43 protein-coding genes and 1 pseudogene (1 of these 44 cut by a window edge) are annotated in these 46,433 nt (G+C 71.1%); 25 read left to right on the forward strand and 19 right to left on the reverse strand.

Annotated elements, in window-relative coordinates; genetic code table 11:
• From AB0M59_RS10835 to AB0M59_RS10870, 8 genes are all read left to right on the forward strand, one after another.
• Positions 1–600, forward strand: partial view of a cyclase family protein gene (locus tag AB0M59_RS10835; protein WP_364612084.1) — the 3' portion only. It extends 282 nt beyond the left edge of the window; 600 of the gene's 882 nt are visible here — the last part of the coding sequence; its start codon lies off the left edge, out of view; the stop codon is at positions 598–600.
• Positions 601–666: 66 nt separating this feature from the next.
• A complete protein-coding gene (locus AB0M59_RS10840; protein WP_364612087.1) occupies positions 667–930 on the forward strand; it encodes a hypothetical protein in 264 nt (87 codons plus the stop codon).
• Between the two features lie 291 nt (positions 931–1,221).
• Positions 1,222–1,593: an STAS domain-containing protein gene (locus AB0M59_RS10845; RefSeq protein ID WP_364612089.1), complete on the forward strand. Its 372-nt coding sequence runs from the start codon at positions 1,222–1,224 to the stop codon at positions 1,591–1,593.
• 152 nt (positions 1,594–1,745) lie between these two features.
• Entirely contained in the window at positions 1,746–2,087 is a 342-nt protein-coding gene (locus AB0M59_RS10850) for a DUF1883 domain-containing protein (protein ID WP_364612092.1), read from the forward strand.
• 182 nt (positions 2,088–2,269) lie between these two features.
• Positions 2,270–2,533, forward strand: a complete 264-nt coding sequence (locus tag AB0M59_RS10855; RefSeq protein WP_364612095.1) for an isoamylase — start codon at positions 2,270–2,272, stop codon at positions 2,531–2,533.
• 282 nt (positions 2,534–2,815) lie between these two features.
• A complete protein-coding gene (locus AB0M59_RS10860) occupies positions 2,816–3,664 on the forward strand; it encodes a hypothetical protein (protein WP_364612098.1) in 849 nt (282 codons plus the stop codon).
• A gap of 186 nt (positions 3,665–3,850) precedes the next feature.
• Positions 3,851–4,477 carry a hypothetical protein gene (locus tag AB0M59_RS10865; RefSeq protein WP_364612101.1) on the forward strand — a complete coding sequence of 209 codons (627 nt, stop codon included), beginning with the start codon at positions 3,851–3,853 and terminating at the stop codon, positions 4,475–4,477.
• A 14-nt stretch (positions 4,478–4,491) separates the two neighbouring features.
• Positions 4,492–4,647 (forward strand): hypothetical protein, encoded by a 156-nt coding sequence (locus tag AB0M59_RS10870; RefSeq protein ID WP_364612104.1) that lies wholly within the window; start codon positions 4,492–4,494, stop codon positions 4,645–4,647.
• 114 nt (positions 4,648–4,761) lie between these two features.
• Here the strand turns inward: AB0M59_RS10870 and AB0M59_RS10875 are convergent, their stop codons facing one another.
• Positions 4,762–5,004, reverse strand: coding sequence for an acyl carrier protein (locus tag AB0M59_RS10875; protein WP_364612107.1), 243 nt, complete (start codon positions 5,002–5,004; stop codon positions 4,762–4,764).
• Positions 5,005–5,020: 16 nt separating this feature from the next.
• On the reverse strand, positions 5,021–5,872 hold the full coding sequence (locus AB0M59_RS10880; RefSeq protein ID WP_364612110.1) for a manganese catalase family protein: 852 nt from the start codon (positions 5,870–5,872) through the stop codon (positions 5,021–5,023).
• A 212-nt stretch (positions 5,873–6,084) separates the two neighbouring features.
• Here AB0M59_RS10880 and AB0M59_RS10885 point away from each other — a divergent pair, with 212 nt between their 5' ends.
• Entirely contained in the window at positions 6,085–6,876 is a 792-nt protein-coding gene (locus AB0M59_RS10885; protein ID WP_364612228.1) for an SDR family oxidoreductase, read from the forward strand.
• An 11-nt stretch (positions 6,877–6,887) separates the two neighbouring features.
• Here AB0M59_RS10885 and AB0M59_RS10890 read toward each other — a convergent pair whose 3' ends face one another.
• Together AB0M59_RS10890 and AB0M59_RS10895 are read right to left on the reverse strand one after the other, a co-directional pair.
• Positions 6,888–7,364: a hypothetical protein gene (locus AB0M59_RS10890; protein ID WP_364612113.1), complete on the reverse strand. Its 477-nt coding sequence runs from the start codon at positions 7,362–7,364 to the stop codon at positions 6,888–6,890.
• Complete coding sequence (locus AB0M59_RS10895) at positions 7,361–8,995, reverse strand: cytochrome bc complex cytochrome b subunit (protein WP_364612116.1); 1,635 nt, start codon at positions 8,993–8,995, stop codon at positions 7,361–7,363. Before AB0M59_RS10895 ends, AB0M59_RS10890 begins: the two co-directional genes overlap by 4 nt.
• Between AB0M59_RS10895 and AB0M59_RS10900 the strand changes: the two genes are divergently transcribed.
• The 7 genes and pseudogenes from AB0M59_RS10900 (at position 8,994) to AB0M59_RS10930 (ending at position 14,302) form a co-directional block, all read left to right on the forward strand.
• Positions 8,994–9,134, forward strand: coding sequence for a hypothetical protein (locus AB0M59_RS10900; protein ID WP_364612119.1), 141 nt, complete (start codon positions 8,994–8,996; stop codon positions 9,132–9,134). The two genes, AB0M59_RS10895 and AB0M59_RS10900, sit on opposite strands and share 2 nt — an antisense overlap.
• Positions 9,135–9,423: 289 nt before the next feature.
• Positions 9,424–10,857, forward strand: coding sequence for an ANTAR domain-containing protein (locus tag AB0M59_RS10905; protein ID WP_364612122.1), 1,434 nt, complete (start codon positions 9,424–9,426; stop codon positions 10,855–10,857).
• A gap of 37 nt (positions 10,858–10,894) precedes the next feature.
• Positions 10,895–11,074, forward strand: a complete 180-nt coding sequence (locus AB0M59_RS10910) for a hypothetical protein (RefSeq protein ID WP_364612125.1) — start codon at positions 10,895–10,897, stop codon at positions 11,072–11,074.
• A 179-nt stretch (positions 11,075–11,253) separates the two neighbouring features.
• Complete coding sequence (locus tag AB0M59_RS10915; RefSeq protein ID WP_364612128.1) at positions 11,254–11,976, forward strand: GAF and ANTAR domain-containing protein; 723 nt, start codon at positions 11,254–11,256, stop codon at positions 11,974–11,976.
• A 1-nt stretch (position 11,977) separates the two neighbouring features.
• Entirely contained in the window at positions 11,978–13,438 is a 1,461-nt protein-coding gene (locus tag AB0M59_RS10920; protein ID WP_364612131.1) for a PP2C family protein-serine/threonine phosphatase, read from the forward strand.
• A 215-nt stretch (positions 13,439–13,653) separates the two neighbouring features.
• Positions 13,654–13,932: pseudogene (locus AB0M59_RS10925) on the forward strand (alpha/beta fold hydrolase); the annotation flags it as partial.
• Positions 13,913–14,302, forward strand: coding sequence for an alpha/beta hydrolase (locus AB0M59_RS10930; RefSeq protein ID WP_364612231.1), 390 nt, complete (start codon positions 13,913–13,915; stop codon positions 14,300–14,302). The pseudogene AB0M59_RS10925 and the gene AB0M59_RS10930, both read left to right, overlap by 20 nt.
• A 3-nt stretch (positions 14,303–14,305) precedes the next feature.
• Here AB0M59_RS10930 and AB0M59_RS10935 read toward each other — a convergent pair whose 3' ends face one another.
• The 5 genes from AB0M59_RS10935 to AB0M59_RS10955 all read right to left on the reverse strand — a co-directional run bounded on the left by AB0M59_RS10935 (position 14,306) and on the right by AB0M59_RS10955 (position 18,130).
• Entirely contained in the window at positions 14,306–14,548 is a 243-nt protein-coding gene (locus AB0M59_RS10935; RefSeq protein WP_364612134.1) for a hypothetical protein, read from the reverse strand.
• Positions 14,542–14,793, reverse strand: a complete 252-nt coding sequence (locus tag AB0M59_RS10940) for a hypothetical protein (RefSeq protein ID WP_364612136.1) — start codon at positions 14,791–14,793, stop codon at positions 14,542–14,544. The genes AB0M59_RS10935 and AB0M59_RS10940 overlap by 7 nt, the downstream gene beginning before the upstream one ends.
• A gap of 4 nt (positions 14,794–14,797) precedes the next feature.
• Complete coding sequence (gene ctaD, locus AB0M59_RS10945; protein ID WP_364612139.1) at positions 14,798–16,570, reverse strand: cytochrome c oxidase subunit I; 1,773 nt, start codon at positions 16,568–16,570, stop codon at positions 14,798–14,800.
• A 102-nt stretch (positions 16,571–16,672) separates the two neighbouring features.
• Positions 16,673–17,002 carry a hypothetical protein gene (locus AB0M59_RS10950; protein ID WP_364612142.1) on the reverse strand — a complete coding sequence of 110 codons (330 nt, stop codon included), beginning with the start codon at positions 17,000–17,002 and terminating at the stop codon, positions 16,673–16,675.
• 78 nt (positions 17,003–17,080) lie between these two features.
• On the reverse strand, positions 17,081–18,130 hold the full coding sequence (locus AB0M59_RS10955; RefSeq protein WP_364612145.1) for an alpha/beta fold hydrolase: 1,050 nt from the start codon (positions 18,128–18,130) through the stop codon (positions 17,081–17,083).
• Between the two features lie 158 nt (positions 18,131–18,288).
• Here AB0M59_RS10955 and AB0M59_RS10960 point away from each other — a divergent pair, with 158 nt between their 5' ends.
• Positions 18,289–18,963 (forward strand): uracil-DNA glycosylase, encoded by a 675-nt coding sequence (locus tag AB0M59_RS10960; protein WP_364612148.1) that lies wholly within the window; start codon positions 18,289–18,291, stop codon positions 18,961–18,963.
• Positions 18,964–19,007: 44 nt separating this feature from the next.
• On the opposite strand, the gene AB0M59_RS10965 is transcribed toward AB0M59_RS10960, so the two are convergent.
• The 4 genes from AB0M59_RS10965 to AB0M59_RS10980 all read right to left on the reverse strand — a co-directional run bounded on the left by AB0M59_RS10965 (position 19,008) and on the right by AB0M59_RS10980 (position 23,214).
• A complete protein-coding gene (locus AB0M59_RS10965) occupies positions 19,008–19,418 on the reverse strand; it encodes an STAS domain-containing protein (protein ID WP_364612151.1) in 411 nt (136 codons plus the stop codon).
• Positions 19,419–19,698: 280 nt separating this feature from the next.
• Entirely contained in the window at positions 19,699–20,892 is a 1,194-nt protein-coding gene (locus tag AB0M59_RS10970; protein ID WP_364612154.1) for an acyl-CoA dehydrogenase family protein, read from the reverse strand.
• A gap of 156 nt (positions 20,893–21,048) precedes the next feature.
• Positions 21,049–21,903 (reverse strand): formate/nitrite transporter family protein, encoded by an 855-nt coding sequence (locus AB0M59_RS10975; RefSeq protein WP_364612157.1) that lies wholly within the window; start codon positions 21,901–21,903, stop codon positions 21,049–21,051.
• 231 nt (positions 21,904–22,134) lie between these two features.
• The gene (locus AB0M59_RS10980) at positions 22,135–23,214 is read right to left on the reverse strand and encodes a putative sulfate exporter family transporter (RefSeq protein ID WP_364612160.1); all 1,080 of its coding nucleotides are present in this window, start codon (positions 23,212–23,214) and stop codon (positions 22,135–22,137) included.
• Positions 23,215–23,313: 99 nt separating this feature from the next.
• On the opposite strand from AB0M59_RS10980, the gene AB0M59_RS10985 reads away from it, so the two are divergent.
• From AB0M59_RS10985 to AB0M59_RS11005, 5 genes are all read left to right on the forward strand, one after another.
• Positions 23,314–24,096, forward strand: coding sequence for a GntR family transcriptional regulator (locus AB0M59_RS10985; RefSeq protein WP_364612163.1), 783 nt, complete (start codon positions 23,314–23,316; stop codon positions 24,094–24,096).
• A 200-nt stretch (positions 24,097–24,296) separates the two neighbouring features.
• Entirely contained in the window at positions 24,297–24,917 is a 621-nt protein-coding gene (locus tag AB0M59_RS10990) for a chemotaxis protein CheB (RefSeq protein ID WP_364612166.1), read from the forward strand.
• A 206-nt stretch (positions 24,918–25,123) separates the two neighbouring features.
• Positions 25,124–25,891: an ATP-binding protein gene (locus AB0M59_RS10995; protein ID WP_364612169.1), complete on the forward strand. Its 768-nt coding sequence runs from the start codon at positions 25,124–25,126 to the stop codon at positions 25,889–25,891.
• Positions 25,892–26,186: 295 nt separating this feature from the next.
• Complete coding sequence (locus AB0M59_RS11000; RefSeq protein ID WP_364612172.1) at positions 26,187–26,513, forward strand: hypothetical protein; 327 nt, start codon at positions 26,187–26,189, stop codon at positions 26,511–26,513.
• Between the two features lie 213 nt (positions 26,514–26,726).
• Positions 26,727–27,620 (forward strand): ANTAR domain-containing protein, encoded by an 894-nt coding sequence (locus AB0M59_RS11005; protein WP_364612175.1) that lies wholly within the window; start codon positions 26,727–26,729, stop codon positions 27,618–27,620.
• Between the two features lie 24 nt (positions 27,621–27,644).
• On the opposite strand, the gene AB0M59_RS11010 is transcribed toward AB0M59_RS11005, so the two are convergent.
• Positions 27,645–28,004 carry an STAS domain-containing protein gene (locus AB0M59_RS11010; protein ID WP_364612178.1) on the reverse strand — a complete coding sequence of 120 codons (360 nt, stop codon included), beginning with the start codon at positions 28,002–28,004 and terminating at the stop codon, positions 27,645–27,647.
• Positions 28,005–28,425: 421 nt separating this feature from the next.
• Here AB0M59_RS11010 and AB0M59_RS11015 point away from each other — a divergent pair, with 421 nt between their 5' ends.
• On the forward strand, positions 28,426–28,773 hold the full coding sequence (locus tag AB0M59_RS11015) for a hypothetical protein (protein ID WP_364612181.1): 348 nt from the start codon (positions 28,426–28,428) through the stop codon (positions 28,771–28,773).
• Between the two features lie 122 nt (positions 28,774–28,895).
• Here the strand turns inward: AB0M59_RS11015 and AB0M59_RS11020 are convergent, their stop codons facing one another.
• The 5 genes from AB0M59_RS11020 to AB0M59_RS11040 all read right to left on the reverse strand — a co-directional run bounded on the left by AB0M59_RS11020 (position 28,896) and on the right by AB0M59_RS11040 (position 34,575).
• Positions 28,896–29,030, reverse strand: coding sequence for a hypothetical protein (locus AB0M59_RS11020; RefSeq protein WP_364612184.1), 135 nt, complete (start codon positions 29,028–29,030; stop codon positions 28,896–28,898).
• 88 nt (positions 29,031–29,118) lie between these two features.
• Positions 29,119–30,753: a beta-1,3-glucanase family protein gene (locus AB0M59_RS11025; protein ID WP_364612187.1), complete on the reverse strand. Its 1,635-nt coding sequence runs from the start codon at positions 30,751–30,753 to the stop codon at positions 29,119–29,121.
• Between the two features lie 596 nt (positions 30,754–31,349).
• Positions 31,350–32,135, reverse strand: a complete 786-nt coding sequence (locus AB0M59_RS11030; RefSeq protein ID WP_364612190.1) for an NAD-dependent epimerase/dehydratase family protein — start codon at positions 32,133–32,135, stop codon at positions 31,350–31,352.
• The gene (locus tag AB0M59_RS11035) at positions 32,135–33,151 is read right to left on the reverse strand and encodes a Gfo/Idh/MocA family oxidoreductase (RefSeq protein WP_364612193.1); all 1,017 of its coding nucleotides are present in this window, start codon (positions 33,149–33,151) and stop codon (positions 32,135–32,137) included. Before AB0M59_RS11035 ends, AB0M59_RS11030 begins: the two co-directional genes overlap by 1 nt.
• On the reverse strand, positions 33,130–34,575 hold the full coding sequence (locus tag AB0M59_RS11040) for an NDP-hexose 2,3-dehydratase family protein (RefSeq protein WP_364612196.1): 1,446 nt from the start codon (positions 34,573–34,575) through the stop codon (positions 33,130–33,132). The genes AB0M59_RS11035 and AB0M59_RS11040 overlap by 22 nt, the downstream gene beginning before the upstream one ends.
• 164 nt (positions 34,576–34,739) lie before the next feature.
• Here AB0M59_RS11040 and AB0M59_RS11045 point away from each other — a divergent pair, with 164 nt between their 5' ends.
• The gene (locus AB0M59_RS11045; RefSeq protein ID WP_364612199.1) at positions 34,740–35,960 is read left to right on the forward strand and encodes a macrolide family glycosyltransferase; all 1,221 of its coding nucleotides are present in this window, start codon (positions 34,740–34,742) and stop codon (positions 35,958–35,960) included.
• Positions 35,957–46,222: an SDR family NAD(P)-dependent oxidoreductase gene (locus tag AB0M59_RS11050; RefSeq protein ID WP_364612202.1), complete on the forward strand. Its 10,266-nt coding sequence runs from the start codon at positions 35,957–35,959 to the stop codon at positions 46,220–46,222. Before AB0M59_RS11045 ends, AB0M59_RS11050 begins: the two co-directional genes overlap by 4 nt.
• Positions 46,223–46,433: the final 211 nt, after the last annotated feature.

Consider the following 46,433-nt stretch of genomic DNA (forward strand, 5'->3'; position numbering starts at 1 on the left):
CACCCCGAGGTCACGCACTTGGATGCGCTGTCGCACATGGTCATGGACGGGCAGGTCTATCCCGGGATCGCGCAGACGGAGAGCTCAGGGCCCGCAGGAGTGACCCACGGCGCCGCGGACGTGTTCGCCGACGGGATCGTGACCCGGGGTGTGCTGCTCGATCTGGCCCCGGACGGCAAACTGCCCGACGGGCACGCGGTCACGGTCGATGACCTGGAGGCCGCGGCGGCGCGGGAGGGCATCGCGGTGCAGTCGGGTGACGCCTTGGTGGTGCGGGCGGGCTGGGACCGGGTGCCCGATCACGGCCGGGCGCTGCCGGGGATGACCTCGGGAGCGGTGCGGTGGATGCACGACCGCGGGATCGCGGTCTACGCCGGGGACATCGGTGATGCGTCTCCGCCGCTGAAGGACGATTTCCCCGGTGCGCTGCACCGGTTGGGACTCGGCCGGCTCGGCCTCGTGCTGATCGACGGCGCCCGCGGTGAGGAACTCGTCGCGGTCTGCAAGGAGCAAGGCCGGTACACGTTCCTGTTCGTGGCCGCGGTTCCCCGCATCCTCGGCACCACCGGCCTGCCGGTGAATCCGCTGGCGATCTTCTGACCCGCGAGTCCACCGTCCCGAAAGGACTGACTTCGACGAAGACCTTCCGTCGACAAGACCGCGCCGGTGGTCAGCCGGGCCGGCGTGCTCATCAAGGCGTCGCTCACGGAGATCTGGCGCCTGCACACGGACATCGACCGGTGGCAGAGCTGGATCCCGGAGATCGTCCCCGCGCACAAGAAGATGCCGGGGCCGCTGCGGCCGGGTTCGGTGTTCTCCTGGTCGCCGCAGAACATGCACGTCGAGTCGACGATCAAGACCGTCGAGCCGTTGCGCTGCACCGCGTGGGGAGGTGGTATCCACCTGTCGTTGAACCACACGATCGGTTGATCCTGTGCTGCTGCGTTCAGCGCATCAGTCGCTGCCCTCCGCCGGGTTTGCCGGGTTCCGTGGCGCGTGATGGGCTCGCGACGATGGTGCATCGTCCACTCGCCGGTTGTACCGTGGTGGTGCATCGGTTCAGGCTGGCTGCCGTGCGCCGCACCTCGCTCGCGTCGGAACAGAGCGACTGGTGCAGCGGCGGTGAGGTTTCGCGGGTGGTTCGAGGAGGCCATGCTCATGTCGTCGATGTCCGTGCCGCGTCCGCGGGATCCGTTGCGTCCGCCGAGGGCGTCGTTCACGGTGACCCGGACAGCCGATGCGAGCGTGGTCGCGGCGGCGGGCGAGCTCGACTTGGCCGTCACCGACCGGCTCGCCTCGCTGCTCGCTGATGAACTGCGCGGGCGACCACGCGCGTTGGTTTGCGATACGTCGGCGGTCAAGTTCTGCGCCGCGCGCGTGCTGACGATCCTGATCGACACGGTTGCCGACGCCGCCGTGGCCCGGGTGCCCTTCGCGGTCGTCGGCCGGCAGCGAGCACTGCTGCGGCCGATCGTCGCACTCGGCCTGGAAGAGACCCTGCCGGTCCACGGCAGCGTCAGGGAGATCCTGGACCGGCTGACGCCATCGCCCGATCCGAGCGGCCTGGACGCCCACGGCAATTCTCGGCCCTGACGCTGCCACCGGCGAGTGTGGGTGACTGTCGTCATCCGCCAATACGGTCACGGATATTGTCCGGCGAAACAGCGTCGACCGCGAATGTGAATTTCCGACTCAAATAACTCATGTAACACCTTGATTGGCAAGCACGACCGTATTGAGGTGTGATGCCTTTCGCCCAGCCTCCGGTTGAAGAAGCCGAGCGGAGGAAAACTTCCCTCTCTCCGGGGGTTGCAATGGCTGCCGATGCAAGCGTGTTCGACCTCGGCTGGCTCGGACGGGCCACCACCGTGCGAGTCGACGTCGATGTCATGGCGAACGTCCGGCTGATGACGAAAACCAACGCCGACGCCTACAAAAAAAGAACGGCTTACCGCATGATCGGCGGTGTGGCGGCACAACGACCATTCGATATCACTGTTCCCGCTGATGGACATTGGTATGTCGTGGTGGACACCGAAGGTCTGAGCGCGAGCCGGTTCCGGGCCGAGGTCACGATCGTCGCGTGATCTGCTGGTCGGAGAGGCCGCCGGTCGCGCCGTGAGCTGATGCGCGCCTCGCGCCGGCGGATCACCGATCGGGTGATCGACGCGTCGGCGAGGGCGGGATTCCCGGCGCCGGATGGCATCATGGATGCGCTCAGCGTCGAGCGCCCGTGCTCCCGTAAACGTACCGAGAGGGCTGTCGCCGAGTGATCAAGATCTGTCAGGGCCGCGATGGGAACGGCGCGAAACGCATCGTCTTCAGTTTGCCCGCCGACGAGCCGCCCGGTCGCGTCAGCGTGGTGGGCTCGTTCAACGACTGGACTCCCGGACAGCACCACCTTCAACCCCGCACCACCGGACGCCGCTCCGCCACCGTTGAGGTCGCCGCGGAAGCCGCCGTCCAATTCCGCTACCTCGGCGAGAACGGCTACTGGTTCGACGACCCCGACGATCCGGACGCGCTCGCGTAGAGACCTGCCGCGAGGTCAGTCCTCGATCGTGTTGCGGGAAATCTTCGAAATCCCATGTCGTTGTAACTATATCGGGTGAATCGTCTATGTTGCACCCGCTGCGCGCTTGGTCGACTTCGCCGACGGGTTTCCGCTGGTCGGCGACATCACTATTGGTGCGGAAATGGGGATCTGCTCGGCCCCGGGTGGGGCGAAGGAGAAGTGGTGAATGGTGTGTGGTTATGGTGGAACGGCCGGATCGGCGTGATTGATCGCCGATGGCAGAAGCGTCGGTGAACAGGCGTGATCGAGATCGTGACTAGTGCGACGAGGCGGGGAGGCGACACGGTGAATGCCGGTCGGATCCTCGCACGTGCGCTGGTCGTGATCGGGGGTGCTGCCGCGGTCTCCGCGATCGCGTGGCTGACCGCAACGGCATCGGCCAGTACCGTCGCCCAAGTCACGGACGGGCCGGGTACCCAGGCTGCCGTGACAACCGCCGTCGACGCGCAGGCGCCCGTGCTGACGCAGGTGACCGGCTCCGTTCCTCTGGTGCGGCGCGCTCACGACGCCGCGACACCCACCCTTGCCCCTGTGCGCGACCTGTCTGGAGCAGCCGCGCACGCGGGCCGGCTGGACGATGTGCTCGAAACAAGCGTGGCCCACGCGGCGGCTTCGGTTCCCGCTACCGTCCTCGCGGTCGGGCGCATCGCCGTGACGGCGACCGACCTGACGGGACTGGTCGCGCCGACCGACGCCCCCAGCCGCCACGTCGAAAAGTCGCTCGCCGATCCCGATGCTGCGGGGCCGAGCGACCCCATGCGCGCAACGGCGGACAGTGGACCGCGGAAACAATCGGCCGACCTGTCTTCGGTGGCGATTCCGGTTCGCGTAGCCGCGACAGCGATCGCCCGTCAGTTGCACACCGACCCTCGGTCGGATCACGGCGCAGGCGTCCTCGGTGGACGATCCTGGATGCCGTCCTGTGTGGTCCCGGCCAGTGCCGGTGTCACCGCCGGCCACGACCGCGGTTGCGGTGACGCGGTGCGGCCACCTGCCGCGGAACAACGGCAGCCGTCGCACCGCCGAAGTGGCGTGCTGGGCCGAGCCGTAACGGCGGCGGAAATCCAGCCCGGCGTCACGCCGGACTGACACACGTTCGGCCTTCTGGCCCGCAAACCCCCGCGTCAGGTGTCGTAACGGCGTCAATCCATACCGGATTTTTGCCGATGAAGCCGGCGCGCTCTCATTTTCGGCGCTTCATCTGTCGACGTTCCTGTCGTTATCCAGTGAACCATTTGTGAATTTTCCATTGTGTTGATCGAAGGAGTATTTGTCATGCGCATTCAGACGAAGCGGACCCTGCAGGTCGCGTTGGTCAGCGGCGGCCTGCTGGTGGTGGGCACCGGCAGCGCATCCGCGGCCGAGACCGTCAACCCCGATGTGCCCGCCTCGCCGGTGGACCAGCTCGTCACCAACCCCGGCCCGGTGCAGACCCTCACCACGGTGCTGGCCGCCACTCGGCAGGGTCCCGCGCCGGCCGCCGACGCTCCGGCCCCCGCGGCGGTGCTGCACGCGGTGCCGGTGCTCCAGCACGATCCGGCGCCGAGCGCCGAGGTCAGCGGCGACCTGCCGGAACAGCACCTCAACGCGCCGCTGGGGAGTGAGCTGGCCGCAACCGACTTACCCGTTCTGCCGCTGACGGCGACGGCGGACACGGTGCCGGGACGGGCCACGGTCACGCCGGTCGACGGCCGGTTGCCGCTGCACGGAAACGTCTCGACCCAGCCCCTGATCCCCGGTGCGGGCACCCGGGTCACCGGCCTGCGCACCTCGACCGCCCCGGTCGGGGCGGTTCAGCCGGCCTACGACCGGCGTGCGGACGCGCCCGCGGCAGGGCTTCCGCTGCTGGGCGGACTGCTGCCGAGCACCGACGGAGTTCTCCCGTCGGGGTGCCGGTGCTGAACGGGGTGTCCGACGTGACCCGGTTGGCCTCGCTCACCGGGCTGACCCAGCTGGCCGGGAGCACCCCGCTGACCCACGGCGGGCGTTACAACACCGGTGCGGTCACCGCCCCGCTGACCCAGCACGGTCCGGGGACCCTCGAGTCGGCGACCGCACTCCTGGGCAAGTAGCAGCACAGCTCACCCACGTTCAGGGCCGGAAGCACACCCTTCCGGCCCTCTCGAATTCCTCGCGCGGTAGAGCCCGGGCTCCCGTTCCGCGCCGGAACGGGAGCCCGGCCTACCTCAGGAGACTGCGGGGCCTGATTCGGAACTGCCCGACAGTTCCTTGATGAATTCGTGGCACTGCCGAGCGCGGGCCGAGTCCTCCTCCATCACTTTCCGGAAGAAGTCGGCGATGTCGGTGCGTCCGGCGTTGTCGGCGTCGCGGACGTACTGGCCGTAGTCGTGTCCGGCCTTCAACGCGTGGTACTGCACCGATACCAGGTCGAACGTGACGTCGTCGAAACCGGTTTCTCCAGTGGCCATGGGTGTTCCTTTCGGGTCAGTTCTTCTTGGCTTTGGCCTTGGCGGTGCCCTTGGCGTCCTGCAGCGGGGCGTAGGTGCCGTAGAGCGCGGGGTCGGGCTTCGGCGCGGTGCCGGGGCCGCCGAGCGGTTTCGGGTCCATGAGGTACTCGATGCCCGCGTCGGTGGTCCAGCTGCTGCCCTTGGCGCCGTCGGGACCGTCGGACAGGTGCCAGATGGTCTTGTTGTGCGTCTGGTCTTCCTCGTCGAACAGGGCGTTGGGCGCGATGTCTTCCTCGAGGCCGTCGGCCTTCAGCTCTTCGATGGCGGCGAGCCACTGCTTCTGGTGGACGGTGTCGCGGGCGAGGTTGAACTTCAGCATCGCCTTGACGCCGGGATCGTCGGTCATGTTGTACAACCGCGCCGTCTGCAACCGGCCCTGAGCTTCGGCCGCGACGTTCGCGCGGAAGTCGGCCAGCAGGTTGCCGGAGGCGACGATGAACTTGCCGTTCCAGGGGTAGCCGTTGCTGTCGGCGGGCAGGGCGCCGCCGCCGGCGACGATGGCCTGCTGCGGGTCCATCCCGCCGAGGACCGCGGCCATCACCGGGTCCTTCACCGCTTCGGCGGTGGCGGTGGCCGGGGCGCCTTCCAGCAGGCGCGCGACCATGGTGGCGAGCATTTCGACGTGCCCGATCTCCTCGGTCGCGGTGTCCATGATGAGGTCCTTGTACTTGCCTTCGACCCGGCAGTTCCAGCCTTGGAACAGGTACTGCATCGTCACGGTCATCTCGCCGAACGCGCCGCCGATGAGCTCTTGGAGCTTGTGGGCGTAGACGGGATCGGGTTTCTCGGGCTTGGCTTCGAACTGCAGCAACTTCGTGTGACGGAACACGATTTTTCCTCCGTGGTCGCGGGTGGTGTCCGGCGGTCGTGGGGGGCGTGCCCGGTTAGCGGACGGTTAACCGCGCGGAGTGAAATGCGGCCGCACGTCGTGTGAAGCGGGAGGGCGGGGGTACCAGGGACCCGTTCGCGTAACCGTCGGCCGAGGAGTTCGCCGTGTCCCAGCCCGCCCAGCAGCAGAGCCCGCCCGGATCGACCGCGGAGATGACCCCGCGGCCCGACCACGGGGAACATTCCTATCGCGGTTCCGGCAAATTGACCGGGAAGGCGGCGTTGATCACCGGCGCCGACAGCGGGATCGGCCGCGCGGTGGCGATCGCGTACGCGCGGGAGGGCGCCGACGTGCTGATCTCCTACCTGGACGAGCACGACGACGCGGAGGAGGCGCGGCGCTGGGTGGAGGAGGCCGGGCGCAAGGCCGTCGTCGTGCCCGGTGACGTCGCCGATCCGGCGCATTGCCGGGCCTTGGTCGCGCGGGCGGTGGAGGAGTTCGGCCGGCTCGACGTCCTGGTGAACAACGCGGCTTTTCAGATGAGCCACGAAACGCTGGAGGAAATCGAGGACGAGGAGTGGGATCGCACGCTGGCGATCAACCTCAGTGCGTTCTTCCATCTGGTGAAGGCGGCTTTACCGCACCTGAAGCCGGGGGCGTCGATCATCGGCAGCTCGTCGGTGAACTCCGATAATCCGAAGCCGCAGTTGCTGCCTTACGACGTGACGAAGGCGGGCATCGCGAACATGACCGCGGCGCTGGCGCAGCTGCTGGGGCCCCGGGGAATCCGCGCGAACAGCGTGGCGCCGGGTCCGATCTGGACGCCGCTGATCCCGTCGACGATGCCCGAGGAAGAGGTGAAGTCGTTCGGCGAGCAGGTGCCGCTGGGCCGGGCCGGGCAGCCGGCGGAGCTGGCCCCGGTGTACGTGCTGCTCGCGTCCGACGACGGCAGTTACGTGTCCGGGGCGCGCGTCGCGGTGACCGGCGGCACGCCGATCCTCTGAGCGCGTGACGGTCATGGAGCCGCGAGCGGGATGGTGCCGGCCAAGCAGCCGCGTCGCTGCGCCGACCAGCCCAGCTCACTGACGTCCTCGACGATCAGGGCGTCGGCGTTCGCGTGCGGCTGGGGCGGCAGCAGGACGAACAGCACCTGCTGCTGCCTGCACGCGGCACACAACCACGGCAACGGTGGTTCCACGAACTCGAGGCCGACGGTGAGGCTGTGCTGGGCCACGTGCACCGTGACCGTGGACGGGGCTTCCGACAGCTCCACGTGACAGCCCGCCGCGAGCGGCCAGAGCCCGCGCTCCCACTCCCAGACGGTGGGGACGGCCAGCCCCGCGTGGAGCAGCATCCGGAAGAGCTGATGGTGGTCGTCGTGGTGACCGGGTTGCAGGAGCAGCACCGGGTAGGAGCTGGTCTCCTCGTAGACGAGGACGTCGATCTGCCAGCGGGAGGGCATCGCCGTGCCGCCGGGGTCCGGTGGGGTCATGGCCAGCCCTCCCCGTCTTCCGTGCTGGGCTCCCCGCCGAGGCCTTGGCGCATTTCTCCGCGGCGGGCGGCTGCCTCCAGGGCCGCGTTCTCTTCGGGCGGGTCGGGGCGCAGCAGGCTGCCCGGGACCGCGTGCCCGGCGGCGCCGAGCTTGTTGGGTTTCTTCGGCACGGGTGCTCCCTGGTAGGTCAGGGCCTTGCCGTCGAGCGGCTGGTGGATTTCCAGGTACCTGCCGCTGGAGGCGCGCGTGATGATGCCGGTTTCGATGCCGTGGTGGAGCACTTCGTGGTCGGCGTGCTGCAGTGCCAGGCAGACGCGGTAGGTGATCAGGTAGGCGACGGGCGGGGCGAGCAGCAGCCCGATGCGCCCGGCCCACGTCGTGGCGTTGAGCGAGATGTCGAACTGCAGCGCGATGATGTCGTTGAACGACGACAGCGTCAGGACGCCGTACAGGGCGAGCGCCATCATGCCGATGCTGGTGCGGACCGGGACGTCGCGGGGCCGCTGGACCAGGTTGTGGTGGGCGGTGTCGCCGGAGAGCCGCCGTTCGATCCACGGGTAGGCGATCAGCGCACCGAAGAGCACGGTCATGCCGACGACGCCGGCGAAGAACGGCTGCGGCACGGTGTGGTTGCCGAGGAACAGCTCCCACGGCGGGTAGACGCGCAGGAGGCCGTCGGCGAAACCCATGTACCAGTCGGGCTGGGAGCCGGCGGAGACCTTCGCCGGGTCGTAGGGGCCGAAATTCCACACCGGGTTGATCTGGAACAGCCCGGACATCAGCGCGAGGAGGCCGGTGACGAGCGCGAAGAACGCACCGCCCTTGAGCGCGAACACCGGCAGGATCCGGACCCCGACGACGTTGGTCTCCTTGCGGCGGACGCCGGGGAACTGGGTGTGCTTCTGGTACCAGACCAGGGCCAGGTGGACGCCGACGAGCGCGAGCATGATCCCGGGCAGCAGCAGGATGTGGATCGTGTAGAGCCGGGGGATGATGACGTCGCCGGGGAACTCGCCGCCGAACAGCGCCCAGTGCAACCACGTCCCGACCACGGGCAACGACAGCACGATGCCGGACAGGGTCGCGCGGATGCCGGTGCCGGAGAGCAGGTCGTCGGGCAGTGAATAGCCGAAGAACCCTTCGAACATGCCCAGGATCAGCAACAGCGCACCGATCACCCAGTTGGCTTCGCGAGGGCGGCGGAATGCTCCGGTGAAGAAGATCCGGAGCATGTGGACCATCATCGCGGCGATGAAGATCAGCGCCGCCCAATGGTGCAGCTGCCGCACGAAGAGCCCGCCCCGGACTTCGAACGACAGGTCCAGGCTGGTCGCGAACGCCCGGGACATCGGCACGCCGCGCAAATCCGCGTAAGCGCCCTGGTAGGTGACCTCCTGCATCGACGGGTCGAAGAACAGGGTCAGGTACACGCCGCTGAGAAGCAGGATGATGAAGCTGTAGAGCGCCACTTCGCCGAGCAGGAACGACCAGTGGGTGGGGAAGACCTTGTTGAACTGGCGGCGCAGCCCGCCGGCCGCGTGCAGCCGCTGGTCGGCGGCGTCGCCGGTCGACGCCGCCGCGCGGGTGACCCGGCCGGGACCCCGCGTCGGGGAAAGGTGACTCGGGCTCATGGGTTCCTCCGCGCGGATCGGTGACCGTCCGCCGCGCGTACCCGTGCCCGCCCCCGAGAACCTCGGTTTCGAAGATTTTTCCGCGGTCGGCCGTGCCGCACATCGGCGGCTGATCTCCATGCTCGATCAGGGAAGCTGAAAATCCGGCATTTCGATTTTCTTTCAACGAGCCGCGCCGCTGCGCGGGCGGAAGTCCCGCTCGCTTTCGACCTCGCCGTCGGCCGCGTGGATCACGTGCCGGCCCGCGATCACGGCATCGACCCGGTGTGGGGAAGTGTTCGAGGCCCCTACTGCCACGATGCCCCCTCGATCTGACGAATCGGCCCGTGCGAGGCCTTGAATTGCGGAATGGGCTGTCCACGTCCAGGACCGTGGCCAAGCCCGATGTGGATCCGGGTGCTGCGGTGATCACGGGTGAGGAGGCACGCGTGGACGAATGCCGGATGCCCGTGCGGCACCCGCTGTGGTCTGCGGAGGTCGTGCGGACGGGGTCGCGGCCGGTCGTCGTCGTGACCGGAGAGCTGGACATGGAGGCTCATCCCGGATTCGCGGAACGGCTGCGGCAGCTGACCTCCGAAGCCAGGGAACCGGTGGTGGATCTGAGCCGGGTCCGGGTGCTCACCGAGGCCGGCGTCCGGCAGTTGCACGCCGTCGCCGACGCTTTCGCGGGTACCGGGAGGCGCTTGCGCGTGGTGACGGGCACCGGGGCGGTGCTGCGAGTCCTGCGTGCCGCACAAGCGACCGATGTCATCGAGACCTTCGTGACGCTCGCCGCGGTCGACGGGGCCCGGCGACCGTCCCGGAGCGTTCCCGCGGCACCGGACGCGAGCGGTGCGGACGAAGTCGGACAGCTGCGGCTCGAAGTCGCCGCGCTGAGGTCGAAGCTCGCCAGCCGGCCGGTGATCGCCCGGGCCCTCGGCGTGCTGGAAGAACGCTATCGGCTGGCCGACATGGACGAGGCCTACCGCTTGTTGCGCTACGCCTCCCAAACTCACCACGTGAAATTGCTGGGCCTCGCGAAAGCGCTGCTGGAACTGCCTCGTCCGCACAACCGGTCCTGGCTGACAGGAGCGCTTCACCTCCCGCCGCCGCCGTTGAGCTTCGCCACCGGCCGGGCCGCGACGACACCCGCCTCCGTCCTGGACCAGGTGCTGCGAGTCGCGGTGGAGTCCACTGGGGCGGCAGCCGGCTACACCCAGCTGCCGGAGGAAACCGGCTTGCGCCTGGCCGCCCACCGCGGGCTCGGCGCGGAATTCACCACGGCTTTCGCCCACCTCGAGGACGAACAGTCCACCTGCACGGCCGCCTTTCTCGGAGACGTGGCGGTGATGAGCACCGACATCGCACGGGACCCCCGGTTCTGCCGCCCCGGCACCCACCGCGTCCTGCTCGATGCCGGATTCCGCGCGGCCTGGAGCATCCCGCTCCGGACACCCACCGCCGACTGCGCCGGCGTGCTGACGACCCTGTTCGACCACGTCCAGTACACCTTCATCGCCCAGTCGGGGGGACGGCTGGACACGCTCTGCCGGGAAGCGGGGCGATGGCTGCACTGGCACCGCCGTCACCAGGTGCTGACGGCCTGTCCAGGTGGACGGATGACGAGCCTGCTCCGGACGACGGCGTGGCGCGAGGCGCCGACAAGCGAGGGACTCACCGCGGTCACAACGCACGATGGGCTCAGCACGTCCGGAGAACTGAAGACGAACCGCCGCTCGTGTTCCCGCCGTCACGGGTGCCCAAACCGAAAGTTCGGAATGAGGCTGCGCCGTCTCCCGGCGATTGTCTGGACGGCCATCCCTGCTTTAGGCCGTTCGGGTGGCATGAGCGCACGGGGGCGTGTCGCGGGATCCGTCGGGTAGCCGTGGCGCGATCGATGCCCACCAGGAGAGCCGCCTCATGCCGAATCGGATCGTGATCAGCCCCAACGCCCAACCCATTCCCTGCGAGCAGTGCGGCTGGGAGGCCCTGTACGTCGCGAAATTGATCTCCGACGACGGGAACGTGGTCGGGCGGATGATCGTCTGCACCGCTTGCCGGCCGCAACCTCACGTCCACCGCGTCCGGCGCGCCGCCTGAGGGTGGGACAGCTTTTACCGCAGGAGGCCCGGCCTTCAAAACCGACCGGCGTCACCGGATCGTCGAGGTCGGGTGGCCTTGAGGAGGATGGGATTGGGGGTTGCCCACTGGTTAGCGAGCCGTCGGCCGGGTATGCACACCGAAGGGATCTGCCGGGACCGGTTCGGAAGTGATGTCGCATGGGCCCTGAACAACCGCTTTCGGACGAACTCGCGGGCGTGTTCGCGCGGATGTCCGGTCTGTTGCTGTCGGCGGAGACGGTCGGGTCCGTGCTGCGGCTGGTGACGGCTCTCGCGCAGGAGACGATCCCGGGCAGCGCGGGGTCCGGGCTGAGCGTCCTGGACCCGGAGGGGAAGCGGACGACGGCCGCGGCCACCGGTGACCTGGTCGAGCGGGCGGACCGGATCCAGTACGAGAACGGCGCGGGTCCGTGCCTGACGGCGTGGGCGGATCGGACGATCGTGCGGGTGGACGACCTGAACCAGGACCGGCGTTGGCCGCAGTGGTCGCGCCAGGCGTACGCACTCGGCCTGCGGGCGTCGCTGAGCGCGCCATTGGTCGCGGGTGACATCGCTCTGGGAGCGATGAAGGTCTACGCGAGCCGGACCGGCGCCTACGGTTCGCGAGAGGAGTCGTTGCTGCGGATGTTCGCGACGCAAGCCGCCGTGCTCGTCGCGAACGTCAAGTCGTTCGAGGACGCGCACCGGGTCAGTTCCCGGCTGCAGGCGTCCCTGCGCGGACGCGACGTCGTGAATGTCGCGAAGGGGATCGTGATGGCCCGCGACCACGTCGACGAGCACACCGCCTTCCTGCACTTGGCGAACACTGCGCGGCAACGCCGCAAAGAGTTGCTCGAGACCGCCGAGGACATGGTCAAGACGACCCGTCGGCCTCGGCGGTGACGTGGACGACAACGGTGCCCGGCAGCAGCAAGCGGCTTTCGCGTCCGCCTTCGCGCGCGCCGAATTGACGCCCGAAGAGCTGTGGCTGCGGTACTTCGCGCTGGGCGGCAGCTACGGGTTGCTGGAGGTCGAGGGCTACCTGCACGGATTGCTCGATCTTCCGGGGTTCGACCGGGACGTCGTGGCGCACGCGGTGAACGAACGGCTGGACGAGCTGGCGTGGCACCGGCGCGCCTCCTACACCCGGACCTTGCGGGAATCGGTACCGCGAGGTGCGCCACTCGCGGCGCTGACCTCCCTGCTGGAGGGTGCGGAACTCGCGCCTCCCGAGCGGCTGCCCGCCTTGGTGGCGGCTGCCGGGAAGGAGCTGGGCATCGGGCTGACCGTCTACGTCGTCGACTACGAGCAGCGCCATCTCCGGCTGGTACCGCCTGCGGCCGCTGCACTCGAGGCGACCAGCCTGGACCTGGAGACGACCTTGGCCGGCCGGGCGTTCCGCCGGCTGGAGACCCTGCCCGCCGAGAGCGATCCGCCGCGGTTGTGGGTGCCGCTGCTGGACGGCGCCGAGCGGGTGGGCGTGCTGGCTGCCGACGTCGCCACCCACGACGACCTGTACGACCCCGGGCTGCGGACCCAGTGCCGCTGGCTGGCCATGCTGATCGGTCACCTGGTGGTGCTGATGTCGAGGTACGGAGACAGCGTCGATGTCCTCCGCCACCAGCGCGCCCGGACGGTCTCCGGCGAGCTGATCTGGTCGATCCTGCCGCCGCTGACCGCGGGCGTCGACGGGTTCGTCGTCAGCGGCGCTGTCGAGCCACGCCACGCGGTGGCCGGCGACGCCTTCGACTACGCGTTGTCGGAGGACACCGCCCGGCTGCTGATCCTCGACGCGGTCGGCCACGACCTGCGCAGCGGCCTCATCGCGGCCACCGTCGTCGCCGCGTACCGGGCAGCCAGGCACACGGGCGCCGGGCTTTACGAGCAGGCCCGGGTCATCGACGAGGCGGTCGAAGGGACCTTCGGCGGCGCCGCCTACGCCACCGCGGTGCTGGCCGAAGTCGACCTCCGGAGCGGCCGGCTGAGGTACGTGAACGCGGGTCATCCGCCACCCTGGATCATGCGGGCCGGCCGCGTGGTCAAGCCACTGCCGGGTGGACGGCGGTTGCCGCTCGGTCTGGGGCAGAGCCGTGAGTTCCGCCTGGGCGAAGAGCGGTTGCAGCCGGAAGACTGGCTGGTGCTCCACACCGACGGCGTCACCGAAGCCCGGGACGCCGCGGGCGAGTTCTTCGGTGACGAAAGGCTCGCCGACTTCTTGGAACGGGAGGCCGCGGCCGGCTATCCGCCTCCGGAGACAGTCCGCAGGCTCATCCGAGCGGTATCGGCGCACCAGGACGGCCGGTTCCAGGACGACGCCACCGTCCTGCTCGCTCGGTGGACGGATTCTTCGCACATCTTGCCGTGACGCGGCGATCAGTGGTCCGCGCACCCGCTTCGGCGCACCCGCCGAAACCCCGACCCTCCAAGGAGACCCACGATGCAGCGGCACAGCGTGAACCCGGAGCGCCGTTACCCCGACTCCGGGCGGAACCGACCGCCGTGCTGGTGACCCATCGGGTCCGGCACGGGCTGGTGCGGGCGCTCGCCGCCGGCGCCGACCGGACGGACCGGAACCCGGTCGTGCTCCTGCCCGGCCTCGGCGCGCCGGGATACCTGGTGGACACGCTGCACGGGTGCGCGGCGTCGGCGCCGACGTTCCTGCTCGACGTGCCCGGGTTCGGCGCGGGGCCGATGGCGTGCGAGCCGGAATTGGGTGCGCTGGTCGACGTCGTCACCGAGTGGCTGAGCGATGTGCTGGACCAGCCGGCCACCCTCTTCGGGCATTCGACCGCCGCGCAGGTGGCGATGACGGTCGCGGCCCGGCGGCCGGAGCTCGTCGGTGCGCTGGTGCTCGCCGGCCCCACGTTCCCGCCTCCGCTGCGCCACCTCGGCCGGCTGTCGGTCGCTCTGCTGCGGGACCTGGTCCACGAATCACCCGCGGCGCTGCCCGGCACCGTGCCGTACTACCTCCGAGCGGGGCCTCGACGACTGCTGCGGTTCGTCAAGTCCGCCCAGCAGGACGAACCCAACGGGTCATGCCGCTCGTGCGGTGCCCGTCCAGGTGCTGCGAGGCCGGCACGACACGCTGAGCCCACCCGGATGGGCGCGGTCGCTCGCCGACGCGGCGGCGCACGGAAGCCTGGTCACGGTGCCCGGCGCGCACACGTTCCCCGCGACCTCCGGCGGTTTGACGTCCCGGCTGATCACGGCATCCGGCGAACCCGGGTGACGCTCAGCCACCACGCTGGACGACGGCCGTGGTGAGCGTCGCCGCGATCAGTTCCAGCTCGTGGTCGGTGGCTTGCTCCCCGTCCAGCCGCGCCCGCAGGTCGGCGCGGGTGATGACGTCGCTCGCGCCGGCGGTCTCGGCGTCGGCCGGCTCGACCTCCATGCGACCGGCGGTCAGCACGAGCACCGGGTCCGGCAGCGAAGACCCGAGCAGGCGGCGCAGGTCGTCGATGGTCACCTTCAGCATTGCGTCCTCCGGGTTCGTCGGTCGAGGTGCAGGCAGGCGGCGAGGTTGCCGGCGACACAGCCGGCGAACAGCCACGGCAGGTCCACGAAGATCCCGGCGGCCACCAGCGCCAGCGTCGTGGCGTCCAGGCCGGCGCGCAGCAGGCGCCCGGCGGTGCCGGACCTGCCGTCGAGACCGCGTTCGATCCCGCGCAGCTGACGGCGTTCCCGGGCCGTGAGCCGGACGGACTCGGGGAAGGTGGTCATGTCGTCACCGCCCCCGCGGATCCTGGCTCTCGCCCTGCTCGTCGGGTTGGAGGGCACCCGCGACCACCTCCGCGGGCGATGCCTTGCCCGCCGGGTGTCCCTTGGTGATGTGCGCTTCGGCGCGCATCCGTTCGATCATGTGGGGGTAGTGCAGTTCGAACGCGGGCCGTTCGGAGCGGATCCGCGGCAGTTCCAGGAAGTTGTGCCGCGGCGGCGGGCTGGTGGTGGCCCATTCGAGGGAGTTGCCGAAGCCCCAGGGGTCGTCGGCGTCGATCGGTTCGCCGTAGCGGTAGCTCTTGACGACGTTCCAGATGAACGGCAGCACCGAGAGCCCGAGCAGGAACGCGCCGATCGTCGACACCGAGTGCATCCAGGTGAAGTTGTCGCTGGAGAGGTAGTCGGCGTAGCGGCGCGGCATGCCGGCGTCGCCGAGCCAGTGCTGGACGAGGAACGTCGTGTGGAAACCGAGGAACGTGGTCCAGAAGTGCCACTTCGCGAGGCCCTCGTCGAGCATCCGGCCGGTGATCTTCGGGAACCAGAAGTAGATCCCGGCGAAGGTCGCGAACACGATCGTGCCGAACAGCACGTAGTGGAAGTGCGCGACGACGAAGTAGCTGTCGTGCACGTGGAAGTCCAGCGGCGGCGACGCGAGGATGATCCCGGTCAGCCCGCCGAGCAGGAACGTCACCAGGAACCCGATCGACCACAGCATCGGCGACTCGAACGTGATCGAGCCCTTCCACATGGTGCCGATCCAGTTGAAGAACTTGATCCCGGTCGGCACCGCGATGAGGAAGGTCATGAAGGAGAAGAACGGCAGCAGCACGGCCCCGGTGGCGAACATGTGGTGTGCCCACACCGCCACGGACAACGCGGTGATCGCGATCGTCGCGAACACCATCGTTTTGTAACCGAAGAGGGGTTTCCGGCTGAACACCGGGATGATTTCGGTGACGATCCCGAAGTAGGGCAGCGCGACGACGTAGACCTCGGGGTGGCCGAAGAACCAGAACAGGTGCTGCCACAGGATGGCGCCACCGTTCTCGGGATCGAAGACGTGCGCTCCGAGGTGCCGGTCGGCCAGGAGCCCGAACAGCGCGGCGGTCAGGATCGGGAACGCGAGCAGGATGAGCACCGAGGTGAACAGGATGTTCCAGGTGAAGATCGGCATCCGCCACATGAGCATTCCGGGACAGCGCAGGCACACCACCGTCGTGACCATGTTGACCGCGCCGAGGATGGTGCCGAGGCCGGTGACGATCAACCCGGCGATCCACAGATCTCCGCCGACGCCGGGGGAGTGGATGGCGTTGGACAGCGGGGTGTAGGCGGTCCAGCCGAAGTCGGGCGGCCCGCCCGGGGTCAGGTAGCCGGAGAGGACGATCAGGCCGCCGAAGAGGTAGAGCCAGTAGGAGAAGGCGTTGAGCCGGGGGAACGCGACGTCCGGTGAGCCGATCTGCAGGGGCAGGACGAAGTTGGCGAAGCCGAACAGGTTCGGGGTGGCGTAGAGCAGCAGCATGATCGTGCCGTGCATGGTGAACAGCTGGTTGTACTGCTCGGGCGAGAGGAACTGCAGGCCCGGCCGGGCTAGCTCGCCGCGCATGAGCAGGGCGGTCAGGCCGCCGATGAGGAAGAACCCGAACGACGTCGACAGGTACAGCACGCCGATCGTCTTGTGGTCGGTCGTGCGGAGCGTCTTCAGGATCACCGAGCCGCGCGGGGCCCGCCACGCCGGGCGGTGCGGGATCGGCTGGGGGCGGGCCACCGTGTCGGTCATCGAACATGCACCTCGTCACCACCGCCGGAACAGGTCGGCGCCCGCATACCCGGGTCGGCGCCCGATACACCGGAAAACACCGGTTCCGGCTTCGCGGCGGGTTTACCGAGGTCGCGGCACGGGATCGGGCACGTTCAGGCGATGTCGCAGTTCCGGGACGAAGCCCGGATCCAGTCGTGCCCGGGTGGTCAGGTCGATTTCGAGCGGTACGCCGGCCCCGGCCGGCAGCACGCCGTCGAGGACGATTCCGGCCGCGGCGAGGACCAGGTCGGTGTCGGCCACCGGCGGCAGGTCCACCACGTCGCGCAGCCCGGGCGCCAGCATGACGTCGAACGTGCCGGCCGGGCCGCCGCGGCAGCAGTACTCCACCCGGTGCCGGACGTCGTCGACTCGCTGGACCCGCCACACCGTGCACGCCGCGCTGAGGGACATGCTTCCCGGTACCCCGCCCGGTCGCGGGCAAACGGCAGGGCGCCGCGCCCGCTATGCCGCGACCCGTGACCGGAACCGCTACGCGATCGCCCTCGCCGGAACATCGTCGGCGCGCAACCAGTCGAGGAGCGCCTTGTAGACGACGTCGTCGCGAAGCAAAGCGAAGTGGTTCAGCCCGCCGAGCCAGACGATGTCGGCGTCCTCGGCCAGATCACCGGCCTGGACTGGTGTCACGAGCAGGTCACCCATCAGGCGGCCCCAGGCGCTTCCCTCCGTGCGGGACAGCGTCGCGGACACGAACAGGCGCTGGATCCCCGTGGGCGACGCCGGTTCGGCCGGCCGGCCGACGCCGGGGTCGTCGGCCCATTGCCGCTGGTGCACGTAGCCGTGTGCGAGGTCTTGGATGCCGTCGCTGCGCAACGCGAGCAACCGGGCCAAGGGAGCCAGCGGCGACTTGCGGAGCAGCCCCGCGACCTGGGCGACGCGCCGTTCCAGCGGCGCACCGCTGTGCGGGGTGCCCAGGCACACCAGCCGCGTCACGCGGGGGAGCCACGCGACGGCTTGTTCCTGAGCGCGGTAGAGCGCGCTCCTCGCCACGAGGCCGCCCATGGAGTGTCCGACGAGAACGATGTCGGTGACGGGTACCGGCCAGGCGGCCACCAGCCGGGACAGCAGCGTGACGAGGTCATCGCCGTTCTCGGACACGTGACGTCCTGAGTTGTACCGCAAGTACACGGGGCTGGTACCCAGGTCGGCGGCCAGGCGCGCGCCGAAGTCACCGGCCGGTGCGGCCCCGCGGAACCAGCTGCGCTCGGTCTCGACGAGTCCGTGCAGGAAGACCGCCACACTGCCCGTCGCGCCCGGGAAGGCCGCGGCGAGTGATCGGCGGTCGAGCCCGATCGATCGCCGCTCGACCCGGACGGTCATCTCGTCAGCGGTCCGCCGACCGGCGGCGGGCAGCCGTACGCCGAACATTCCGGCCGCGACGCCGGCGACGTGGTGCCCGGCGGCCGACTCGAGGACCGAACCGGCCCAGTGGTCTCGTGCCGGCAGCAGAAAGGTCGCCACAGCCGTGGCAGCCAAGCCGCTCGCCACTTCGCTCAGCCTCGAAATAGCCGTTTCCGTCATGCTGTTTTCTGCTTCTTCCCTGTCTCGTCGCCGCCGGAGCGGCTCACGTGGACTACCCGCCGGGGATGCCGTTACGCGAGCCGGCGGCGTGACCTCCGACGCACGGCGAGGGCGGCAGGCAGCGAGCACGACTTTCGGGGCCGTGCTGGAATGAGGCCGTGTCCCTGACCGAACTCGATCGGGTCGGCGCCCGGATCGTGGCCTGCGTTCGCTGTTCCCGGCTGGTCGCCTGGCGGACCGAGGTCGCGGCCCGGCCGCCGGACCGCCATGCCGGCCAGGCGTACTGGGCCAGGCCCGTCCCGGGTTTCGGGGATCCCCGCGCCCGGATCTTCGTGCTCGGACTGGCGACGGCCGCGCACGGCGGCAATCGCACGGGACGGGCGTTCACCGGGAACCCCACGGCGAGCCTGCTGATGCGGTCGCTGCACCGGGCGGGGCTCGCCGACCGGCCGGTTTCCGACCACGCCGGGGACGGGCTGCGGCTGCACCGGACGTGGCTGGCCTCGGCCGTGCGCTGCGCCCCGCCGGCCAACCGCCCGACCCCGGCCGAGCGTGACAACTGCCTGCCGTACCTCTCGGCCGAGGTGGCCGCCCTCGGCGACCTGCGGGTGATGGTGTGCCTCGGCGGGTTCGCCTGGCAGGCCGCGCTGCACTGGGCAGGAGTGCGGCCGAAACCGAAGTTCGCCCACGGTGGCGAACACCGGCTCGCCGGCGGGCTGGTGCTGCTCGGCAGCTACCACCCGAGTCCGCGCAACGTGCACACCGGCCTGCTCACCGAGCCGATGCTCGACGAGGTGTTCGCGCAAGCCTGCCGGCTCGGCGGCCTGGCCTGAGCGTCACGCTCTCGTCGACCGAGTGGGGCCCACGTCGCGGGACATCATCCGCTCGCGTCCCACGCGGCTCTCGCACGGCTCACGAACTCGGCGCGGCTGCCGGCGGCCACTGCCCCGTTCCGGGTGGGGTAGCAGTCCAGCACCGCGTCGAAGCGCGTGACGTGCAGTAATTCGCGCACGATGGCGTGCTCGCCGGTCACCACCCGCAGGCGCGCGGCACCGGCGGCGTCGTGCGCGGCGCGGATCGCCCTGACCCCGGCGACGGACAGGAAGGACAGCTCGGACAAGTCGAGGATCAGCGCCTCGGGTTCGGTGGCGAGGATCTGCGCGACGGCGTGCACGAGCTTCGACGACGTGCCCGCGTCCAGCTCGCCGGACAGGATGAGGACCACGACACCGGGCTCGCCGCGCGTGCGCACCAGTCCGAGGCGCTTCGGTCCGAACGGGGTGCTCATGACCACCGCCTTCGCTTCCGGTCGCGCGGACAGATGACGCCGGCCGCGCTTCCGGCCGAGTCCACGGGGAGGGAACCGGTCGTGCCCGCGCTGCGTCCCGGACGGTCGACGACGAAGTCCGCGGTCGGGTCGAAGAGTTGTTCGCGGGGCGGCTACCCGGGCCCGTGGCGCGGCAAACGCCGACCGGTTCGGGGACGGCAGGCTGTGCAGACCATCGCGGGCGGCTACCCGGCGAATCGATGAACACGGCCCGCACCACCGGATGGCGCAGTACGCGGACTCACACGAACGCGCCCATGCCGGTCACCGCGCGGCCGACGATCAGCTGGTTGATTTCGCGGGTGCCTTCGTAGCTGTAGAGGGCTTCGGCGTCGGCGAAGTAGCGGGCGACGTCGTTCTCGAGCAGGATTCCGTTGCCGCCGAACACCTCGCGTGCCAGGGCGACCGTCTCGCGCATGCGGGTGGTGACCACCGACTTCGCCATCGCCGAGTGCTCGTCCTGGTTGACGCCGCGGTCTTGCAGGTGCGCGAGGCTGACCACCATCGCCAGCGAGGAGGTGATGTTGCCCAGCATGGTCGCGAGGTGGTCCTGGATGAGCTGGAACTTCGCGATCGGGCGGCCGAACTGCTCGCGCTCCTTGGCGTAGGCCAGGGCCAGCTCGTAGGCCGCCATCATGCAACCGACCGACCCCCAGGCGACCCCGCCGCGGGTCAGGCGGAGCACGTCGCTGGTGTCGCGGAAGGTGTTCGCTCGCTGCAGGCGGTTGTCCTCGGCCACCCGGCAGTCGGCGAACGTGATGTTCGCGTTCTGCACGGCTCGCAGGGCGACCTTGCCCTCGATCTTGGTGGGGTGGAAGCCCGGGGTGTCCTTCTCGACGACGAAACCCTTGACGTGTCCGTCTTCGACGTCGCGGGCCCAGACGATCACCAGGTCGGCGAAGGTGGCGTTGCCGATCCACTTCTTCTCGCCGTTGAGGACCCAGCCGGCGCCGTCGCGGCGGGCCGTGGTCTCCAGCCCGCCCGCGACGTCGGAGCCGCCGTGGGGTTCGGTGAGGGCGAACGCGCCGATCTGTTCCATGCGGGCCATGGGAGGGAGCCATCGTCGCCGCTGTTCGTCGGAGCCGCACCGGTTGACGCTGCCCATCGCGAGTCCCGTGTGGACGCCGTAGAACGTGTTGACCGACGGGTCGCTCCGGCAGATCTCCATGGCGAGGAATCCGGTCAGCAACCGGGTTCCTCGGTGGGCGGAGAGCCCGTCGTACATCAGGCCGGCGATGTCGAGCTCGCGGAAGCCGTCGATGATCTGGAAGGGGAACTCCGCACGGGCCCAGTAGTCGTTGATGATCGGGTCGACCTGCGTCCGCAGGAAGTCGCGCACCCGCATCACGATGCCGCGCTCGGGTTCGGAAAGCAGGTCTTCGAGGTCGAAGAAGTCGCCGGTGTGCGTGGCGAACGTGGGCTGGGTGGTGGTCATGCCGGATCCTTTCGATCAGGGTTCCCGTCGATCCGGCCGCCTTCCAGGGCACCCGCCTTCCCGGACCGCGTCGTCGTCATCCGCGGCGGTTACCCGTCGCGGCGAGCCCGACACGTCTCCGCAGGGTGAGCCGGGTATCCGACGCGGAATGGCCGGTCAGGTGGCCTGATCACCGGCTTTTTCGCGGGCCTCGTGGTGGGCCTCTTCGACTCGGTGTGACACGCGGAGCAGCCGGATCGAGGTGACCAGGCCGATGCCGCCGAGGATGTTGCCCAGCGACGACCAGGCCAGGGCGAGGGCCCAGTCGCCCCAGGAGTAGCGCGCCTCGCCGCCCAGCAGGCCGGCGAACATGACGATCGAGTCGAGTATCGAGTGGAACAGTTGTGCTCCGACGAGGAGGAACGACATGGCGACCGCGGCGACGATCTGGACTCCCATGTTGTCGGTCGCGTGCTGCATCCGGGTCATGAGCGTGATCACCGCGCCGGCCAGCACGGCCAGCAGCAGCGAGCGCCAGGAGATGCCCAGCTCGGCGTAGTGCAGACCGTTCGCAGCCGCGGTGCCACGAAGGTCGGGCAGCGCGACGACGATCATGCCGGCCATGACGAAACCCCCGGCCAGGTTCGCGGCCAGCGTCACCAGCCACAGCCGGAGCAATCGTGGCCAGGTACCCACCCCGGCCGCCAGTGCGGTGACCGGGACGAGGAAGTTCTCGGTGAACAGCTCGCTGCGCGCGAGCAGCAGCGCGATGAACCCGATCGTGAACGCGGCCGAAGCCAGCAGCGGCTGCCCGGTCTGGTGCTCGACGACCAGGTAGGCCAGCACTCCCACGGCGACGTCGACGCCGCCGAGCAGGCCGGTGGCCACCAGCGGCAGCAACGGGCGTCCGAGCCGGTCGCGGCCTTCGTCGACGATCCGGTCGAACGCTTCCTCGAGCTCCGGCTCGTCCCGGCTCCCGGCCGAAGACCGCAGAGGTAAGCCTCCGTGCTCGCCACTCGAATCGCTTTGCATCACATCTCCGATCCGCTGCGGAATCTCCTTGTGCGCACGACGGCGTGCACGCCGGCTGGGCGCATACCCGAGTGGGTGAGGACTACTCGCGGGATGGACACCCACTCGGTTGATCGTGTGATCCCGGTTCCGGTGGTCCGGACTCGTCAGCGGGCCGGCGCGAAAGCTATCGGCGGTGCGCCGGTGCCCGAAAACCTCGGCCCCGGTCCACTCATGCTTTCTTCGTAGCCGTCAGAGGCTGCCGGTGAGAGCCTGCAAGCCCAAGCTGCCGGCTGCGACAGCGACCCACAGCAGCGCGCCGAGCAGTAGCGGCCGGGGGCCGGCCGCCCGCATCCGGGCCGGCCGCAGGGTCAGGCCGATCCCGGCCAGCGCGGTGGTGATCAGGAACGTGCCGGACGCCGACAACGCCGGGTGCCACCCGTGCGGGATGACACCGAGCGTGCCGAGCGCGGCCGCGGCGACGAACCCGACGAGGAACAACGGGACGATCTTGCGCCACGGCATCGTCCGCAGACTGAAGCCCGCCGAGGAGCCGTCCGGCGGGGCGGCTTCGGCGCGGGCCTGCTTCCGCGCGGTGAGGACGGCCAGGACGATCACGATCGGGATCAACGTCAAGGTGCGCGTCAACTTCACGACGAGGCCGTAGGAGCCGGCGTCCGGGCCGTAGGCGTAGGCGGCGGCGACCACCGAAGAGGTGTCGTTGACCGCGGTGCCCGCCCACAGCCCGAAGGCGCGCGGGCTCAGGCCGAGCAAGTGGCCGAGCGGCGGGAACAGCAGCACCGCGGCGATGTTGAACGTGAAGATCGTGCCGATCGCGTAGGCGACCTGCTCCTGCTTGGCCTTGATGACCGCGGTGGTCGCGGCGATCGCCGAAGCGCCGCAGATACCGGTGCCGACGCCGATCAGGATCTGCGTGTCACCCCGCACGCCCAGCGCGCGGCCGAGCACCCAGGCGCCGCCGAGCGCGATGGCGAGGGTGCCGAGCATGACCGGCAACGACTCCGCGCCGACGCGCACCACCTGCTGCAGCGACAGCCCCGTGCCCAGCACGACGATGGACGACTGGAGCACGTGCTTCGACGCGATGCCGTACCCCGGCGTCCAGCGCTCGGAGCGCAGACCGGGAACCACCGCCCCGGTGAGGACGCCCAGCAGGATGCCGAACACCGGGCCGCCGACCACGGGCACCAGCGTGCCCAGCGCCGTCGCGGCGGCCGCGACGAGTGCTGCGATCGCCAGCCCGGGTGCGAAGCGGGCCACACCGTCCGACGTACGGGCGGGTGCTGCCGGCAACCGGGTTCCGGCCGTCACCAGTCCTCCTGAGTGGGTCAATGTACGTACATTTACGTTAGACTTTGTCCGTACATTGAGCAACCGGTACCGTGGCCCGGCGACGCCGAGGAGGGGCACATGACGGCATCGGCTCTCGACCGCGGCGGCTCGACGCCGCTGTGGCGGCAGTTGCAGCTCGAGCTGCTCAGGCGCCTGGACGACGGCGAGTTCGCCGACCAGTTTCCCGGTGAGCTGACCCTGGCCGAGGAGTACGGCGTGAGCCGTCACACGGTTCGTCAGGCGGTGGGCCGGCTGCGGGCGGACGGAGTGGTGGTGGCCGGCCGCGGGCGCCAGCCTCGCGTCGCACCGCCGCCGGAGATCCAGCAGCCGATCGGGGCGCTCTACAGCCTCTTCGCCTCGGTCGAGGCCGCCGGTCTCCCGCAGCGCAGCGTCGTGCGGACCTTGGATCTGCGCGCCGACGGTGTCGTCGCCCAACGACTGGACCTCGAGGGTTCGACGCCGCTGGTTTACCTCGAACGCCTGCGGCTCGCCGGGGACGAACCCCTCGCCCTCGACCGCGTGTGGCTGCCAGCCGATCTCACCGCGCCGCTGCTGGAGGCCGATTTCACGCGCACCAGCCTCTACCGCGAGCTCGCCGCCCGCACCGGGGTCCGCATCGACCAAGGCCACGAAGAGGTGCACGCCGTCCAGCCGACCCCGGCCGAGCAAGCCCGGCTGCACAGCCCGCCCGGCGCCGCCGCTTTTTCCATCCACCGGCTCAGTCATGCGTGTGGACGCCCGGTGGAGTGGCGGCACACCCTGGTCCGCGGTGACCGCTTCGCCTTGACCGCCGACTTCTCCGCCCACACCGGCTATCGGCTCGCCCAGCCGGGAACGTCCCGCGAGCCTGCCCTTTCCTGAGCTCCGGTCGCCGGCGCCGTGGAAAACCCCGAGGTACGGAGTTAAAACTCGCGTCGGTGCTCGACGAGCCAACGAGCCCGCCGAGTGATCGATGCACCGACTCCGCTCGGATTTCGAGGCATCGCGACGCATTGCGGCATCAGAACCTCAAGTGCGATGCTGGCGGAGGAGGCGACCGTGACGGCACTGCTCGGCTTATCGTGAACCCTGGCCCGGTCGAGCCCACGTCACGCCAGGATTTGCCGGTCGTCGCCTTGGTGGCGTCCGCGGGCGGCCTGCAGGCCTTGTCCTCGGTGCTGCGGAACTTGCCCGCGGATCTTCCCGCTGCCGTCCTCATCGTGCTGCACCAGGCCCCGGACGCGCCCAGCCGCCTCGCCGACATCCTCGACCGCCAGACCCCCTTGCCCGTCCGGCAAGCCGTCGACGGTCAACGGTTGACCCCGGGGACCGTCCTGACCACGCCACCCGGTCGGCATCTGGTGATGGTGTCGCCGCAGACCGTCGGCTTGATCGAGTCCGGTGACCTGCCACCGGCTCGCCCGTCGGCCGACCTGCTCTTGGCCACCATGGCCGCGACCTGCGGGGCACGGGCCCTGGCCGTCGTCCTCACCGGCCACGGCACCGACGGGCAAGCCGGGGTCCGCGCCATCGTCCGCTGCGGTGGCACGGTCTTCGCGCAAGACCGGCCCAGCAGCACGCAGTTCGCGATGCCCCACGCGGCCATCGGCACCGGCCTGGTCCACGCCGTCCTCCCCTTGGACGACATCGCGGCCGCGATCCACGTCCACACCCACCCGCGACCCACGACGGCTTCTCGTTGACGGACTGGCCCCGAACGTCTTCGGCAGTTGTGGTTCGGGGTGGGAATGGCGAGCTGCCGACCGCGACGTTCGTGACCAGCTCCGTGGTTTCGCGTTCGTGATCACGGCGGAGTACGGTCGAGGCGGTCTTCGCGGCCGGCGGTGCTCGTCCGCGGAAGGCGTTCCCTCGGCGGCGAGGCTTACGCGGCTGGAAGGGAGCGCACGCGGTGACCGGTGGTGACGGGCTGCAGCTGGCGCCACAGCACGGCGAGCACGCCAGCGTCGTCACGGTCACGGGTGTGCTCGACCTCGGCACCTACCCGTTGCTGCGGGACGGCCTGCTCAAGATCGCCGCGGACACGTCCGACCTGCTCGTCGCGGACATCAACGGACTGCGCGTCACCGACAGTGCGCTGCTGACCGTGTTCTCCCTGGTCGCCATGCGGGCCGGCGACTGGCCCGGGATCCCGTTCGCCGTCGTGGTGGACCGGCCGGACACCAAGGCGATGCTGGCGGAGCGGACGGTGGACCGGTTCGTCCCGGTGCAGGCGGACCTCGCGGCCGCGGAAGCCGTGTCGGCGCGGCCGGCACGTCGGCGCGCCACCCGGTTGCTGGTCCGGTCCCCGCACGTGTCCGCGCTCGCCCGGGCGTTCGTCGAGCGGACCTGTGCCGCGTGGTCGGTCTCCGAACTCGCCGACGACGCTCAGATGGTCGTCACCGAGCTCGTCGAGAACACGATGCAGCACACCCGATCGGACGCACATCTGCGGCTCGAACTCCGCCCGGGATTTCTCACCGTGGCCGTCCACGACGACGACCCGGGGTCCGCGGTTCTGCTCGAGCGGCTCGACCTCCTCGACTCCGGACTCGGGTTGCACATGGTCGCTCAGCTCACCAAGGTCTGGGGATGCAGCCGTTCCTGGTCCGGCGGGAAAACCGTGTGGGCGGTGCTGAATCGCGAACCCGCTCCGGACGGCGGTCGCGGCAAGCGGTAGCAGCGTCCCGGCGGAGACGGACGACGGGATACCGGGCGGAATCGCGACTACTCTGAGACGCGCCCACGACAAGCCGGCGGACCTGCGGTCGGTAGCCTCTGTGGCGCAAGCCGGGCAGATCACTCACGACGGTGACACGTGAACGCACATCGGGACGCGGCCGGGGCCGCGTCGGAGGCGGGTCGGCGGGCGGCCGCGCGCGGCCGAAGCCGCGGAACGGCGCCGTGAGCTGTCCCTCGGTTCCGGGAACCGCGGACGAGTCGACGAGGACGGTTCGGTCCGGAGGGCGCAGTCCGTGGCGGAGGCCGCGGTCGCGCTGGAGGCCGCGGTGCAGCGGCGGAACGAGGCCCGGCGCCGGGCTCGCACCGGGTTGTTGCGGTCCGCGTGGGCGCCCGACCGGGCGGCCGAGCGGCACGAGCAGTCGGCGCCGGAGAGCGGCTCCCAGAGGACCGAGCACCAAAACCGGGCCGCGGCCCACCGGGCGGCCGCCGCGGCCGATCGCCTGCGGGCCGGCGAGATGGTCGTCGAGGGGCCGGGCGACACCCGGCTTCCCGGCGAACCGGCGACCGAGGGGCGTGGGCTGGTGGTCCTGCCCGGCGAGCCGCCGCCGGGACCGCGATAGCCGCGTCGCGGTGCGCGGTTTGTTCCACCGGCGACGAATCTCCGCGTGGCTCCGGTGGTCGAACGACGGCCGGTGAGGGATCCTGGGCCGGTGGACTGTGCCGCAGAGCGTGCCCGGGTACGGGCGCAGGCAGCCCGGGCCCGCGTCCGTGAGCTGGCGACCCGCCGGCCGGCCCACGCCGGCGGTGGACGCGCCGAGTTGGGCGAAGGTGCCGTGGCCCTCGCCAGAGAACGTGCGGCCGGCGCCGGTGAAAGCCTGCGGCAGAGCTACCTGCGGGCGGCCGGGGCGCACGAGCGCGCCGCGCTGGCGTTCGACCGGGCAGCCGGGCAAGGCACCGGCGACGTGCGGGCGTGCCGGCGGGAAGCGGCCGGACACCGCGCTGATGCCGAGGCCTGTCGTCGGCGGGCCGCGGAGTGCACAGCGCCTCGCGCCGGCGTCGTCCCGGGATCGGTCCGGCGGAGGGCGCTCCGGCGCCGCCTCCTGGCTTCGGCGGGCAATGGATCCGCCGTGGCGCAGGCGGCCACGCGGATGCTGGACGACGTCGACGCGGTGGTGATCACCCTCCGCGGCGGCGGGCCGGCACACCACGAGCTCGCGGCCACCGACCGGTGGGGACACCTGGCCGAGGAGCTGCAGTACACCACCGGCGAGGGACCGTCGGTCACCGCGTTCACCAGCGGCGAACCGGTCGCCGTCGCCGACCTGGCCGAGTACGCGGGGACGTGGCCGGGATTCGTCGATGCCGCGGCTGAACGCGGGGTGGGCGCGGTGTTCGCCTTCCCGCTCGCCACGGCGGCCGCCGGCACGCTCGGCACGATGACCCTCTACCGCCGTGACCCGGGGCTGCCGCCGGCAGGCCTTGCCGACGCCGGCGACTTGGCCGAGCTGCTCGCGGACGCGCTGGCCGTCAGCGGCGCCACGGTGATCGAGCAGGTCCGCAGCTCCACCGCCTACGAGGACGTCAACATCGCGGCCGGCCTGCTGTCGGCCCAGCAGAGCATCGACACCGAAGAGGCGTCGGCGCGGCTGCGAGCGACGGCGTTCGCCTCCGGCCGTCCGCTGGCCGAGGTGGCGTGCGAGATCGTGACGGGCCACCTGCGCGGCTGACCACCGCGGGCGGCGGGCGGGACTTCAGAAGTTCGGAGCCGGCGAACTGTCGTCCAGCGCCACGCTCAGCCACCCCTCGGCCGCGGCGATGTCGGGGTGCAGGAGGAGCAGGTGCCCGAGGCCCAGCGCCGAGATCGGCCGCACCACCGCGCGGTGGGAGCTGACGACCGCGCAGGCGACGCCTTCCGCTCGAGCGTGGCTGTGTGCCGTCAGCAGGACCCGGACCGCTCCGGCCGAGCAGAAGCTCACCCGGGACAAGTCCATGATCACCGCGCGCGGCCGCGCCGAGATGCCCTTGATCAGGCATTCCTGCAGGCGCTCGGTGATCGCGTTGTCGAGCTCGCCGGTCGCGGTGACGACCGTGGACGCGCCGGTTGTGGTCACGGTCAGTGTCGCGGCAGCCGGCGGTCGCTGCCCTGCGGAATCCCCGATGTCCATGATCGTCGATTACCTCCAATGACGACGAAGGCAGAAGTGGTCCGTTTTCGTCGAATCGGCCCTTGAACCGTTGCGTATGACCGTACCGGTACCGCGAGTCGCGGTCGACAAGGGCCGACTTCACCATTTCGAGGGAACTGCGGCCCGGTGAATCCCGCGCCGTCACCCTCCGGAAACAGCAGGCAGCGCGGGGCGGAATTACTCGAACGAGGTATCGGTTCCCCGGTCAACGGCTCTCGGCGTGCACACGATGGTGGATCGAAGCGGGGGTCGCACGGGAGCTCTCAGTACGTTTCCGTTACGCAGGGCGGAAAACACACCTCGCTGTCGCCCTGTTCGCCAACAATCGTCTATTCGAGGAGTTTTCATGTTGAAGAAGGTCGGTTTTGTCGTGGCCACGATGGCTGCGGGCGCGTTCCTGGCCGGCGGTGTCGCCGCGGCCGGCACGCCGGATCACCACGGTGGTTACGACTCCACCAGCCAGCTCGGCCTGCTCAACCTGAACAACACCGACGCGCTGCACAACCTCAACGTCACCCCGGGCGTGTGCGGCAACGACGTGAACGTCCTCGGTGTGCAGGTGCCGATCCACGATTCGCTCAACGGCATCGGCGTGCCCATCCTGTCGCCGGGTGGGCACGAGGCCAGCGGCGAGAACCCGTACAACTGCGCTTCGGGTGCCATCGCCGACGGCGGCACGAGCCAGGGCGGCTGAGACGCCGCGCCGGGGCCGCCCGTGGTGTGCGGAAGCCGGCTCAGGCGCGGATTCCGGCGACACGCGTGACGCCGGCGCGGGTGGGACCGGTCGCGACCGGTCTCACCCGGCGGGCGCCGATCTCAGGCGCCGCGCTCTTCGGGTACCGACTCGGCTTCGGGGTTCGCCGGGGGAGCGCTGCGGTGGAGGTCCGCTTCGGTGCGCACCCGGACGCGGTTCGGGTTCGCGACCAGGCGGGGAGCGGGGTTCTCGTTCACTTCGGTCCTTTCGACGTCGTTCGCGTCGCGGATACCCCGGGTGCCGGCCGGGTGAACAGTGGCCTGGCACACTCTGTGCGGTACCCGGTTACCGCGTGAACGTGAACCAGTTGATGTTCACGAAGTCCGACGAGCCGCCGCCGAACGTCAGGTAGACGTCGTGCACTCCCGTCGCCGAGCCGACGACGTTGGCCGGCGCCGTCTGCCACTGCTGCCAGCCGCCGTTGTTGCCGAAGTCGATCTCCGCGAGCACCGGACCGGACGTGCTGTCCAGGCGGGCCAGGATCGCGCCGCTCACCCCGGCCGCCGCGCCGGAGGCCAGCCGGGCGAGGAACTGGCGCGGCGAGCTGGAACCGAAGTCGACGCCGGGGTACTTCAGCCAGTCGCCGCCCGCGATCCAGCCGACGTCGGTGCCGCCTTCGCTGCAGGCTTCGTTCTGCGTGCCGCTCTGGGCGCTGTACGACTCCGCCTGGATCGTCGAGTACGCGCTGGTGCCCCCGGTCGGGGGTGTCGTGCCGCCGCCCGCGCCCGGGCCCAAAGCCACCGTCCACGACGTCGGCGCCGGGTCCTGGAGGTGGCCGTCGACCGGCTGGGCGCCCGTCGGGCCGACGTCGTCGTACGGGAAGGCGTAGCCGATCGACGCGTGCTGGTGGACCAGGCGGGCGTAGTGGTTCGTCGTGGGGTCCTGGTAGTACTGGGCGGGCGGGGTGCCGTCGGGCTGGTTGTTGCCGCCGCCGACCAGCAGGCTGCTGCGGTTGAGCGCGGCGGCGAGGCGGGCCGCGATCGCGCCGCGCGCGTCCCCGCCGGAGTTGTACAGCGGCCCGCTCGCGCAGCCGAAGATGTCGATCGCGCTCGGCTTGGTGAACGGCACGCCGTTGGTGTTCAGGCCGGCGAACACCAGCGTGTCGCCGCTGACCGTGCCCGTGTAGGCGCCGATGCTGCCCTGGCCGTTGATCGTCAGCGGCGTCGAGCGGTAGTGGTCCCAGACGGCGTTCAGGTAGCCGGTCCAGTAGCCCCCGAAGTCGGTCGGGGAGTGGCCGGGCGCGAGCACCCGCACCACCTTGCCGGAACTGTCGGTGACGACCAGCCGGTCCCACGGCGCCCCGTCGGTGTTGTGCTGGGCGCGCAGCCCGTCCGCGATCGCCCCGAGCGCGCCGTCCGGCAGCGGGCTGACCGACTGCGCGCCGGCCGCTCCCGTCGTCGCCATCGACACCGGCAGCGCCACCATGTCGACGTAGCTGATGTTCGCGTAGAGGTTCGCGCTGTTGTAGGTGAACTCGCAGAACGTCCAGTTCGTCTGCCAGTTCGGGTCGGAGCTGGTGAAGCCCGGCTGCACGAGGCCGGGACCCGGGTTGACGAAGAACTGGATCTTCTTGTCCGCCGCAAACCAGACCCGGCCGCCGATGATGTAGTCGTGCAGCGTCACCGTGACCTGGGACCCCGAGCCACCCAGCGGGATGGCGTAGTCCGGGATCGGCGTCACCGGCGAGGACGGGTTGGGCAGGCGGTGGAACTGGCCGTCGGCCGTCACGAAGCCGGGCCAGCCCGAAGTGTCCGCTCCGCTGATGTAGGAGTAAACGGTTCCGTTGCCGGAATTGTTCTTCAGCGTCAACGGCAGTGCCGCCGCGGCCCGCGCTTTCGGCGCGGTGACGGCGGACCACAACGGCGCGCTGGTCACCGCGGCCGCGAGGCCGGCGGTGACGAAGGTACGCCTGGACAACATGGCGCCTCCTCGGGGAGGGCGGTGACGTGCGTGGCGGCGGCACGTGTCCGCGGGATGGGGTCGCCGAACGCTAGGTACGCGACGCGGACGTGGTCAATACCACCAGGTCAGGTGTGGTACGAGCGGCCGCCGAGCCTGCCCTCGCGTACAGGGTGCGGCATTCGGAGCAACGCGATTGTTCGGCGCGGGGAATGTCCATCCGGAACACGAAGAACGCAATTCCGGAGATGCTTCCTACTCCATTGGGGGACTACTGCTCCGAGGCGATCAACTTAGGTTGTCTGCGGCAGCGACCTTTTCCGCTAGCCGTACCACGACCGGGCCCGGTTAGCTGATCACGGGAGCGCCGCGCGGACGGCGCGTCCGCGGGGAGGGGGAAACCGATGACCGAGCCCGAGTGCGCCGGCGACTTCGCGCGGGCGCGTGATATCGAACCGGACTCCCGGCCCGCCCCGCCGCCGTAAGCGGCCGAAGACCTGGCGGGAGCACTCCCCCCTCCCGCCTGCGAGGTACGACGTCCGGTGCGCCCAGCCCCCAGTACGGTGCGCCGGACGTCGTGCCGCACAACCGAAGAAAGGTCCACAAGGGACGGACGCTCAGGCGCTGACCGCGGCCTTGAGCTGACGGCGGGCGCTCTCGGCCAGCTCGTCGATGTTGCGGTCCAGCAACAACTTCAGGTAGCCGGGGCCGATGCCGAAGTCGTCGAAGCCCGTGACCAGCCCGCGCAGCTTCTCGATCCGCACGTCGCCGCGTTTGGCCGGCATGTCGACCAGCTTGCGCTCGGCGCGCGTGCCGAGGCGCTCCTCCAGCCCGTCGACGATGTCCTCGATCGCCTCCGACCGCCCGGACGCCACGTTGACGACCTCGTCGCGGATGCCCTGGCCGAGCAGCGAGTCGATCATCCGCATCATGTCGCCGACGTCGAGCAGGTCGCGCGAGACCCCGGAGTGCAGCGTGACCTCGCCCGAAAGCAGCTGGCGCGTCAGGGACGGCAGCAATTGGTGCGACGACTGGCCCGGCCCGACGATGTGGGACAGCCGCAGGACGAGCCACGGCGCGCCGGAGAGCGCGCAGACGTGTTCGAGGCACAGCTTGTGCCGGCCGTAGGGCGTGAGCGGGAAGACCGCGCCGCCCTCGCTGCCGACCGACTGGTCCGCGCCGTACATGCCGGTCGAGGCGGTCGACAGGAAGATCACCGTGCGGCCGGCGGTCCGGCAGCGGTCGATCACGTCGTAGACCAGCGTGGACTCGCGCTGGAACGCGGACACGTCGTTGACGAGCACCGTCGACACGCCCGCCGCGATGAGGGTGACGTCCGGGTACCGGTCGCCGAAGTACTGCCGGGTGTGGTGCGCGATGAAGCCGTTTCCGATGATCTCCATCAGCGGGTCACCGTCCGGTCGTCGGACACCCCGGCGGCGCTCGCGAACACTTCGTCGGCGAGCCGTGCGGTGTCCACGGAAGAAGCGAGCCAAGCCGCTTCGGATTCGTCGCGCCCGGCCAGCGCGGCGACGGCGAACGAGCGCAGCGACAGCTCGAACTGGTGCGCCGGGGGCAGCCAGAGCTCTTCGACGTGGTCCTGTTCTTCGATGCGCAGCACGGGTTGCCGCCCCGGCGGCGGTGTGAACGCGCGGTCCAGCGACAGCGCGGCGGCGCTGCCCCAGAGCTCGTACCGCGAGCGGTAGCTGTGCTGGAAACCGAAGTCGAGGGACGCGGTGACGCCGCTCGCCGAGGTGAGCAGCGCGTGCCCGGCGACGTCCACGCCGCCTTCGTCGAACCGCAGGGTGGCGCCGGTGACCCGGAGGTTGGGACCCAGCAGGAAAAGCGCCGCGCGCAGCGGGTAGACGCCGACGTCGAGCAGCGCCCCGCCGCCGAGCGACGGCTGGTAGCGGATGTCGTCGGCGGGCAGCGGCGGGATGCCGAACGACGCGGTGAACGTCCGGAGGTCGCCGAGGCGGCCGGCGTCGAGCAGGTCGCGCACCCGCGTGTGCTGGGGGTGGTGGATGAACGTGAAGTTCTCGCGCAGCACCAGGTTCTGCTTCGTGGCCAGCTCGGCCAGGTCCTCGGCCTGTTCGAGGTTGAGCGTGAGCGGCTTCTCGCACAGCACGTGCTTCCCGGCCAGCAACGCTTTCCGGGCCCACTCGTGGTGCAGGCTGGTCGGCAGGGAGACGTACACCGCGTCGACGTCGCTGCTGTCCAGGAGTTCGTCGTAGGTCATCGCGGCGGTGTGGAAGCGCCCGGCGAACTCTGCGGCCTTCTCCGGCGAGCGGGCCGCGACGGCGGTCAGCGCCAGTTCGGGCACGGCGGCCGCGGCGGGCAGGGTGCGGCGCGCGGCGATCGACGAGCAGCCGAGCGCGCCGAGCCGCAGGGCCCGGCTCATCGCAGTCCCCGCAGGCACGCGATCAGGCTGCGGGCCTGCACGTTGACGTAGTGGCTGTGCCGCAGCAGCTCGTTGAGCTGGTTGAGGGTGAGCCACCGGAAGTCGGCCAGCCCGGCGTCCGGGAAGTCCGCCGGTACCTCGATGATCTGGTAGTCGCTGTACGCGTGGTGGAACCGGCCGCCTTCTTCGGACAGCTGGGCGGAGAAGAGCACCTGGTCGTCGCGTCTGCCCAGCACCATGTCGAGGAACGGTGGCCGATCCGCCGCCGGGGTAAGCACGTAGTTGTCCGGGGTGCACTGCACGGTCGGGGCGAGCTCCACCACGTCGAGGTAGCCGGGCTCGACCCGCGCGTTGAGCAGGGCGTGCAGCACCCCGTCGACGCGTTTCACCAGCAGGGCCACCACGCCCGCGCCGTGCGGCCGGACCAGCGGCTGGGTCCATTGCGCGACTTCGCGTCCGTTCGTGGTGATGTCGACAGCGATGATGCTGAAGAACAGGCCGAGCTCGTGCGAGATCTCGGCCGGGGTGCGGACCCAGTTCGCGACCTCGCGCAGCGGGAGCGGGCTGGTGCGCACGACGTGCTGGGCCTGGCGCGAGGTGATCCAGCTGAGCACCTCGGTGCGCGTGTGCAGGCTGCCGGTGGGCTGGGCCGACGAGCGCGCCACCGCCGCGGCGAGGTCGCTGACGGCGTCGGCCTCGTGGCCCTCGAGCCCGGCCGGCATGCAGGACAGCACCGTGCGGGCGTCCATGTTGACCAGGTTGTCCTGCTTGAGCAGCTCGTGCAGCTGGCCGAGGGTGAGCCAGCGGAAGTCGTCGGGCAGGTCGCCCTCGTCGGGGAACTCCGCGGCCTCGACGATCATGTTCCGGTTGCGCTTGCGGTAGAACCAGGAACCCTGCTCGGACTGCAGGACGTCGGCGAGCACGGTTTCCGGGTCCGGGTCGCGGAAGTGGTCCAGGTAGGGGACCGGCCGGCCGCCGTGCACGCGGGTGTAGTTGCTCTTGGTCGCCTGGACCGTCGGCGAGACCTGGACGCCGTTGACGTTGCCCGGCTCGGACTTCGCCTGCATCAGGCAGTGCAGGACACCGTCGATCTCCTTGACGAGGATGCCCAGGATGCCGATCTCGGGCTGGTTGATGATCGGCTGCGACCAGTGCGTGACCGGTCCGTGGTCGGTGTCGACCGCCAGCCCTTCGACGCCGAAGAAGCGGCCGCTTTCGTGGCACAGGTTGCCGGAGCCGGGGTCGAAACCCCACCGCCGGAGCTCGCCGAACTCGATCCGGCGGACTTCGTGGCGGTGGGCGAGGTTGCGATCCTCGATCCACTTCTCGACGACGGCGTTCGGCGTCGCGACGCCGTCGGTGGCGGCCGCGGACTTGGCGAGCCGGTGTGGCAACGTCACGTCCGGTTTGCGGAGCAAGCCGGTTCCTGTGTGACGCTCCATGGATTTCACCTCGCGTGGCCGGCGGACGGGATGTCCTATTTGTAGCGAGGAGAAACTAGGAGGAATGCTGGTCTTTTCCGGGGCGCCGCGGTGACACTAGGCGAATCATCGGATTTCCTGTGCAGGGCCCGGTGGGTGCTCCCGGCCGACCTAGGGTGACCGGCGTGGACGTCTCCGGCGGGCATGTCGCCTTCTTCAGTTTCCCGGGCTTCGGTCACATCCGGCCGACGTTGCCGGTCGTGCGCGAGCTGCTTTCGCGCGGGCACGACGTGTCGTACGTGGTCGCCGAGCGGTTCGCCGGCGTGGTCGCGGAGACCGGCGCGAGAGTGCTGACCTACCCGTCCGCCTTCCCGGAGTCGATGCCGGACGTGCACACCGCCGAGGACCTCGCCGAGGTCCTCGCGCACTACCTCGACGAGGCCTACGCCCCGCTCGCCACCGCGTGGCCGGAGTTCGCGGACCGCCCGGTCGACCTCGTGGTCCAGGACGTGCTGAGCACCGACGTCGGCGGCCTGGTCGCGCGGCGCGCCGGCTGTGGCGTCGTCCGCCTCTTCGCCGGGTTCGGCGGCAACGACGAGGTTCCTCTCAACGGCAGCGAGAGCCAGCTGGAGGGGCCGCCGCTCGACCCCGCGCACCCCGCCCTGGCGGCGTGCGGAGAGCGCGTCACGGCGTTGCTGGGGAAGTTCGGCCTCGATACCCCATCGGATTTCCCGCCCGGGGGTGGGGAAGTCGTGGCGAACCTGGTGTTCGTGCCCCGTGCTTTCCAGCCCCGCCCGGAGTGCTTCGGCGACGAGTTCGTGTTCGTCGGCCCGACCGGCGACGACGGGGCAGCCGCCGAAGGCTGGGCCGCGCCCGGCGGGGACGTTCCCGTTGTGCTGGTGTCGCTGGGCACGTCGTCGAACAGCAACCCCGGGTTCTTCACCGCCTGCGGGCGGGCGTTCGCGGGCACCGGCTGGCGGGTCGTGATGACCACCGCCGGGCACGTCGGCGACGACGTCGCGGCGGCCATGCCCGACAACGTCGAGCTGCACTCCTGGCTCGACCACCGGGAGGTCCTGCCGCACACCGACGTCGTCGTCTGCCAGGCAGGGACGGGCTCCCTGATGGACGCGTTCGGCCACGGCGTCCCCGTGGTCGCCGTGCCGCAGCGGCCGGAGGCTCGGGTGACCGCGCAGCAGGTCGAGCGGCTGGGGCTGGGCCGCGCGCTGCTCGACGACGTGACCGGGGACGACGTGCGCGACGCCGTTCTGGCCGTCGCCGCCGACGCGGCGGTGGCGGCCGAGGTCGCGCGGATGCGGGCGGCCATCAAGGCGTCCGGAGGCGCGAAACGGGCGGCGGACGTGCTCGAACGTGCCGTGCGGTCCACCGATGGGGAAAAGGCATGAGCGACGACGACAAGCTGCGCGGGTACCTCAAGAAGGTCACCGCGGACCTGTACCGGACGCGCGAGCGGCTGCGCGACGCGGAGGACCGGGAGCACGAGCCGATCGCGATCGTGGCGATGAGCTGCCGCTTCCCCGGCGGCGTCCGTTCGCCGGAGGACCTCTGGGACGTCGTGGCCTCGGGCCGCGACGCGATCTCGGGGTTCCCCGTCAACCGCGGCTGGGACCTCGACGCGCTGTACGACCCCGACCCGGAGCGGGCCGGGAAGTGCTACACCCGCCAGGGCGGCTTCCTGCACGACGCGGACGAGTTCGACCCGGAGTTCTTCGGCATCTCCCCGCGCGAGGCGCAGACGATCGACCCGCAGCAACGGTTGCTGCTCGAGACGGCCTGGGAGGCGTTCGAACGCGGCGGGATCGACCCGGCGTCCCTGCGCGGCAGCAGCACCGGCGTGTTCGCCGGGGTGATGTACAACGACTACGCCACGCGCCTGACCGACCTGCCCGCGAGCCTCGAAGGTTATGTGGGCAACGGAAGTGCCGCCAGCATCGCGTCCGGCCGGGTGGCCTACACGTTCGGGCTCGAAGGCCCGGCGGTCACCGTCGACACCGCGTGCTCGTCTTCTTTGGTGGCACTGCACTGGGCCGCGCAGGCGCTGCGGCGCGGCGACTGCTCACTGGCGCTGGCGGGCGGCGTCGCGGTGATGTCGACGCCGGTGACGTTCATCGGGTTCAGCCGGCAGCGCGGTCTCTCGCCGGACGGCCGGTGCCGGTCGTACGCCGACGCCGCCGATGGCACGGGCTGGGGCGAGGGCGCCGGTTTCCTGCTCCTGGAACGGCTTTCCGACGCGCAGCGCAACGGCCACCCCGTGCTCGCAGTGGTGCGCGGCTCCGCCGTCAACTCCGACGGCGCGAGCAGTGGCCTCACCGCGCCGAACGGCCCTTCGCAGCAGCGGGTCATCCGCGCCGCGCTCGCCGACGCCGGGCTGTCCGCCGCGGACGTCGACGTCGTCGAGGGGCACGGCACCGGGACCACGCTGGGCGACCCGATCGAGGCGCAGGCGCTGCTGGCGACGTACGGCCGTGAACGTGCGGGTGGGGCGCCGCTGTGGCTGGGCTCCGCGAAGTCGAACTTCGGTCACACGCAGGCCGCGGCCGGCGTCGGCGGCGTGATCAAGATGGTGATGGCGCTGCGCAACGAGCTGCTGCCGCGGACCCTGCACGCTGAAGTTCCGTCGTCCAAAGTGGACTGGGCGGTCGGTGAGGTCGCGCTGCTGCAGGAGGCCGTCGCGTGGCCGGTGGGCGAGCGCCCGCGTCGCGCCGGGGTCTCGTCCTTCGGAGTAAGCGGCACCAACGCGCACACGATCATCGAGCAGGCACCCTCACCCGAACCCGCTGAGCCCGGGGGTTCGGCTGGGTTGGTGCCCGCGGTACTGTCGGCGAAGAGTCCGGAGGCGCTGCGAGAGCAAGCCGCCCGGTTACTGTCGCAAGTGGACGGACTCCGGCCGGTCGACGTCGCGTATTCGCTGGCCACGACACGGGCGGCGTTCGAGCACCGGGCCGTCGTGCTGGCGGAGACCGCCGAAGAGTTGCGTGCAGGGCTGGTCGAGCTGGCGTCCGTCGGCGAAACCACCTCGGGCAAGACGGCCTACGTGTTCGCGGGCCAGGGCGCACAGCAGCCGGGCATGGGACGCGGTCTCCACGCCGCGTTCCCCGTTTTCGCGCAGGCCTTCGACGAGGTCTGCGTGGGCTTCGCCGGACTGCGCGAACTGATCTTCGAGGGCGGCGACCTGGACCGCACCGAGATGACCCAGCCCGCCCTGTTCGCCGTGGAGGTCGCGCTCTTCCGCCTGCTGGAGTCGTGGGGACTGACCCCGGACTTCGTCATGGGCCACTCGATCGGCGAGCTGGCCGCCGCGCACGTCGCCGGGGTGTTCTCGCTGGACGACGCGTGCCGCCTGGTCGCCGCTCGTGCTCGCCTCATGCAGTCCGTGACGGCCGAAGGGGCGATGGCCACCCTGCGCGCCACCGAGGACGAGGTCCGGCCGTTGCTCCGCGAGGGTGTCGCCATCGCGGCCGTCAACGGGCCCGAGGCCGTGGTCGTCTCCGGTGACGTCGACGCCGTCGAGGAGATCGCCGCGCGGTTCGCCGGGTCGAAGCGGCTGCGGGTCAGCCACGCGTTCCACTCGCCGCACATGGACTCGATCCTGGACGCGTTCCGCGCGGTCGCGAAGACCGTTTCCTACGCGGCACCGAAGATTCCCGTGGTGTCGAACGTGACCGGCGAGCCCGCCGACGTCACCTCCGCGGAGTACTGGGTGGGGCACGTCCGCGCCACCGTCCGGTTCCACGACGGGATGCGCTGGCTCGCCGAGCACCGGGTGACCCGGTTCGTCACGCCCGGGCCCGGCGGCGCGGCCGCCGCGATGGCCGGGGACTGCGTGCCGGACGCGCTGGTGGTCCCGGTCCTGCGCCGGGACCGCGACGAGGTGCGCACCTTCACCGAAGCCGTCGGACGGTTGCACATCGCCGGGTTCAGCCCGGACTGGGCCGCGGTGTTCGCCGGTCGTGGCGCACAGGTCGTCGACCTGCCGACCTACGCCTTCCAGCGGGAGCGCTATTGGCTCGACGGGCAGCGGGCCGTCAAGCCGGCCGGTGCGCTGTACCGCGTCGAGCAGGTCCCGGCGGCGGCCACCAGCCCGGCCGCCGACTGGCACGAGCTGGGCTCCGAAACCCCACCGGTGGTCTACTTCCGGTGCGAGGCCGGAGGCGACGTCGTCGAATCCGCCCACTGCCAGGTGCGAGAAGTCCTGGAAGTGCTGCGGACCTGGCTGTCCGACGACCGCTACGCGAAGTCCAAGCTGGTCTTCGTCACCCGGGGGCTCGCCGGGGCCGCGGTGCGGGGGCTGGTCCGCTCCGCACAGGCCGAACACCCCGGCCGCTTCGTCCTGGCGGACGCCGCCGAACTGCCTGCCGCGTTCGTCACGGAGGAGCCGGAAGCCACCTACGCCGGCGGCGAAGTGACCGTGCCCCGGCTCGTCGAGTCCACTTCGGACGGACCCGGTGTCCGTCTCGAAGGGACCGTGCTCATCACCGGTGGGGCCGGTTCGCTGGGGGGCCACGTCGCCCGGCACCTGGTCCGCACGCACAACGTGCGCCGGCTCGTCCTCGTGAGCCGGCGTGGACCGGATGCGCCGGGCGCGCGGGAACTCGAGGCCGAACTGGCGGCGGAAGGCGCCGACGTCGTCCTCGCCGCGTGTGACGTCACCGACCGGCAAGCCCTCGCCGGGCTGCTCGGCGAGGTCGGCCCGCTCGACGCGGTGGTGCACGCGGCGGGCGTGCTCGACGACGGCGTCGTCTCCTCGCTGACCTCCGAGCGTCTCGAGGCCGTGCTGCGGCCCAAGCTCGATGCGGCCTGGCACCTGCACGAACTCACCGAAGGCCTGTCCGCGTTCGTCCTCTTCTCGTCCGCCGCCGGGGTTCTCGGTGGTGCTGGGCAGGGCAACTACGCGGCGGCCAACACGTTCCTCGACGGGCTCGCCGCGCACCGGCGTGAGCTGGGACTGCCCGCGGTGTCCCTGGCCTGGGGTCCGTGGGTACCCGATGGCGGGATGACCGGGCAGCTCACCGACGCGGACGTCGCCCGCATGCGCCAGGGCGGCGTGCGGCCGCTGCCTGCCCGAGACGCGCTCGCCCTGTTCGACCGCGCCCTAGCCGGTCCCGACGCGCTGGTCGTGCCCATCGACTTCGCTTCCGACGATCTCGACACCACCAAACCGCTGCTCAGCGGGATCGCCGGGGAAGACGCGCGACCTGCACCCAGCCTGTCCGGCTCGGCCGCCGCGCTCGACCTGGTCCGGGCGCAGGTGGCCGCGGTGCTCGGCCACTCCTCGACGGCGTCCGTGCGCGCGGACCGGCCGTTCGCCGACCTCGGCTTCGACTCGCTGACCGCCGTCGAACTGCGCAACGCCCTCGGCCGCGAGACCGGCCTGACCCTGCCCTCGACCCTCGTCTTCGACCACCCGACGCCGCGCGCGCTCGCCGAGCACCTGCTCGGCGCGTCCGACCTCAAGCCCACCGAGCCGACCACCCGGGCGAGCGACGAGCCGATCGCGATCGTGGCGATGAGCTGCCGGTTCCCCGGCGGCGTCAGCACGCCCGAGCAGCTGTGGGAGCTCCTCGAAGCCGGCCGCGACGTCATCTCGCCGTTCCCCGGCGACCGCGGCTGGGACCTCGACACGCTCTACCACCCGGACCCCGACCACCCCGGCACCTGCTACACGCGGGAAGGCGGCTTCCTCGACGACGCGGCCGGGTTCGACCCGGAGTTCTTCGAGGTGTCGCCGCGCGAGGCCGTCGCGATGGACCCGCAACAGCGGCTGTTGCTCGAGACCGCCTGGGAAGCTTTCGAACGCGCGGGGATCGACCCGTCGGCGTTGCGTGGCAGCCGCACCGGCGTCTTCGCCGGGACCAACGGCCAGGACTACTCGTCGCTGCTGCGGGATTCGGCGGACGACGTCGCCGGTCACCTCGGCACCGGCAACGCCGCGAGCGTGCTGTCCGGCCGCGTCTCCTACACCTTCGGGCTCGAAGGCCCGGCCGTCACCGTCGACACGGCGTGCTCGTCCTCGCTGGTCGCCCTGCACCTCGCGGCGCAGTCGCTGCGCTCCGGCGAGTGCTCGCTGGCGCTGGCCGGCGGCGTCACCGTGATGTCCACGCCCGCCGGGTTCGTGGAGTTCAGCCGGCAGCGCGGGCTGGCCGAAGACGGCCGTTGCAAGGCCTTCGGCGACGCCGCCGACGGCACCGGCTGGTCGGAGGGGGCCGGGATCCTGCTGCTGGAACGGCTTTCGGACGCCCAGCGCAACGGCCGTCGCGTGCTGGCGGTGCTGCGCGGCTCGGCCGTGAACCAGGACGGCTCGAGCAACGGGCTCACCGCCCCGAACGGCCCTTCCCAGCAACGCGTCATCCTCGCCGCGCTCGCCGACGCGGGGCTCACGCCATCCGATGTGGACGCCGTCGAGGCGCACGGCACCGGCACGCAGCTCGGCGACCCGATCGAGGCCCAGGCGCTGCTCGCCACCTACGGGCAGGACCGCGAGCGTCCCTTGTGGCTCGGCGCGATCAAGTCCAACCTCGGGCACACCCAGGCCGCCGCCGGGGTCGCCGGCGTGCTCAAGATGGTCCTTTCCCTGAACCACGAGGTGCTGCCGCGCACGCTGCACGCCGACGTCCCGTCGGAGCGCGTCGACTGGACGGCCGGGAACGTCCGGCTGCTGACCGAGCCGGTCATCTGGCCCGCGGGCGGACGGCCGCGCCGGGCTGCCGTGTCCGCGTTCGGGTTCAGCGGCACCAACGCACACGCCGTGCTGGAGCAGGCTCCGGCGCCTACTCCGGTCGAGTCCACTGTGGACATATCGATATCACTGTGGCCGCTGTCCGGCCACACCGAGGCGGCGCTGGCCGCGCAGGCCGCCGCGTTGCTTCCGGTGGCGGCGCACGACATCGGCTCCGCGCTGGCCGCCCGGACCGCGTTCGACCACCGTGCCGTCGTCCTGGCGCCCGACCGCGACACCGCGTCGGCGAACCTGCGGCTGCTCGCCGAGGGCGGCGAAGGGCCCGGGCTCGTCCGCGGCCGCGTGTCCGACGAGGGCCGTTCGGCGTTCCTCTTCACCGGCCAGGGCGCCCAGCGCGCGGGCATGGGACTCGCGCTGCGCGAGGAATTCCCGGTGTTCGCCGACGCCTTCGACGCGGCCTGCGCGCGGTTCGACCTCCCGCTGCGCGAGGTGATCGCCGAGGGTGGCGATCGGCTCGACCAGACGCGCTTCGCGCAGCCCGCGCTGTTCGCGGTCGAGGTGGCGCTGTTCCGCCTGCTGGAGTCGTGGGGGCTGACCCCGGACTTCGTCATGGGCCACTCGATCGGCGAACTCGCGGCCGCCCACGTGGCCGGAGTCCTGAGCCTCGACGACGCCTGCACACTGGTCGCCGCGCGCGGCCGGCTCATGCAGGAGCTGCCCGCGACCGGCGCGATGGTGGCCGTGCGGGCGACCGAGGACGAGGTCCGGCCGCTGCTCACGGCGTCGGCGGGGATCGCCGCCGTCAACGGGCCCGCGTCGGTCGTCGTGTCCGGGGTGGAGGACGACGTCCTCGGCATCGCCGCGCACTTCACCCAGCTGGGCCGGGAGACCAAGCGGCTGCGCACCAGCCACGCGTTCCACTCCCCGCTGATGGACCCGATGCTCGCGCGGTTCCGCGAGGTCGCGGCCGAACTGTCCTATCAGGACCCGAAGATCGGACTGGTCTCGAACCTCACCGGCCGGCTCGTCACAGAGTTGCGCTCGCCCGAGCACTGGGTCCGGCACGTGCGCGACGCGGTCCGCTTCGCCGACGGCGTCGGCGGGCTGGCGGCCCAGGGGGTCACCCGGTTCGTGGAGCTGGGGCCGGACGCGGTGCTCTCGGCGATGGTCTCCGACTGCGTCGAGGACGCCGTCTTCGTGACCGCGACCCAGCGACGGAAGCGACCGGACGTCGAAACCCTGCTGGCCGCCGTGGCGGAAGCCCACGTTCACGGCTTTTCTCCGGACTGGGCGACCCTGTTCCCGGCGGGTGACCGGGCCGCACTGCCGACCTACGCCTTCCAGCGCCGCCGGTTCTGGCCCACGGCGGGACGCACCGGCGACGTCGCTACCGCGGGTCTCGCGGCCAGCCCCCACCCGTTCCTCGGCGCCACCGCCGAACTGGCCGGGTCCGCCGGGGTCCTGAGCACGGGACGGATCTCGCTGCGGACACACCCCTGGCTCGCCGACCACGGCATCGGCGGTTCGGTGCTGTTCCCCGGGACGGCGTTCGTCGAACTCGCCGTCGACGCGGGCGACCGCGCCGGCCGCACACAGGTCGAGGAGCTGACGCTGGGGGCACCGCTGGTGCTGCCCGCGACCGGCGGTGTCCGGCTCCAGGTCCTGACCGGCCCACCGGACGAGTCCGGGGCGTGCACGCTGACCATCCATTCACGCCCCGAGGACGCGGCGCCCGACAGCGCGTGGACGCTGCACGCGAGTGGCGTGCTGACGCCGGGGCTGCCCGCGCGCGGCGAGGACCTCACCGAGTGGCCGCCCCGGGGCGCGGAAACCCTCGAAACGGACGGGCTCTACGACCGGCTCGCGGACAGTGGATTCGGCTATGGGCCCGTTTTCCAGGGCCTGCGGCGGGCCTGGCGGCACGGCGAGGACGTCTACGCCGAGGTCGAGCTGCCCGAGGATGCCGAAGGTGCGTTCGGGCTGCACCCGGCGCTGCTCGACGCGGTCCTGCACGCGGCGGCGTTCCTGCCGTTCGCCCCCGCCCCGAACGGGCGGCTGCCGTTCTCCTGGCGCGGGGTGTCGCTGCACGCCGAAGGGGCACGCGCCCTGCGGGTGCGGCTCACCAAGACCGGCGCCGAGTCCCTCGCGATCGCGATCGCCGACTCCGCCGGCCGGGCCGTCGCGACCGTGGATTCCCTGGCCCTGCGGGAGTTCTCGCCCGACCAGCTCGCGGCCCGGCCGGACGCGCTGTACCGGCTCACCTGGCCCGTCCACGACGGTGACCCCGCTGATCCGTCATGGACGGTCGTCGACTCGCTCGCCGAAATCACCGATGTCCCGGACGTCGTCGTGATCCCCTTCGCGGCCCGGCCGGTGCGGGAGGCGACGCACGACGCGCTCGCGCTCGTCCAGGCTTGGCTCGCCGACGACCGGTTCGCCGCGGCGAGGCTCGCGCTGCTGACTTCCGGCGCGGTCGTCACCGAAGACGGCGACGGACCGGCCGATCCCGCTCTCGCCGCGGTCTGGGGCCTGGTGCGCTCGGCGCAGTCGGAGCACCCCGGCCGCTTCGCGCTGGTCGACTCCGACGGCTCGGCCGAGCCCGCCGCCGCCCTGGCGACGGGGGAGAACCAGGTCGCGGTCCGCGCCGGCACGGTCCGGGTGGCGCGGCTGGCGAAGGAAAGCGACGCGCTCACCGTCCCTCTTGGCGACTGGCGGGTCGACATCGCCGATCGCGGCACTCTCGACGGGCTGACCGTCGTGCCCTGCCCCGAGTTCGCCGAACCGGTCGCGCCGGGCGCGGTGCGGATCTCCGTGCGCGCCGCCGGCGTCAACTTCCGGGACGTGTTCAACACGCTCGGCATGTACCCGGGCCCGGCCACCTCGCCGGGGCTGGAAGGCGCCGGAGTCGTCACAGCCGTCGGCGACGGCGTCACCCGGTTCGTGCCGGGCGACCGCGTGATGGGCATGTTCGGCGGCGCGTTCGGGCCGGTGGCGGAGGTCGACGAGCGGATGCTCTGCCGGCTGCCCGCCGGGATGTCGTTCGCGCAGGGCGCTTCGGTGCCGGTGGTGTTCCTGACCGCGCTCTACGCCCTGACCGACCTCGGTGACCTGCGGCCCGGCGAGACCGTCCTGGTGCACGCGGCGGCGGGTGGTGTCGGCATGGCCGCGGTCCAGCTCGCGCGGCAGCTCGGCGCCGAGGTCTACGGCACCGCGAGCGCCGGGAAGTGGGACACGCTGCGGGCTTCGGGCCTGGCGGACGACCACATCGCGTCGTCGCGGACGCTCGACTTCGAAGGCGAGTTCCTCGCGGCCACCGGCGGGCGCGGCGTCGACGTCGTGCTCGACTCGCTCGCCGGGGACTTCGTGGACGCCTCCCTGCGCCTGCTGCCGCGCGGCGGCCGGTTCCTGGAGATGGGCAAGACCGATGTGCGCGACCCCGAGCGCGTCGCGGCCGGCCACCCGGGTGTCCGGTACCAGGCGTTCGACCTGGTCGAGGCCGGGTACGACCGGATCCGCGAGCTGTTCGACCGGCTGCTGGCGTGGTTCGAGGCCGGGGTGCTGACCCCGATCCCCGTCACCGCTTGGGACGTCCGGCGCGCGCCCGCGGCGTTCCGGCACGTGAGCCAGGCGAAGCACGTCGGCAAGGTCGTGCTGACCGTGCCCGCGCCGCTCGACCCCGAAGGCACCGTGCTGATCACCGGCGGCACCGGCGGGCTCGGGCGCCTGCTGGCCCGGCACCTCGCGGGCTCCGGCGCCGGGCACCTGCTGCTGGCGAGCCGGCGCGGTCCGGCGGCCGAGGGCGTCGAAGAGCTGCGGGCCGAGCTGTCCTCGCTCGGGGCCGAGACGACCGTCGTCGCGTGTGACGCGGCGGACCGGGACGCGCTCGCGAAGCTGCTGGCGGACGTGCCGGAGCGGCACCCGCTGACCGCGGTGGTGCACGCGGCCGGGGTGCTCGACGACGGGCTCGTCGACGCGCTCACCCCCGACCGGCTGGACACCGTGCTGCGGCCCAAGGCTTCCGCCGCGACCAACCTGGACGAGCTGACGCGAGACGTCGATCTGTCCGCGTTCGTCCTGTTTTCGTCAGCGGCAGGCGTGCTCGGGGCGCCCGGGCAGGGCAGCTACGCCGCCGCAAACGCTTTCCTGGACGGGCTGGCCCGGCAGCGGCGTTCGGCGGGGTTGCCCGCGCTGGCGCTGGCCTGGGGTCCGTGGCTGCCGACCGGCGGCATGACGGCGAGCCTGTCCGAGGCCGACGTGCGCCGGATGGCGCGGTCCGGGCTGCCGCCGCTGCCCGCGGACCAGGGCCTCGCGCTGTTCGACGCGGCGCTGGGCGCGCCTGACGCGGTGTTCGTGCCGATGCTGGTCGACTCGCGCGTACTGGGGGCGACGGACGTCCCGGAGCAGCTGCGCGGAGTGGTCCGGACCGCCGCCCGGCGCCGCACGGCCGCCGGTTCCCCGCAGGCGGGCCCCGACCTGCGGCAGCGGCTCGCGGGGACGTCCGGCGAGGACCGGCGGCAGGCGCTGCTGGAGCTGGTGTGCGCGCAGGTGGGAGCGGTGCTGGGCTACGGCGCCGCGGAGGCCGTCGACCCGGGGAGGGTGTTCAAGGAGCTGGGGTTCGACTCGCTGACCGCGGTGGAGCTGCGCAACCGGCTCAGCGCGGCGAGCGGGATCCGCCTGCCGGCGACGCTGATCTTCGACTACCCGACCCCAGCGGCGTTGGCCGGCTACGTGGGCGAGGAACTGTTCCCCGAATCCTTCGCGGCGGCGGAAGACGCGGAGGAGCCTGAGATTCGCGCGGCGCTGGCGTCCATTCCGGTCGCCCGGTTCCGCGAAGCGGGGTTGCTCGACGCGCTGCTGAAGCTGCGGGACGGCGGTCCGGCACCGGTTTCCGCCGATTCCGAGGACGACGGTCTCGGCGAAATGGACGTCGACGACCTGGTGCGGATGGCACTCGGGGCCGACGAGGCGTGAACGGAAGCGGCCGTCCGTAGGTCGTGAACGAGTCGGCCGGGACCGCCGGCGCCGGGGTCCGACAAGGTCGCGGCGCCGGCTCCGCTGGTGTCTTGAATGAGTCATTCAGGTCTTCGGACCTGGATCCACCGGTGAATGTGGTGGGTGAGGCGGTGTCGTAGACGCGCAGATGCCCTCTGACCTGGGATGATTGTTCTTGTCTAGGGAACAA

It is taken from the genome of Amycolatopsis sp. NPDC051371 (assembly GCF_040682155.1).
GTDB lineage: Bacteria > Actinomycetota > Actinomycetes > Mycobacteriales > Pseudonocardiaceae > Amycolatopsis.

Coding starts and splice junctions, on each gene's coding strand:
- AB0M59_RS10850 (WP_364612092.1), top strand. CDS start 1,746: ATGCCTTTCGCCCAGCCTCCGGTTGAAGAAGCCGAGCGGAGGAAAACT.
- AB0M59_RS10865 (WP_364612101.1), top strand. CDS start 3,851: ATGCGCATTCAGACGAAGCGGACCCTGCAGGTCGCGTTGGTCAGCGGC.
- AB0M59_RS10875 (WP_364612107.1), bottom strand. CDS start 5,004: ATGGCCACTGGAGAAACCGGTTTCGACGACGTCACGTTCGACCTGGTA.
- AB0M59_RS10885 (WP_364612228.1), top strand. CDS start 6,085: ATGACCCCGCGGCCCGACCACGGGGAACATTCCTATCGCGGTTCCGGC.
- AB0M59_RS10890 (WP_364612113.1), bottom strand. CDS start 7,364: ATGACCCCACCGGACCCCGGCGGCACGGCGATGCCCTCCCGCTGGCAG.
- AB0M59_RS10900 (WP_364612119.1), top strand. CDS start 8,994: ATGGGTTCCTCCGCGCGGATCGGTGACCGTCCGCCGCGCGTACCCGTG.
- AB0M59_RS10895 (WP_364612116.1), bottom strand. CDS start 8,995: ATGAGCCCGAGTCACCTTTCCCCGACGCGGGGTCCCGGCCGGGTCACC.
- AB0M59_RS10910 (WP_364612125.1), top strand. CDS start 10,895: ATGCCGAATCGGATCGTGATCAGCCCCAACGCCCAACCCATTCCCTGC.
- AB0M59_RS10915 (WP_364612128.1), top strand. CDS start 11,254: ATGGGCCCTGAACAACCGCTTTCGGACGAACTCGCGGGCGTGTTCGCG.
- AB0M59_RS10935 (WP_364612134.1), bottom strand. CDS start 14,548: ATGCTGAAGGTGACCATCGACGACCTGCGCCGCCTGCTCGGGTCTTCG.
- AB0M59_RS10940 (WP_364612136.1), bottom strand. CDS start 14,793: ATGACCACCTTCCCCGAGTCCGTCCGGCTCACGGCCCGGGAACGCCGT.
- ctaD (WP_364612139.1), bottom strand. CDS start 16,570: ATGACCGACACGGTGGCCCGCCCCCAGCCGATCCCGCACCGCCCGGCG.
- AB0M59_RS10950 (WP_364612142.1), bottom strand. CDS start 17,002: ATGTCCCTCAGCGCGGCGTGCACGGTGTGGCGGGTCCAGCGAGTCGAC.
- AB0M59_RS10955 (WP_364612145.1), bottom strand. CDS start 18,130: ATGACGGAAACGGCTATTTCGAGGCTGAGCGAAGTGGCGAGCGGCTTG.
- AB0M59_RS10965 (WP_364612151.1), bottom strand. CDS start 19,418: ATGAGCACCCCGTTCGGACCGAAGCGCCTCGGACTGGTGCGCACGCGC.
- AB0M59_RS10970 (WP_364612154.1), bottom strand. CDS start 20,892: ATGACCACCACCCAGCCCACGTTCGCCACGCACACCGGCGACTTCTTC.
- AB0M59_RS10975 (WP_364612157.1), bottom strand. CDS start 21,903: ATGCAAAGCGATTCGAGTGGCGAGCACGGAGGCTTACCTCTGCGGTCT.
- AB0M59_RS10985 (WP_364612163.1), top strand. CDS start 23,314: ATGACGGCATCGGCTCTCGACCGCGGCGGCTCGACGCCGCTGTGGCGG.
- AB0M59_RS11015 (WP_364612181.1), top strand. CDS start 28,426: ATGTTGAAGAAGGTCGGTTTTGTCGTGGCCACGATGGCTGCGGGCGCG.
- AB0M59_RS11025 (WP_364612187.1), bottom strand. CDS start 30,753: ATGTTGTCCAGGCGTACCTTCGTCACCGCCGGCCTCGCGGCCGCGGTG.
- AB0M59_RS11030 (WP_364612190.1), bottom strand. CDS start 32,135: ATGGAGATCATCGGAAACGGCTTCATCGCGCACCACACCCGGCAGTAC.
- AB0M59_RS11040 (WP_364612196.1), bottom strand. CDS start 34,575: ATGGAGCGTCACACAGGAACCGGCTTGCTCCGCAAACCGGACGTGACG.
- AB0M59_RS11050 (WP_364612202.1), top strand. CDS start 35,957: ATGAGCGACGACGACAAGCTGCGCGGGTACCTCAAGAAGGTCACCGCG.